The sequence below is a fragment of the Sphingobacterium sp. HMA12 genome, assembly GCF_002933815.1.
Taxonomy (GTDB): domain Bacteria; phylum Bacteroidota; class Bacteroidia; order Sphingobacteriales; family Sphingobacteriaceae; genus Sphingobacterium.
This window is the reverse complement of the sequence record NZ_BEYR01000001.1, coordinates 1,854,091-1,911,761: the sequence shown is the minus strand read 5'-3', so window position 1 is coordinate 1,911,761 and position 57,671 is coordinate 1,854,091. Positions and strand designations below refer to the sequence as shown.

Annotated in this window: 37 protein-coding genes and 1 pseudogene (1 of these 38 running past the window's edge); 32 read left to right on the top strand and 6 right to left on the bottom strand. The window is 41.4% G+C overall.

The window, feature by feature from the left end; translation table 11 throughout:
* Positions 1-387: 387 nt before the first annotated feature.
* Complete coding sequence (locus HMAT_RS27030; RefSeq protein WP_158655676.1) at positions 388-585, bottom strand: hypothetical protein; 198 nt, start codon at positions 583-585, stop codon at positions 388-390.
* Positions 492-758: a UbiA family prenyltransferase gene (locus HMAT_RS27730; RefSeq protein WP_371412044.1), complete on the bottom strand. Its 267-nt coding sequence runs from the start codon at positions 756-758 to the stop codon at positions 492-494. Before HMAT_RS27730 ends, HMAT_RS27030 begins: the two co-directional genes overlap by 94 nt.
* Before the next feature lie 808 nt (positions 759-1,566).
* On the opposite strand from HMAT_RS27730, the gene HMAT_RS08220 reads away from it, so the two are divergent.
* From HMAT_RS08220 to HMAT_RS08155, 15 genes are all read left to right on the top strand, one after another.
* Positions 1,567-5,589 (top strand): hybrid sensor histidine kinase/response regulator transcription factor, encoded by a 4,023-nt coding sequence (locus HMAT_RS08220; RefSeq protein WP_158655675.1) that lies wholly within the window; start codon positions 1,567-1,569, stop codon positions 5,587-5,589.
* 172 nt (positions 5,590-5,761) lie between these two features.
* Entirely contained in the window at positions 5,762-9,073 is a 3,312-nt protein-coding gene (locus HMAT_RS08215) for a TonB-dependent receptor (protein WP_158655674.1), read from the top strand.
* An 11-nt stretch (positions 9,074-9,084) separates the two neighbouring features.
* Complete coding sequence (locus HMAT_RS08210) at positions 9,085-10,872, top strand: RagB/SusD family nutrient uptake outer membrane protein (protein WP_104382258.1); 1,788 nt, start codon at positions 9,085-9,087, stop codon at positions 10,870-10,872.
* 35 nt (positions 10,873-10,907) lie between these two features.
* Positions 10,908-13,763, top strand: coding sequence for a SusC/RagA family TonB-linked outer membrane protein (locus tag HMAT_RS08205; protein ID WP_104382257.1), 2,856 nt, complete (start codon positions 10,908-10,910; stop codon positions 13,761-13,763).
* Between the two features lie 11 nt (positions 13,764-13,774).
* Positions 13,775-15,496: a RagB/SusD family nutrient uptake outer membrane protein gene (locus HMAT_RS08200; protein WP_104382256.1), complete on the top strand. Its 1,722-nt coding sequence runs from the start codon at positions 13,775-13,777 to the stop codon at positions 15,494-15,496.
* A 187-nt stretch (positions 15,497-15,683) separates the two neighbouring features.
* Positions 15,684-17,006, top strand: coding sequence for a DUF1735 domain-containing protein (locus tag HMAT_RS08195; RefSeq protein ID WP_104382255.1), 1,323 nt, complete (start codon positions 15,684-15,686; stop codon positions 17,004-17,006).
* A 27-nt stretch (positions 17,007-17,033) separates the two neighbouring features.
* On the top strand, positions 17,034-18,311 hold the full coding sequence (locus HMAT_RS08190) for a glycoside hydrolase family 26 protein (protein ID WP_104382254.1): 1,278 nt from the start codon (positions 17,034-17,036) through the stop codon (positions 18,309-18,311).
* A 400-nt stretch (positions 18,312-18,711) separates the two neighbouring features.
* A complete protein-coding gene (locus HMAT_RS08185; protein WP_158655673.1) occupies positions 18,712-18,867 on the top strand; it encodes a transposase in 156 nt (51 codons plus the stop codon).
* Positions 18,868-19,352: 485 nt separating this feature from the next.
* Positions 19,353-19,496: an integrase core domain-containing protein gene (locus tag HMAT_RS27725; RefSeq protein WP_104382252.1), complete on the top strand. Its 144-nt coding sequence runs from the start codon at positions 19,353-19,355 to the stop codon at positions 19,494-19,496.
* A gap of 121 nt (positions 19,497-19,617) precedes the next feature.
* Positions 19,618-19,755, top strand: a complete 138-nt coding sequence (locus HMAT_RS27720; RefSeq protein WP_371412043.1) for a hypothetical protein — start codon at positions 19,618-19,620, stop codon at positions 19,753-19,755.
* Positions 19,743-20,105: a hypothetical protein gene (locus HMAT_RS08175; RefSeq protein ID WP_104382251.1), complete on the top strand. Its 363-nt coding sequence runs from the start codon at positions 19,743-19,745 to the stop codon at positions 20,103-20,105. The genes HMAT_RS27720 and HMAT_RS08175 overlap by 13 nt, the downstream gene beginning before the upstream one ends.
* A 341-nt stretch (positions 20,106-20,446) precedes the next feature.
* The gene (locus HMAT_RS08170; protein ID WP_104382250.1) at positions 20,447-21,313 is read left to right on the top strand and encodes a collagen-like protein; all 867 of its coding nucleotides are present in this window, start codon (positions 20,447-20,449) and stop codon (positions 21,311-21,313) included.
* Between the two features lie 161 nt (positions 21,314-21,474).
* Entirely contained in the window at positions 21,475-22,209 is a 735-nt protein-coding gene (locus tag HMAT_RS08165; protein ID WP_104382249.1) for a LytTR family DNA-binding domain-containing protein, read from the top strand.
* A gap of 9 nt (positions 22,210-22,218) precedes the next feature.
* A complete protein-coding gene (locus HMAT_RS08160) occupies positions 22,219-25,386 on the top strand; it encodes a histidine kinase (protein ID WP_104382248.1) in 3,168 nt (1,055 codons plus the stop codon).
* A 464-nt stretch (positions 25,387-25,850) separates the two neighbouring features.
* A complete protein-coding gene (locus HMAT_RS08155) occupies positions 25,851-29,837 on the top strand; it encodes a LamG-like jellyroll fold domain-containing protein (protein ID WP_104382247.1) in 3,987 nt (1,328 codons plus the stop codon).
* Positions 29,838-29,843: 6 nt separating this feature from the next.
* Here the strand turns inward: HMAT_RS08155 and HMAT_RS08150 are convergent, their stop codons facing one another.
* A complete protein-coding gene (locus tag HMAT_RS08150) occupies positions 29,844-30,098 on the bottom strand; it encodes an MFS transporter (protein WP_233789143.1) in 255 nt (84 codons plus the stop codon).
* 556 nt (positions 30,099-30,654) lie between these two features.
* Here HMAT_RS08150 and HMAT_RS08145 point away from each other — a divergent pair.
* The 8 genes from HMAT_RS08145 (at position 30,655) to HMAT_RS08110 (ending at position 42,484) form a co-directional block, all read left to right on the top strand.
* Positions 30,655-31,254, top strand: a complete 600-nt coding sequence (locus tag HMAT_RS08145) for an RNA polymerase sigma factor (protein WP_104382246.1) — start codon at positions 30,655-30,657, stop codon at positions 31,252-31,254.
* Between the two features lie 95 nt (positions 31,255-31,349).
* Positions 31,350-32,579, top strand: a complete 1,230-nt coding sequence (locus HMAT_RS08140; RefSeq protein WP_104382245.1) for a FecR family protein — start codon at positions 31,350-31,352, stop codon at positions 32,577-32,579.
* Positions 32,580-32,673: 94 nt separating this feature from the next.
* Positions 32,674-35,982: a SusC/RagA family TonB-linked outer membrane protein gene (locus tag HMAT_RS08135; protein ID WP_104382244.1), complete on the top strand. Its 3,309-nt coding sequence runs from the start codon at positions 32,674-32,676 to the stop codon at positions 35,980-35,982.
* Between the two features lie 12 nt (positions 35,983-35,994).
* On the top strand, positions 35,995-37,419 hold the full coding sequence (locus HMAT_RS08130) for a RagB/SusD family nutrient uptake outer membrane protein (protein ID WP_104382243.1): 1,425 nt from the start codon (positions 35,995-35,997) through the stop codon (positions 37,417-37,419).
* Between the two features lie 4 nt (positions 37,420-37,423).
* Positions 37,424-38,137, top strand: coding sequence for a DUF4843 domain-containing protein (locus HMAT_RS08125; protein ID WP_158655672.1), 714 nt, complete (start codon positions 37,424-37,426; stop codon positions 38,135-38,137).
* Between the two features lie 11 nt (positions 38,138-38,148).
* Entirely contained in the window at positions 38,149-39,585 is a 1,437-nt protein-coding gene (locus HMAT_RS08120; protein ID WP_104382241.1) for a PKD-like family lipoprotein, read from the top strand.
* Positions 39,586-39,589: 4 nt separating this feature from the next.
* Positions 39,590-41,086: a TlpA disulfide reductase family protein gene (locus HMAT_RS08115; protein ID WP_104382240.1), complete on the top strand. Its 1,497-nt coding sequence runs from the start codon at positions 39,590-39,592 to the stop codon at positions 41,084-41,086.
* Positions 41,087-41,323: 237 nt separating this feature from the next.
* Entirely contained in the window at positions 41,324-42,484 is a 1,161-nt protein-coding gene (locus HMAT_RS08110) for a TlpA disulfide reductase family protein (protein WP_104382239.1), read from the top strand.
* Between the two features lie 553 nt (positions 42,485-43,037).
* On the opposite strand, the gene HMAT_RS27025 is transcribed toward HMAT_RS08110, so the two are convergent.
* Positions 43,038-43,223 (bottom strand): hypothetical protein, encoded by a 186-nt coding sequence (locus tag HMAT_RS27025; protein ID WP_158655671.1) that lies wholly within the window; start codon positions 43,221-43,223, stop codon positions 43,038-43,040.
* 411 nt (positions 43,224-43,634) lie between these two features.
* Here HMAT_RS27025 and HMAT_RS08105 point away from each other — a divergent pair, with 411 nt between their 5' ends.
* The 8 genes from HMAT_RS08105 to HMAT_RS08070 all read left to right on the top strand — a co-directional run bounded on the left by HMAT_RS08105 (position 43,635) and on the right by HMAT_RS08070 (position 55,368).
* On the top strand, positions 43,635-44,222 hold the full coding sequence (locus tag HMAT_RS08105) for an RNA polymerase sigma factor (protein ID WP_158655670.1): 588 nt from the start codon (positions 43,635-43,637) through the stop codon (positions 44,220-44,222).
* A 217-nt stretch (positions 44,223-44,439) separates the two neighbouring features.
* Positions 44,440-45,582 carry a FecR family protein gene (locus tag HMAT_RS08100; protein WP_104382237.1) on the top strand — a complete coding sequence of 381 codons (1,143 nt, stop codon included), beginning with the start codon at positions 44,440-44,442 and terminating at the stop codon, positions 45,580-45,582.
* Between the two features lie 121 nt (positions 45,583-45,703).
* The gene (locus tag HMAT_RS08095) at positions 45,704-49,378 is read left to right on the top strand and encodes a SusC/RagA family TonB-linked outer membrane protein (RefSeq protein ID WP_104382236.1); all 3,675 of its coding nucleotides are present in this window, start codon (positions 45,704-45,706) and stop codon (positions 49,376-49,378) included.
* A 12-nt stretch (positions 49,379-49,390) separates the two neighbouring features.
* The gene (locus tag HMAT_RS08090) at positions 49,391-50,974 is read left to right on the top strand and encodes a RagB/SusD family nutrient uptake outer membrane protein (RefSeq protein WP_104382235.1); all 1,584 of its coding nucleotides are present in this window, start codon (positions 49,391-49,393) and stop codon (positions 50,972-50,974) included.
* Between the two features lie 10 nt (positions 50,975-50,984).
* Positions 50,985-51,908, top strand: coding sequence for a hypothetical protein (locus tag HMAT_RS08085; RefSeq protein WP_104382234.1), 924 nt, complete (start codon positions 50,985-50,987; stop codon positions 51,906-51,908).
* 63 nt (positions 51,909-51,971) lie between these two features.
* Positions 51,972-53,318, top strand: a complete 1,347-nt coding sequence (locus HMAT_RS08080) for a TlpA disulfide reductase family protein (RefSeq protein WP_104382233.1) — start codon at positions 51,972-51,974, stop codon at positions 53,316-53,318.
* A 19-nt stretch (positions 53,319-53,337) separates the two neighbouring features.
* Positions 53,338-54,429 carry a thioredoxin family protein gene (locus tag HMAT_RS08075; RefSeq protein ID WP_104382232.1) on the top strand — a complete coding sequence of 364 codons (1,092 nt, stop codon included), beginning with the start codon at positions 53,338-53,340 and terminating at the stop codon, positions 54,427-54,429.
* 48 nt (positions 54,430-54,477) lie between these two features.
* Positions 54,478-55,368, top strand: a complete 891-nt coding sequence (locus HMAT_RS08070; protein WP_104382231.1) for a serine protease — start codon at positions 54,478-54,480, stop codon at positions 55,366-55,368.
* A gap of 347 nt (positions 55,369-55,715) precedes the next feature.
* Here HMAT_RS08070 and HMAT_RS27405 read toward each other — a convergent pair.
* Positions 55,716-55,838: pseudogene (locus HMAT_RS27405) on the bottom strand (AraC family transcriptional regulator); the annotation flags it as partial.
* A 633-nt stretch (positions 55,839-56,471) separates the two neighbouring features.
* A complete protein-coding gene (locus HMAT_RS08060; RefSeq protein ID WP_104382230.1) occupies positions 56,472-56,888 on the bottom strand; it encodes a helix-turn-helix domain-containing protein in 417 nt (138 codons plus the stop codon).
* A 271-nt stretch (positions 56,889-57,159) separates the two neighbouring features.
* Between HMAT_RS08060 and HMAT_RS08055 the strand changes: the two genes are divergently transcribed.
* Positions 57,160-57,671, top strand: partial view of an aromatic alcohol reductase gene (locus tag HMAT_RS08055; protein ID WP_104382229.1) — the 5' portion only. Its footprint extends 424 nt past the window's final position; only the first 512 of its 936 coding nucleotides appear in the window; the start codon lies at positions 57,160-57,162; its stop codon lies beyond the right edge, outside the window.

Here is a 57,671-nt window from a genome sequence, read left to right as displayed (position 1 = left end):
TAACCGGGAGGTACATCAAAGATGGAAACATGACTTTTTAGCAGGGCGATCTTTCCGAATTATTAAATGACGAAAAGCGACGTAGGAAAATAGGCCCCTTCAACTATTGAAATCACGGCAAAAATCATGGTGCCCAATCCATAATAATAATAATAATAATAATAATAATAATAATAATAATAATAAGGTAGAAATTCTACCGGAATCATCAAAAGCGCCGAAAAAAATATAATCAAGCTGACAATTTATCCTTTTTGTTGTGGGCAACAATTGAATTCCGCCTCGGCGATAGTCTTCGTCCGAAAACCAGGTTATTTCCCAAAAGCGGAGAAATTGTGCAGAGACCTGAATAATAAAAAGCCTAAAAGAAATAATTAGCAATGAGAGTCAGGCGCTCTCTTCAGACTGTAGGCCAACTAATAAGCTATTAAATGATCCAAAATAGCCCAATAGGGGAGGCAAAGCTCCGGGTATAGCACCAATGAACACCGCTATTGGAGATTTCGTATGCAATTGTGTATATACAATAGCATACAGAATAATTGAAATAAAGACAATTTCCCCACGATGAAATTTAACTTGCATAAGATTGAAATACCTAACAGCCCCATCATAATACTAATTACCAAAGCCTTTCCAGTAGACATACGCCCTGCAGGCAAAGGGCGATTTGCGGTCCTTACCATCAATTTGTCTATATCTACCTCTATCATCTTGTTCAATGCACTAGCCGATGCAGTAACGAAAAATCCGCACAGAGTAAGATAAATCCAATTTAGAAAACTGAATTGGTCTTAAAGTTTCGAACCGATCAAAAAAGCGATTGAAGCTGAAAACACTACTGTTATTGTCAAGCGAAATTTGACTAACTCTTTGATATAAGAAAGAGTGTCTTTCATTTTCGAATTTTAAATTATCCTATGTAAGGAACAAATCTCGGAAACTAAGATTATATATTATTTTGTTCTATGTCATTTGTGACTATAAAAAGATCTCATCTTTATTGAGTGTTATTCGGTACGAAATTTATAATACAAAAGCAATGAAAAGTTAAGCAGAATGATTTATTGTGTGTTGGCAATATATGAACCACGTAATCATTTGGATGTTTAAGCGATAACGCATGTCTTTACCGACTAATTGTCGAGTTCATTGGGACAGATACTATTCTTCCGAGAGATTACGAATACAAATAGTAATCGTTTATGCCTATCATTAGTCTAATAGCCTAAATATAATTGGCTGCGACCTATATAATATAATGAATGCTGAAGGTAAGTACTGACAGATTTAACCCAAATCATAGTATGCCCCATATATTCAACACTCATCAGAGGCCGCAGTTCACAGCTGATTTTTTTATTTATGTAGCAAAATGATACACTTTGAGCAAAAGCATAAAAACTTTAATTTATATGATGTAACAGAATAAACGTATCTTTGACAATCCTAATATGGAAAATAAGTAATTAGCGTTTCCCCTATTTAAAAGTATTGGCTGAATTGAAAGAAAGATCTCTTTTTTTGATGGATTACTGTCGCCTATTGTTTTCTTTGGTGATAACCATGCTTTGTATTACCCTCTCGGCACAGGAAAAAAGCTATTTCTTTAACAATAGAGGTATCAAAAACGGACTATCCAACAGCCGCGTGATCGCTATCGCGACAGATCAAAGTGGATTTCTGTGGTTTGGTACGGCTTCGGGACTGAACCGCTTCGACGGTTATGATTTTAAGGTATTTTTACATGATGAAAAGGATACGACCAGTATCAATGATAACTATATTGATAAAATAGTTAAAGGACCGCTCCATTCACTGTGGATCTATACTCCAAAAGGTTGGAATAGATACAATCCTATCAACGAAAAATTTGAATCCAGGCCAAAGACTTGGTTGACCCAGCTCGGATTGCCGCACGAATGGTTTAAAACCATTGTCGCCGATCCACTTGGGGATTTCTGGTTTATCTATCCTGGTGAGGGGGTTTATAAATACAGCGACAAAGAGAAAAAATCCCTGCTCTTAAGTGCGCAAAGCCGCCGTGAACCGCTTTATAGCAATGGGATCTCATCTCTGGCATTTGACTCGAAACAGTGTAGCTGGATGTTATATGCGGATGGAACAGTCGAGATACGACGTTATTCGGATAATAAACTGCTCAGACGCCTGCATGTGCCCGCAAGCAATACCGAGCAGGCCTACCAGCTATTTTTGGATGCCCAGGATGACGCCTGGATCTATGTGCCTGGCAAGGCAAATGCGGTATACTGGTTGCGGTCTAAAGATAACACATGGTTGAGCCTCGACCGAAAGCCGGGGCAATTTCAACTGAATAATGATATTGTCAACGGCATCGTCCAGGACGATCAAGGAAAGGTCTGGATTGCTACTGATCACGGCGGAATCAACCTTGTCGATAAACAAAAGGGGACGATTAGTTATATTTCAAATGATTTTGGCTTTAAGGATATGTTGCCCGGAAATGCCATTCAGTCGCTGTTTAACGATCCTTCGGGGACGATTTGGATGGGCACCTTCAAAGCAGGTATCAATTCTTATAGCGAAATAAAGTCGTCTTTTCCACAATACCGTCACGATCCCAACAATCCCAAAAGCTTACCTTTTGACGATGTCAATTGCTTTGCCGAGGATAAACGGGGAAATCTGTGGATCGGCACCAATGGACGTGGCTTGTTATACTATGATCGAACAGCAAAGTCGTTTACAAAATATCTGCAGGCAGAGAATGGGAGCGGACCTTCGAGCAATATTATAGCGAGCTTATATGTCGACCGAGACAACAAGCTATGGATAGGTACTTATTTTGGGGGGCTGAATAGCTACGACGGGCAGCGATTTACTTACTATCGGCACGACAGTAAAGTCTCCAGCAGCTTATCCGAGGATAATGTATGGGAAATATTTGAGGATCGTGAAAGTCGCTTATGGGTAGGGACATTAAATAAGGGAATGCAGCTTTTGGACCGCCGTACGAATACTTTTGTGGATTACCGCTACAAGCATCCATTCAATTTTTCGGTCAATGCGATCATGGAGGATCATAAAGGGAACCTCTGGGTAGGTGGTTCGGCAGGTATCGAATTGTATGATCAGCATAGAAAGTTCCTGCAGCATTTCAATTACCAACAGGGCGTAGAAAATAGTCTGTGTAATACTACCGTCTTGGATATCATCGAGGATGCAAAGGGATTGATCTGGATAGCAACACGGGATGGGCTATCGATTTATGATCCTGAAAAGAAAAAGTTTTTCAAATACCACAAAGCCGATGGGTTGCCCCATCAGACCATTTTGCGTCTGATCAGAGATCGTCAGAACAATATTTGGGCGAGTACACCCAACGGCTTGTCCAAGATTTCGCCACTTTATTTAAAAGATGGTCTCCAACTGTCCTTTCGGAATTACGACGAGACAGACGGACTGCAGGGAAATGTCTTCAATGACGATGCCGCATTTATCACCAAGGCGGGTGAATTGGTCTTTGGTGGAAGCAATGGGTTTAACCTGTTCGTTCCGCCGGACGATAAATCCAAAGGTCATCGCTATCCGTTGCTGTTTACGGACCTACAGCTGTTTAACAATAGCGTACGTCCGGGTGAACGATACAATGGTAACCTGATTCTGTCAGCAAGTATTTCAATGACCACTAAGCTTGCTTTAAAATACGATCAGAATGCATTTGCTATCCAATTTGCGGCACTCAATTTTGTCGATGCTGGAAAGGTGAATTACAGTTACCAGATGCAGGGGCTGCACGAACAGTGGGTTACGGTGGATGGCAATAACCGAAAAATAAGCTTTACAGGATTAGCACCCGGCAAATACACACTTGTGGTGCGTGCCGAAGAAAGCGGAGCTGCCAACCCGGTATATGCTAAACTGGAAATTGAGATTATGCCTCCTTTTTGGGCAAGTCCATGGGCATATGCTTTTTATGGCTTGGTCATCATACTGGGGCTACTCTGGGCGCGATATCGGATCATACTCCGTACCCGCTTGAAATTTAGGCAGGAACAACAGGAACAGGAACAGTTGCGTAGACAGGAGCTTGATGCGATGAAAATTCACTTTTTTACCAATGTCAGTCATGAGCTTAAAACTCCCCTGTCTTTGATTCTTACGCCGGTAGAAAAATTGCTGGATCAGCCTTTTCCGGAAAATGAGCATCGGCAGTTCCGATTGATCCATCGAAATGCTCGGCGTCTGCTCAATTTGGTCGACCAGCTGCTGGATTTTCGTAAACTGGAGCTTGGTGAGCTACATCTGCATAAAAAGGACCTTCGGGTTTTGGGGTTTTGTAAGGAGGTTTACGAGTCGTTTTTGGATCTCGCTGAAAAGCGACGGGTGCAGTTCTCCTTCGAAACTGCGGGTGAAGAAACTTGGGCAGCGCTGGATCCCGATAAAATGGAACGGATACTATTTAACCTGTTGACAAATGCCTTCAAGTTTACAGCCGAAGGTGGCAAGGTGATATTGTCCGTCGACACCACAGCAGGCGATAGGCTTGAAGTCCGCGTCAGTGATACTGGGATAGGTATTGCCCCCGAAAGATTGGAACAGGTCTTTGAACGCTTTTTTCAGAATGAACTGCCCAAAAATATGATCAATCAGGGAAGTGGCATTGGATTGGCCATCAGCCGAGAGTTTGCCAAGCTGCACAAAGGAACCCTACATGCCGAAAGCGAAGTCGGCCATGGGAGCACGTTCGTACTGCGGCTGCCTTTGCATGCCATACAAGAACATGCTACAGCACTGCAAGACGATGGGCTGACTGGAGAGGCCGGCACAGCGTTTTCCTTACACAAAACGGTATTACTGGTGGAAGATAACGAGGATTACCGCAATTATATATGCGAATTTCTTCAGCATTATTTTCAGGTTATTGTTGCCAGTAATGGCAAGGAAGGCTGGCAAAAGGCGCTTGCCGAACATCCGGATCTGATCGTCAGCGATCTCAACATGCCCGAAATGAATGGCGCCGAGCTCTGTCAGAAAATTAAGTCAGACAAGCGGACAGCTTTTATTCCTTTTATCCTGCTTACTGTCGTAAATTCCGAACAGCGCCAGTTACAGGCCCTCGAAAAGGGAGCCAACGATTATATTACCAAGCCTTTTCGCATGGAAGTGCTGATCTCTAAAATGAAAAACCTGCTGACGCAACAGGATCGTTTTAAGGAAACCTACCAAAAACAGGTCTCGGTGGCTGCCAGCGAACTGGATATGGCTTCCCTCGATAATGAATGGATCACGAAAGTGCTGACCTATGTCGAGGCCAACATGGGTAATTCAAACCTCTCAGTACAAGGACTTGGAGAAGCGTTTGCTTTAGGCAGGGCGACCTTGTACCGCCGGATTTTTGACCTGACAGGTAAGACTCCTGTGGAGTTTATCCGGAGCATTCGTTTGCAACGGGCTCAGCATATGCTCGAAACCGGACAATGGTCCATCGCTGAAATTGCTTACCAGGTCGGCTTTACGGATCCCAAATATTTTACCAAAGTATTTCGCGAAGAATTCGGCCTTACTCCCTCGGCCTATCAGGAAAAACACCGTCAGAAGCTTTAAAAAGGCTAAAGTGAAACATTTTTCCCCCTATATTCTGCTAAAATTCACCCTTTAGTCATAGCCAATCTCTTAATTTTGATGCTATGCTGTAACCAATTTTTTAATTAACCACTCAGGTTACTGTAAGGGAAATAATTTCTAAATTATAAACGAACTGATAAATATGATTTGTTTGTCCACTGACAGTCATTCGACCTGTCTTGAACGCTCGACAGTACATTTTTCTAAAAAGGTGGCCTTTTTAGGGATATTTATGGCGTCAATCACCTGCATGGCTCACGCACAAACTCGCATTTCTGGAAATGTGGTGGATGAGCAGCGGCGTCCATTGACTGGCGTTAATGTCAGCGTTAAAAACTCGAATAATGTGACATTGACCAATGCCACTGGAGATTATTCGATAAAAGCTCTTCCCACCGATACGCTTATCTATACCTTCGTCGGTTACTTACCGCAACGTAGGGTCGTAGGCGAGCTGAAAGCCATCAACATCCAATTGTATAAAGATAATATCCAGATGGAGCAGGTGGTGGTGGTCGGCTACGGTAGACAGAAGCAGCCTACCGTAACTGGTTCTGTCAGTGTGGTAGCGGGGAAAGATCTGGTGCAGACCCCCGTAGCCAATGTCAGCAATATGCTGGTTGGTATGGCTCCTGGTATTACAGGGATACAGAACAGTGGCGAACCCGGGCAAAATGCGACAACCTTGCGTATCCGCGGGATATCAACGTTGAATGGGGCCAATCCGCTCGTCGTCATCGACGGTGTGCAGCAGCCTGCCGAAAATCCCTTTACGATGTTGAATGCCATTGATGCAAATGATATCGAGAACGTCAGTATCTTAAAGGATGCTTCGGCGACAGCGGTATACGGCATCCGCGGGGCGAATGGCGTGATTATCGTTAGCACTAAGCGGGGTCGCTCGGGAAGACCTGCTTTTAGCTTTTCGGCCAACACGGGTTTTACGCGTGCTACATCGCTCATGGGTATGACGAATTCGCATGACTTTGCTTCCAGCAGAAATGAATCGATCCGCAAACTGGATGCATCGGGGAATGGAGTGTACAACAATATGTTGTTTTCGGAAGACGAGCTTTGGAAATTTAAGAACAACCGCGATTATACGGCGGCAGAAATTGCAGCTATGCCACTCAACGAGCAACAGAAGCAACAGCTGCAAAACAGCCCGGCACTCTATTACACCAGTCACGATTGGTACAAAGAACTCTTCAATGGCACAGGCCGTCAAAATCAGTATAACTTAAATGTCTCGGGGGGCAGCGAACGATTTAAATACGCTAGTTCGATAGGATATTTTGACCAGACCAGCATTCTGAACTATACAAAAATAGCAGGAGCAGATGTGGACCCGAAATTCTCCAGATATACATTTCGCAATAATTTTGATATTGAGGTGGCCAAAAACCTGGAGATCAGCGTCAACATCAGCGGACAGTTTCTAAAGAATAAAATTGCCAACCCTAAGTCGGATAATTTTAGCAACGTACAGGGGTCCGATTTGGCGTCTCGTTATCAGGCGATATTGCTCAACCTCAAACATGGACCTTTTATATCACCCGGAATCGTTGATGGACGCATCGTATTGAACTTTCTTGGAGCCGATGGTAGCGCAACGAATCCGATCGGGACGATCAGAGGGGGAAATGGGGGCTTCCCAAGCCAGGTCATTAATCCGCTCAATCTCGTGACGCGTGGCTACGGAGTCACACAAGGTACCAACCTAAGTGCGCAGACGGTGCTGAAGCATAAAATGGACTATCTGACGCGTGGTCTCAAATCGCATTTTACAGTTGCCTATGACGATAATTATGCGAAAGGATATACGGTGACGCCAGGTGTACCTACCTATTCGGCTTACCGCAATCCACAAAACCCGACAGAAATCGTCTATATCGGTGGCATGGTCAGTACCGACAACAGCCTGACCGATTACCTTTTCAATTCCAGTTTCCGGAAAATGTATTATGAAGCTGGCGTAGACTACAACCGCGACTTTGGAAAACATAACTTATCGGGACTCCTATTGGCAAATGCCCAAAAATATATTGACAACAACTTGGCCTTTAATACACCATCGGGTTTAATGAGCTTAGTTGGGCGTGCGACCTATAACTATGCTGAGCGCTATTTAGCCGAGCTGAATATGGCCTACAATGGGACCGAACAGTTTGCTCCGGGCAACCGGTTCGGATTTTTTCCGGCCTTTTCTGCCGGCTGGATTATCTCCAAAGAGTCTTTCTTGCGAGACAATAGCTTTTTGAGCTTTGCCAAGATCAGAGCCTCCTATGGTGAGGTCGGTAACGATCAGATCGGTGGGATGCGCTACCTCTATTTGGCCAATTCATGGAATTTAGGGGATCAGAACAATGGCTATTATTTTGGAAATACAGATGGATCGGCGACCAACCCACACATTCCGGGGGCTATTGAATCGTCGGTCGGAAATCCAGTGGTTACCTGGGAACGGGCAAAAAAGAGCAATGTACAGCTGGATCTGAAATTTTTTCGCGATAAATTGTCTTTCTCGGGTACTTATTTTAACGAAAAACGTTCCGATATCCTCGTACAGCCGAGCATTATACCGGCCAATTTGGGCGTTGCCGGTACGCCGGTTTCCAATGTCGGTCGCGTAAGCAACAGCGGTTGGGAGTTTGAACTGGGCTGGGACGATAAGTTAACCGAAGATTTTACCTACTTCGTAAAAGGAAACTTCTCTTATGCACGCAATAAAATCGATTATATGGCCGAGGCTGCTTTTCCATATTCTTGGATGAACCAGACGGGGTATATGATCGGTCAGCCAAAAGGATTGGTCGCTGATGGTTTTTACAACAATGCTACCGAACTGGCCAACCGTCCTTACAATACCTTTAGCAATCTGGTGGATGTCGGCGACCTGCGTTATAAAGATATCAATGGTGACGGTATCATCGATAATAGCGATATGATACCGATTGGCTATCCTTCGTTTCCGCTTATCTCGTACAACTTTCGTTTGGGTGTGAGCTATAAGGGCTGGGACTTAAATACACTATTTATCGGTACCGCAAAAGGCTCTTACGATATCAGTAACACCTACTACGGTGGAAATCGCATCGTCGAAGAAGTCAATAACGGTCGATGGACGCAGGAAAAATATGAAAGTGGACAGGAGATCCTTTACCCGGCACTAAATGCTATTGACGGTGTATCCCAGGCCTCGAAAGTGCGGAGTACATTTTGGCTGCGCTCAACAGACTTTCTACGTTTGAAAAATGCTTCTGTGGGCTATACCATCCGTGACAACAAACTATTGCAGCGTGTTGGACTGAGTTCGGTGCGGGTATATGCCAGTGGTAATAATCTGGTGACCTGGACCAAGCTCGTGAAAGGTATAGATCCCGAGTCTACTAGCCAAAATAGCAACGGCTATATATTCCCGCTTGTGAGGACATACAACCTGGGGGTGAACATTTCATTTTAAAACTTACAGATATGATCAATACAATACAACGCTATTGGCAAAAGGCTTTGTTCGCTTCCATGTCCATGGTGGTCCTCGGGAGCAGTATATCTTGCCAAAAAGATTTTTTGCAGGTTCCTCCGGGAGGAAGCCCAACAGTGGACACCGTTTTTAACCAGTCTTCCAACGCTTATAATGCGATTGCAGGCGCCTATTTCGCCTCTTTGCGCCAGGGGCTGAACTGGAACGGTTATTATTCACCGAGCACCGATGATCAGCTGGCTGGCAGTCAGGCTTTTTGGGTGCAGATCCCGGGCAGTGTGGCGGCGGTATCTATTCTTGGCGGTGGCTTTACGCCAAATTCCAATAGCCAGGACATGGGATCCAATGGCGGCTATGGCAACGATGGTTACACCGACAACTTTCAGGCAATCCGTAAAGCATACCTGGTAAAGGAAAATATTGGCCGCGTGCCTGATATGAGCGATGCGGATAAGAAAATCGTACAGGCTGAAATGCAGGCGCTGGTCGCTTACCGCTATACGCAAATGTTTATCATGTATGGTGGGGTGCCGATAATCTCAAAAAGTTTTCCGCTGACTTCCTTAAACAATCTGGAGGAACTGGCCATCCAGCGTGCTCCGATAAAAAACGTATTGGATAGTATTGTAAGCTGGTGTGATCAGTCTGCAGCGATTTTGCCTTCACGTTGGGCCGATAATTCGCTGGGAAGGATGACCAAATCGGCAGCACTGGCGATTAAAGCAAAAGCTTTGCTCTATGCGGCTCGTCCTTTATTCAACAATGCAACACCTTATCTACAGCTAGGCGCTAACAATGCGCTGATTTGCTTTGGCAACAATGATCCACAACGTTGGAGTGTTGCGCTCGCGGCCAGTGAAGCCCTGATCAAAGAAGCCGAAGGGGCGGGGGGACTGCATATCATCAACACAGGAAATCCACTGGCTGACTATGGTACAGCCACCTCCACACCGAGCAACCGGGAAGTGATCTTAGCATTTAAACAGCAGGTACCATCGTCTGGAGGTGCAGGTCCATACAATATTTTTAACGTGGTCAACTACCATTATCAGGCCAATGGAGCGGTGCTATCGAGCAGTATGCTGGAAAACTATTACAAAGCAGACGGCACCGAGCAGAGCTGGCCAGGGGTAGGGCAAACGGCACCGTTTTCGGAATACCTCACCAAATTTAAGCAGATGGAGCCACGTATGCGCGCCGATTTCAATGGTTGGGAAATGCAGGCCGACAACAACCCCGGCGATCCCATCTGGCACATGAACGAGCACTATAAGGACGTCAACCATTTTGGTGCTGGACAGCCGACAAAGTTTTACTATAATGCAGGACGTCGCGAATGGTTTGACTTTCCGATTTTCCGTCTGGCGGCATATTATTTGAGTTCGGCAGAAGCGTATAACGAAATGGGGCAACCTGTCGAAGCACTCAGCCGCCTTAATGTAATCCATCAGCGTGCAGGACTGCCGGCTGTCACAGAGACCAATAAAGATAAACTACGCAAAATTATCCAGCGGGAATGGGCTATCGAGTTTATCCAAGAAAAATACCGATTTAACGACCTGAAACATTGGAAGGATAGTCAGATTGATAAGGGCATTATAGGTGGACCGATCCGTTTTCTGGTTTTTAATAATGGTGGTGACGCTTTGCCTTCGGGAAATACCAATTTTGGAAATGCGGTACGTTATAATGGGTTTTGGCATCCTAGGCAATTGTTAAATCCTTTCCCCCAAGGTGAGGTGAACAAAGGTTATCTGATCCAGAATCCGGGCTATTAATTGATAAGACTGACCCTATTAGAAGACTTTAAACTATGAATACCTATTCAATGATAAAAAAGGCTACCGCCTTACTTTTTGCCGTTTGGTCGGGAAGCACATCGCTGAAGGCGCAGCAGCCGGGCGAATGGATTGCTCCGGATTCTACCGACAGCCAAAAGGTGAAAAATTATGGCACAGTACGTGGACAGGAACTGGAAAAGATACCTGTGTCGAATTTGACCAATACCCTATATGGACGTCTGAACGGGCTGATGGTATCGCAAACCAATGGACAGCCGGGTTATGATCAGGCAACACTACTGATGCGGGGAAGGGCAACGTACGATCAGGCTGCCCTGGTCTGTTACGTAGATGGCTTCCAGGTGGATATGTCTTTCTATTTTCAATACCTTGCAGCAGGTGAGATTGCAAGTGTGACAATCTTGAAAGATCCTGTCAGCTTAGCTACATTTGGCATGAAAGGCGCTAATGGCGTGTTGTGGGTGACGACAAAACGGGCCAATACCGATACCTTCCGTATTGATGCCCAGGTAGTGTCTGGCATTCAGCAGGCCGTAAAGATCAGAAAGCCTTACGACGCTTATCAGTACGCCAATCTATACAATCAGGCGATCAGTAACGATGCCTATGCGCTCAATGGCAACCGCTTTCAATGGTCTCCGACCTACAGCGATGAAGCCCTGCAGCAGTACAAAGATGGAGCCGGGACCAATGTGGACTGGCTCAACGAGTCGCTGCGGGATAACGGCCGTTATACCAATACCTATGTCAATATGCAGGGGGGAATGAAGGAGGTGGCTAAATATAACCTCTACCTGGATTATATGGATCAAACGGGCCTCTTCAATATTCCAAGTGGGGCTGAAGCTAGCCGAAATACAGGCCTTAAAAGGTACAACCTACGCTCCAATGTGGACCTGAAATTCTTTAAAATCTTTACAGGAAAGATTGATCTGGGCGGGCGTATCGAAAGTTATAGCCAGCCCTTTAGCAACAATACCTACGACAATGCACAGAATTTTTGGAAGCGGCTGACGACTTACCCCAATAATATTTATCCCGTGCGCGATGCGCTGACAGGACAATGGTCGGGTAATGCACTTTATCCAAACAATCCGGTTGCGGAACTGAATGCCTTGGGCATGTATGCCTCGCATGACCGTACATTACAAGGGAACTTTAGCCTACGGGAAGATCTGAGCTTCCTTACAGAAGGCTTGTACCTTGAACAGGCGGTTTCTTTTAACACCTGGTCGCGTGTGATCCAGAATAAGACTGCCACTTATGCCCGTTTTTACGAAGGTAAACAAGCGACCGCCGATCAGAATACACCGATTGTTTTCGGAAGCAATACCCCTTATGGGCAGTTGACCTGGCGGCAGTCCAACCTTTCTGCTGGATACAAACGGCAGTTTGGAAAACATCGGATCAACGCCGTCGTCAATTACTATGCAAGCGATATGATCCCCGATGCAAATGAGGATGCTGCAAAGATAGCCTACCATTACCAGCAGTTTTCTGGAAGGGCATCTTATGCTTATCAAGATAAATATTTCGCTGAACTCGGCTGGGGATACAGCGGATCGGATTCTTATGCACCGGGACATCGCTGGAAATTGTATCCTGCGGCTTCTTTGAGCTGGGTGTTATCGGAAGAGGATTTCCTCAAGGACAATCCGGTCATCAATTATGCCAAGCTGCGCTTAGCAGCGGGAAAGACTGGTAACGACCAGACACTGCAGGGTAGATACCTTTATCAACAGTATTATCGTTTCCTTCCTGGCAGTGTAACTGGCAACAATAGTCTGTCGTTCAACGGCGGACTGGGGTTGGGACGGCTGGCTACGCCGGATATTACCGCTGAGCAAAGCATGAAATACGAATTGGGACTGGATCTGCGTCTGGTCAAAAATGTCGATTTTCAAGCGACTTGGTTTAGCGATCGGAGATCGGGCATTATCACACGAAACAACCTCGTGGCGGGCTACCTGGGCTATACTGGCGCAGATATGTTGCCGCTTCAGAATATTGGCAAAGTGAACAATCAAGGTGTTGAACTGGGGCTTAGCTATCAGGAGCAGATCGGGGCGCTGCAGCTGAACCTAGGCGTGATGGCGACCTATGCGAAAAACAAGATCGTTTATCAGGCCGAGATACCCAATAAAAATGCTTTCTCTAACATGACCGGGCGTGCTATCGGTACACCAATAGGGCTGGTGGCAGACGGATTTTACCAGTTTGAGGATTTCAATGCCGACGGAAGCTTGAAAGATGGACTTGCCAAACCGGGCTTTGGTCCGGTGCAGCCGGGGGATCTGAAATATAAAGATTTGGATCAGGACGGACTGGTCGATCAGAGCGACGTAACAGCTATTGGCAAGCCGACCTATCCCAAATGGTATTATGCACTCAACATTGGCCTAGCTTATAAGGGAATTGATCTGTCTGCTTTATTTCAGGGGGCAGCGGGTATGGATATTAACCTATTGGGTGCAACCTATAATCAGGTGGTTCCTTTTGTGGGAAATACAACGATTTATCCCATTGCCGGAAACGCTTGGGCTTATTATCCAACGGAAGGCATTGATACACGAAACAGCGCAACTTTTCCGCGGTTAACGATGCAGAGCAATGCGAACAACTATACCAATTCAACCTTTTGGATGAAAAATGCTGACTTTCTCAAATTAAGATCCTTACAGGTGGGATATACCCTACCGTCAGCTTTGTCGAAAAAAATGCAGCTGCAAAAGTTCAGGGTATTTCTTACCGCTGTCAATCCGTTTGTCTGGTCTTCATTCTACCGAAAATACAAAATGGACCCGGAGACACCTGCGGGCTATCCGGCGCTGAAATCTTATAATCTAGGCATTTCGTTTACTTTTTAATTGTTTATCCTATGTATTTACCTGATCATATAACCACCAAAATAGCGATTGCGATAGCAGCGCTTAGTCTCTCAGGCTGTGGGAAGTCATTTTTGGATACGCGTCTCGACACGCAGCCTACAGAGCATAATATCGATGGCAACTACACCAGCCTGATGCAGCTGGCCAATACGCCCTATGCTTATCTGTCCCAGCGCAACGAATTTGCGGCCTTGGACGGAAATCTTTTTGCTGCGGCTACCGATGAAGCTCAGCAGACCAATACTATAGGAGATGTTTACCTGTTTAATAACGGCAACTGGGGTGCGTTTAATAACCCCGACGATCGCTACAATATGTATTATTCGGGCATTTATGCAGCAAATTATTTTTTGGAATATCTCGACAAAAAAGGGGGCGATTACAAATCCCTATTGGCAGTAAATCGTGATACCATCACGCAGGAGTCACGCACCAAGTATCTCAACGATGTCGCTTCCATGGGTTGGTCTATTGCTGAAGCACATGTGCTTCGGGCTTACTATTATTTTGAGCTGATCAAGCGTTATGGTGGTGTACCATTATTGACCAAAACGTTCAATGTGAATGAAAAGCCGGCTATTGCAGCTTCTTCGTTTCAGGAGGTCGTCGAATATATCGTGACGTCCGTCGATAACCATGTAAAAGACCTGCAGCCAAACTGGAAAACTTCGCAATTTACGAATCTGGATGGCCGCTTTAATCAGGGTGCTGCGCTTATGCTGAAAGCGCGTGTATTGCTTTATGCCGCCAGCCCACTGCATAATCCCGGTAATGATATTGCCAAATGGCAGCGTGCTGCAAAGGCTGCTGCGGAGGCACTGCAGTTTGCCGATCGCATGGATGATGCGGGCGGAAGAAACGCTCTTGACAATAACTACAGAAATTACTTTCTCGGTAACAATACGCTAAACAGTGCTGAAACAATTATGGCGATCCGTTACACGGCTAGCAACGATCTGGAACGTGCAAATTATCCGATTGCGACACCCGGCGGATTGAGTGGAGTCACACCAAGCGAGAATTTGGTGTCAGCCTACGAAAAGCTGGACAACTATTCAGCAAGTAACCCTTATGAAAATCGGGATCCGCGTATGGGCTATTCGGTCGTGGTCAATGGCAGCAACTGGAACAACCGTACAATCGATCAGACCGCTGGTGGATCGGACGATAGGAGACGGACCAACGCCAGTAGGACAGGGTATTACCTAAAAAAATTTGTAAACGACAATGTCAATCTGGTCAATAACGCAACCAATCCACACAACTGGCCGCTTTTTCGCTATGGCGATTTGCTGTTGATTTATGCGGAAGCGATGAATGAAGCCTATGGACCCGATCAGGCCAATGGCTGGGGGATTAGCGCCAGGGAGGCGATAAACAAACTGCGTGCTCGTCCGGGGGTCAATATGCCTGCTGTGCAGGTTAGCGGTAAAGCTGATTTGCGCACAGCAATCAAACATGAACGGCAGGTGGAGCTGGCCTTTGAAAATCACCGGTATTGGGATCTGATCCGTTGGGGCGATGCAGCCAACGTATTGAACAAACCGATCTATGGCGTTACGGTCACTAAAACAGCTTCTGGTGCGTTGGAATATGGGACGAGGCAGGTTCAAAATCGGGTTTTCATAGCGCCGAAAATGAATTTCTATCCTTTTCCGCAGGCTGAAATCCATATCACCGGTGGTGTACTGGCTCAGAACCCAGGCTGGTAAAGGCAATTGCGCAGGTGGATTTTGCAATTAGCGATACGTAAAAGCAGGCGCTAATTGGGAAAAAGAAGGGTGAAAATCGGCGATTAAATGTTGCCAGAACTTTCAAAGAAGATGAAGAAATAAAAAGAGGAGTGAAGCAAATCTTGGAAAATCAGGGTTGGAGTCACTTGTCATTAATGATGAACAGATGAAAATACTCAATCAAAAAAATAGCATATACGGGATGCTCATCGCCTGGGCTATGGCCCTGACATTTATGGCCTGTCAAAAGGATGATTCGGCTAAGGATTATGGCGATTCGCTCATTTATATGCCGCAGAGCGTTAATTTTTCCATGGGATCAAATGCGATCTATCCCGTTCCGGGATCATCCAATGGAATCAGCCCAACGGGAATGAACTATGTCGTTGATGAAAAAGCGAACAAAACAAAAATCATGTTAGGCGCTTCCTTGTCCGGGACTGCAAAAGGCGCCTATCGCGTGGATATTAAAGTTAATACAGATACCTTGGATCAACTTTTGAAACAGGGTACCCTTGGTCCAGATTACAAAGCGCTGCCTGTAACAAATTACAGCCTGCCCAAGCAATTGGATGTTCCGGAAAATGGATCTGCAAACTTTTATCTTGAGGTGGACAACAGTGTCATTACGGACCCGGCCAACTTTGGCAAACACTTGGTTGTGGCGGTGCAAATTGCCAATCCAAGCCGTTTTAGCCTGGATCAAAAACGAGCGACAACATTGGTAGATATCAATATTGCTGGTTTATTTCCATCGGCAAATACGACATCGGAGATCAATGTGACGCCAGGTGCAGTCATTACAATCTCCGGACAGAATCTCGACAAAGTCACGGCGCTGAAGTTTTCCAACAGTGAAACGGCGATCCCTATCCTTGAACAGTCTGCCAATAGTCTACAGGTAAAAGTGCCTGAGATGGATGGCATCTCGCGCTCAACGATCGACCTGATGACGCCATTTGGTACAACGAAAAGCACTTTTGAACTGGTCAACTTAAACCTCGCCTTTCAGGTGTTTACCGATGCCTATGGGGCAAATATTGGGGCTAATAAAGATGGTGATGATTATGGCTCTACCCAGTCGATATCCACCAGCGTTTCTAAGCGGGGAACTTCTTCGCTGGCCCTCAAATATGCAGCGAATAATTACTCCCCTGGAGGATTGGTCAATACGGTAGGCTTTGAAGATAAGGGGTACAATTATATTACTTTTTGGGCCAAAGGAACAACTTCTGGTGCTGGCAATGAAGGTATACAAATGGCCCTAATGGGTGACGGAATGCCTGATGGTTATGGAAACGACTTTGCAGGTGTTGGGATCATTGTGACAAAAGAATGGACATATTATAAAATTCCGATTGGTAAAGGTTCCGGTAAGCCGATGTGGAGCAAAGGCACGACTTTCCGAAAATTCGGCTGGCGATTGAATAACTGGAATGTTCCGCAGGACGAAACGATCTATTTTGATGACATTCTATTTGTAAAGTAAAAATTAACGTATAACAATTATATCATAATGATGGCTAAAAAATCATATTTATTGCTGATAACACTTTGTTTTTACCTGTGCTGCTGCTCGAAAAACAATGCGGAAATTATTAACGGAACTGCTGAGGTGCAGTCATTAGATGCAGCATTTATGCAAGTATCAAAAACTGCGGTTGCGGGTGCTACTTACCAGGCAGAAGTATATCTTCCCTATGCCGGTGGTAATGGGGCAGCCTTTGAAAATGGAACTTCCATCACTTCAACGGGTGTGTTGGGATTGACAGCAACTTTGCAGCCAGGGCGTTTGGAAAAAGGCTATGGCTCATTGCTGTATAAAATAAGTGGCGTACCGGCGCAAGCAGGTACAGCATCTTTTGTCCTATCTTTTGGTGGAAAATCGAGTGTTGTTGCGCTCGAAGTAAGTCAAAAAACCAATGCTAGCTTGCTTTACTGGGGATTCTTTGATGATTCAGGAACGCCGATGTCTTTCTACAACGGATTTGGCAAGAAACCGAGTATGGCCATGATGTTTAATGGCTGGACTGCGGATGGTAGTCGCGAATTTCCTTCGACATTTTGCCAGGAAGCTTCTGCGGCGGGCTATGTACCACATGTCACATGGGAGCCCATGATGGGCCTCGATGAACTGATGTCAGGAAAATACGATAATGACATCAAACGCTATGGCGAAGCGTTGGCCAAATTTGGTAAACCAGTGATCTTGCGTTTTGCACATGAATTTAATGGTGACTGGTACCCTTGGAGCATGCAGAATGATCAAGTTGTGCCCGTTGCTACGTATATCAAAGCCTTTCGCTATGTGCACGATAAGGTGCGAGCGGCAGGTGGTACAAATGCACGTTGGGTCTGGGCACCTAATAATGCCAATGGCAATAAAAATCCGCAAACGGTAGAATCTTACTATCCGGGGGATGACTATGTGGATTTGATCGGTATGGATGGTTACAATTTTGGTACCTCCCAAAGCTGGTCTTCTTGGCAGTCTTTTGCGCAGGTTTTCGGTCCACTTTATAATAAGTTAACGACGACGTTCCCCAACAAACCGATTTTTATCGCTGAAATGGGCTGTTCATCGACAGGTGGCGATAAAGGAGCATGGATCAACGATATGTTTGCCCAGCTGGAAACACAGTTTCCTAAAATAAGAAGTTTCGTATGGTTTAATATCAATAAAGAAACAGATTGGCGTTTTACCAATGGACAGGAGGCTATCAGTGCATTTAAAACAGGCTTGAGCAACCCGAGAGTTGGTATGGATCCGACATTGGGTGGAATAATTAGGTAATTAGGAGAATTTGTAATTAAAAAATGGGAAATTTACCCTTGCCTTTTAATACGATAAAATCGTAGTGGCAGCCATTAGTGGATATTTTAATTAATTGGTGTTCAAAAAAATTAGGCAGTTTATCCTTTAGGGGTAGGCTGCCTTATTTGAATTTTTCGCTTCTTTTGCGAATTTTTTATAATTGCAACGATTGAAGGCCTATCTTATTTAACAGATGTTGGATTGGATTAAGTCTGATTTAGTCCTTAAATTGTTGGGGTAGGAATGAGTCAAAAGGTAAATTTGGTGTTTTTACTTTTAGTCAAAATATCAATTGGTTTATAATTAATGAAATGATAAAACTGAAAAATAACCACATGGAATTACCTATTTTTCAGATGAATTAAAAATGTTGTATATTATGAAAAAGAGCAAGTTTTCAGAACATCAAATCGTCAATATTCTCAAAGAATATGAGTCAGGAAAGGCCACAAAGGATATCTGCAGAGAGCATGGGATCTCGCTGCTGCGTTCTATCAACGGAAGCAAAAAATACGGAGGTATGGATGCTGTATGAGTCGAAGTATGTGCTACTGTGACCACAAAAAGGATAATCAAATCGCTATTACAAAATTAATGGATATCGCATCTAGATATCCTACAAGAGGATTTGAAACCTACTTTGGGAAAATACGGATGGAGGTCTGTTGTGGGACAGAAAAAGGGTGCTTCGTGTATCGGAATATTAACTTAAAACTTAGAGTAAAACGCAAACGTCGTATTCCTTCTCGAGTTAAAAAAAAAAGTTAGCGATTCTCGGCGCAGTTAATGAAATCTGGTCATTCGATTTATCTTCGTTGCTACTTCGTGGTTATGAGCGAATCTTTAGCTAATGGGCGTAGATTCAGAGTACTGAATGTCATTGATTACTAAAATCTAGAGCCATTGATAAATGAGGCTTTCTATTCCATACCCGGTGTCATATTGGTGCAGAAATTAAAGGAACTATGTAATTTAGGCCCAAGCCCAAATGCATAATGGTCCAGAGTTTTTGTCTAAGGTATTTTTGAATTTTGTCACGATAACGGAATTGAGTTACAGTATATCCAGTCAGGAAAGCCTGTGCAAAATGCTTATATAGAACGAGTGAATCGGACATTTAGGGAAGTCGTACTAGACGCATACTTGTTTGGTTCAATGACATAAGTCAATGTATTAGCTTATGAGTGGCAAATTAACTATAATAGTAATCATCCACATAAATCACTAGACGGATTAAGTCCGTGGTTATATGTTAAGAATCCATTAATTTCTTAAAGTATATTTTATAGTTATTCATTGTTTAAAAAATGGTAAGTGTTCAGATACCGATGATAATTTTTATGAATTAGATATTTTCAAAGGTGATTTTTCTCCTTTGATACAGATTCCAGATGTATCAAAAAATTTAGGATGCGGTATTTAAATGAAGATGAAATTCAATCCAGATTGAGACTAGGAAAATCAGTGGAGCACTGGCTGGGTGATGTCCAGGAGGATGATTATACTATACTCAAATGGTTAAGTATTGATAAGGAAAGCAACGAAAGCTTTTCTATAGCCTATTGTGAATCTTTTGATGAGGGAAATGAAGATTTCTTGGACATATATGCTTTTTCATTGGTTGATCCTGATGCGCCTTTTGGCGTGATACATACTTTTTCTTCAATTGCTGATGCGTTAGAATTTGCAGAAGTGAACTACAAAGCTTCTCCTAATAAGTATACATCTGCAGGCATGATTCAGGAAGAGTATCGGGATTATATTAATCTTTAACCTTGAGTATTAAACATAAACAGGATTCCGCAAAGACAACGTCATATTGTCATCATTTAAAGTAAATCATTAAATATGAAAGTAGCAATTTGTCGTTTACGTCCAGATTCTCAGTCAGCCAAATAATCTCGTTGATATCTTCTTTGTATGGATCTACTCCAAAAAATTGTAAACTTTTCTCTTTTGTAAGCTTAGCGCTTGGGGAGCAGTTATTTTTCTTTCATTTCTTTACTAGATATTTAGGTTTATTCACTCATTGAAACTCCTGTTTCGCTCATTACTGATTTTTTGCAACTGAGCCAACAATATATTTGGATAAAGTTTAAAAACTAATTATTCAAATGAAAGTTTTAAAAAGCATGTTGATGGTCAGTCTAGGACTGGTTATCTTTTTCTCCTGCAAAGAGGGGGACACTGGACCGCAGGGAGCCATTGGCGAAAAAGGCGAGCAGGGGGCGAGGGGAATTCAGGGGGTAAAAGGTGATGACGGAGCAACAATTTTCTCTGGAGATGCGGTTCCTGTCGCTACGCTGGGGAAAGCTGGAGATTATTATATCCGTAAAACGACTTCCGAAATATATGGTCCCAAAACGGATGCCGGATGGGGTAAAGCAACTTCTTTTAAGGGAGCGACAGGTGCCAATGGAGCGGCGGGATCCAAAATCCTGAGCGGCACCCAAATTCCAGCGGTGTCGGTGGGTGCCGTGGGCGACTTCTATTTTAAGGTGGATAGCTATCAATTTTTTGGACCTAAAACTGCATCCGGATGGGGTACAGGGGTCAATCTGAGAGGAGCTACGGGTACTGCTAATGTACTCTACAGTGGTTGGCAAAGTGCTACAGGGACTAAAGATTCTACTATGGACGGTACGGCGGTCAGAATTGCCCATCTTGCTGCCAAAGGACTTTCCACAACCATATTGAATAGTGGAACCGTGATTGTTTATCTGGATTATGGAGGCGGAATTTACCAGCTGCCTTATACCTCAAGAGCTGGAGGGAGAATGAGTACAATTTCCCACCATCCGAAAGAGAATAGGATCATTGTTTACCGGTTTGTCTACGATGGTGGCAGTCTCTTGGCATTACCTAGTCAAATTATGTACCGTTATATAATTATTCCGGGCGGAACCATGGCAAGCCTTAAACGTAAGGGCGTGGACCTAAACGATGCGAATCAGGTTGAGGTGGCACTAAAATCGGAATAGAAATGCTAAAAAAGTGCTGATCTGAAAGGGTAAACTACTCGCTATCTTTTTAACATAGATGTCGGGAATGGAGCGAAGTTGCAATAGCATGCTGAATATATCGTATATTTAAGATAACTATTTGATTGTTTTCGAAGGTGTCAATGTAAAAGGAATAAATTATGATAAAGGCAGTCATTATTGATGATGAACTGAAAGGTGCCACTTTACTCCAGCATAAACTCAGCGCTTTTGCCGATAGGCTTGTCGTCGAACGGATATTTAACGATCCCTTTGCTGCGCTACAAGTCCTTCCATCCATTAGCCCGGATATCGTTTTCCTGGATGTCGAAATGCCGCTGATGGATGGATTTAAGTTTTTGGAAAATCTCGGAAACATCGATTTCGAGGTCATTTTTGTTACGGCCTATAATGTATATGCCATTGAGGCTCTGCGCGCCGATGCTTTGGATTATCTGCTCAAACCTGTGGATACTGATGAACTAACGGCTGCAATTGAAAAATTATCCAAACGGATTGAATGGAAAAAACAGCGCCGGAAACAGGGAATTCCTATGGGAAGCACCTGCGCATCGCGGTTGGCCCTGTCTACTTCAGAAGGTATTTATTTTGTAAGGAAAGATGAAATTGTCAAAATCGAAGCGATGAGTAACTACTCGGTGTTCTATTTTTCTGCGGGTAACAAGATCATTGTTTCCAGGACACTGAAAGAGTTTGAAGGATTGCTGGATGGTGATTGTTTTTTGCGAATCAACCGGAGCACGATCGTTAATCTTAGCTGTGTGATTCGCTATAAGAAAGGGGAAGGAGGGACTTTACAGCTTGTGGACGGATCAGAGCTAGAGGTTTCTCCCACCAAAAAAAGTCTGCTTATGGAATTGCTATCCCGTACTTAAGCTGCAGTTATGGCTAACGTAAAGTTATTGATTCGGTTATTTGTCGTTGTGATGTTTACCTTATCACGGGGGCTGGCACAGGAACGGATTTATAACTTTCTTCATTTTACCAGTCGTGAGGGACTCCCCAGTGACAAAATCAGAGATGCCGCTGTCGATGAAAAAGGATTCGTATGGATCACAACAGGAAAAGGTCTGTGCTATTTTGATGGGAATACCTTTTTCCCTGTTAGTTTTACACAACATTCAGATTTTTCGTATGATCTGGGAAATCTCAGCATAGGTAGTAATAATAAGATCTGGGTTGCGAGCTATAACCGGGGCTTAATATGTTATGATCGGTCCAAACCCCAGCATGAGGCCTGGACTAGCTATAGTGCCAAAGCGGCTGGCGGAGATGTTGAGAAACATGAACTTTATGCTGTTCATGAGTCAGCAGGTAAGGTGTTTTTTGGTGGGCAAGAAACAGACCTGCAGATTCTGGATCCGGTATCGGGACGCATATCAGCCGTAAAACTAACACCGGCAGCCTATGTAACTATTTTCCGCATCCAAGAAGATCGGCATGGGATTCTGTGGATAGGTACGCGCTATCATGGTCTATTTTCTTACGAACCCAATTCTGGGAAGACAGTTCATTATGATCTGTCGAACAAGGGTGAAAATGCGGTTACGGGAATCTGTATGGCAGGGGAGCAGGTTTTTGCTGCCTATTATAATCATGATCTGATACGGTTATTGCCTCAAAAAAAGCGGGTTGAACAGCGAAATATTCTTGGTATTGGTCCTAATGTTGCACATTATGATAACAATATCGCTGATGTCTCCTTTTTCTCGGAAGAGCATAAAATATTAGCAGCCCATAGTGGGGGCAAGCTGTACAGTTATGACCTATATCATAAGGAGGTGGTTGAGATACCGTGGAAGAGAGCTGTTCCAGAGGGATCTGCTGTTAAAATTAACCGTATTGTATCCATAGATGGAGGATATTTTATATGTTCAGATCATGGTCTATTTTATTATTCGAAAAAGTTAAATTTAATTAAAGACCTCATACCTGTTAAAACTGACCCTATCCAGCATATCTTAAAAGTAGGTGACAAGAAGTGGTATATCTCCAAGGCTCAGATCGGTGAATTGTCTCCAGATTTTCAGCTACGTTTATCAGCTTTCTCCCTGAATAACCTTAAGGTCAGCCAACTTACGGCTATAGGGATTTATATTTATATCTCGACCGTAGACAGCGGGATTTATGTTTTTGATACGGTGAGTAAAGAGCTTAGGGCATTAAAAATTGCAGGAAACTCTTTTGGTCTTGAACGAGCCGACTGCAATAGTGTGATTTGGGATTCAGTCAATGGAAGAGATATCCTATGGATCGGCTCCTGGAATTCGGGACTATATCAATATGATCTTTCTACGAATAGGGTTGTATTGTACAATAAAGATAATGGTCTTATTGACCATAAAGTAATCACATTAGGAAAGGATATTTCTGGTTCTCTATGGCTGGGTATGGATGGCTTCGGTGCAGTTAAAGTAGTGGATAAGGTAAATATGAAGTTTATTAATTTCAAGCATCAGCGGCAGTCTGGAGAAAGTCTTGCTGCCAATACCGTGTTTTCCTTTCTTTTGGATATTGATCGCCGCTTTTGGTACAGCAGTAGCCAGCAAGGTATTGGGATGATTGTTGAACAGTCAGGGAAAACACGTTTCCTACAGGCTAATGACCGTAATCGTTTCCCCTTGTTTTATGCCCATACCCTAAAAAATGATGCAAAAGGACGAATCTGGATGAACACTCGAGATGGAGTAATGATTTTTGATCCAAAGTTCAAAACGTTTTTACAATTGGAAGCAGGTCAAGGCATATTCCCACCCGAGCGATTTTCGACCCATAATTTTTATTTTGATTCAGATGTATTGGTTTGGCTGACGGATAAAGGTCTGATCAAAGGGCCGATGGCTGAGATTGGAAATAAAACCGAAAATATAGCCCCCGTTATAAGTGCGTTCAGGATATTGAACCGCGATAATACCTATCGGCTTGTAAATGGAAAGATTGTGCTCCAGCCTGATGAAAATACCTTTTCTTTTCAATTTGCTGTACCTGGCCAGCTTGCGGACAAGACTTTACGTTTTAGCTATAAACTAGAAGGGATTGATCGCGAATGGATTGATTCAGACGCAATTCAACAGGCGGTTTACAGCAATATTGCAGGCGGGGATTACCGTTTTGTTCTTCGGGTGGGAGACCGGGATGGAAATTGGTCGAAAGCGCAACTGGATATACCTGTGTCTGTAAAACTGTTGTGGTATCAAGGTTTATGGTTTAAAGTCGGTCTAGTGTCTTTTGTTTTTCTTGCAGTGGTACTGATTTTGATCTATCGACTGGCGCACCAGGAGAAAATTAATCGGATGGAGAAGGAATTTAGCCTGACTTTACAGCATGAGCTGAAACAAAATGAATGCAAGATCAGGGAGCAGAGCGAGATCCTGGAAATGGAAAAGGAAAAAAAATTGGCCTCTGAGTTCCGGCAACAATTATATGAAAGTGAACTGAAAGCTATTCGTTCGCAGATGAATCCACATTTTATTTTCAATATTTTGAATTCTATTGAGGCCTACGTAGTCGAAAATGATGCTGTACAGGCCAGCAAGCTGATTCAGAAATTCGCCACTTTGAGCCGTATCGTACTTGAGAATTCTCAATTCTCCAAGGTGACCATCGCTTCCGAACTTCAATTGGTCAAGCTGTATCTGGATCTGGAGCAAGAACGTTTCGATCATATATTTACCTATAGTATTCAGTCGGATGAGCGCTTAATCAAAAGCAATAAGAAGATTCCGTCGATGCTGATTCAGCCAATTGTCGAAAATGCCGTACATCATGGTATGAGGCATCTCCATGACAAAAAAGGCAAGATATTGATTCGGACAGCTTTAGAAGAAAAGGAAATTAGGATTGAAATTCTGGATAATGGTGTTGGTTTTGATCAGTTTCCTAAAACTGGAAATAGCAATTTCAAAAGTACCTCATTTGGTTTAAAAGGAGTACAAGAACGATTACGTATGCTCAGTAGTGATGAATCAGCAGAATCCGCTTCACTCACAATTGACAAAAAACCTGATGAGGAAGATTTTACTGTCAGGATTACGATCACGCTTCCTTTATAGCCAATTATCTCCTTATAGGCATTTTCTCGAAAGACATACTTATACATTTAAACTTTTAGTCGATTTTTAGAAGCGCCTCCGGCAACCTTCCTAAGTTTAATTGCCTTGGAAAGATTCTCTGTTTTCAATACCTAGCTTGTCTTCGTTGAATGATGTATGATATCGGACGGTTGCCCCACCTCTCAAGCACGGAGTGACGCGTATATATGGTTGTGGTTGATATAGATGTTGATAGATCTTGCTGACGAGTGCCGAGATCTTGCTGACGAGTTACAGGTAACAGGTTGAACAGCTGCTCCCTAATTGATTCTCCTTATTCACACTGAGTTTGCAGTCACTTACTCATTGATAGTCTGTAAAGGTTTTTTTTAAACTTAACTTTAATCTGATCGTTACAATATGTTGATTCTTTTCCGTCCACTAGAAGAGAGCGGAACCAATTCATTCTTTAAACTATAAAAATCATGGAAAAATTAATTGTATTAAAAACCACAGGAAATGCGGTATTTAATGATGTTGGCACTTCCTCTTCGTTAAAATTGAAAGGAGACATTCAGCTCACCCCCACAAATGGAGATTTTAAAGTTAACGGTGGATATTTAGATATGGATATGTTTGTTAATTCAAAAGAATTGCAATCATTTACCATAGAAGCGATGGTCAGCCCCAATTCGATAAATGGGAATAAGCAAATGCTTATAGAGTCTGATAATATACTGGTTTCAATTTACATTGATGAATCTGGATTTCTGACGGCAGATATAGAAACAACGGCGGAAAAGAGTCAATTAAAAAGTACACAGAAACTCGCTGAGGGAAGCCCTCAGATGGTTCGGTTATATCGGGATGAAAGTGGCGAAACGTATTTAGAGATAGATAATCAGGTCGTAGCAAGAAAAAAAATTATAGGTGAATTTAAAGATGCTTCATCTAGTGTATTTCGAGTGGGGGCTTCATTGAAAAGTGAAGATTCGACATTTAAGGGGACAATCGGTCAGATTAATGTGAGTGCCGGTGTATCCACATTAGCTTCCATACAACAAGATTTTAAGTATTCCAGAGAATTGGAGAAGACCTTATCCGAAGCATTAAAGGGTATTGTCATTCATGTAAATTATGAATCTTATGAGGCTAGGAAAAAACTACAACGTGTTAAACAGATTATGAATGCGGCGGGCGTAGAAAGTTTAAGTTCACTAGGAACAATGAAATTCACTTCAAATAGAACGATACAAAAGGGCAATATATGGATTCAACCTGGTTTTGTATTTAAGCCTATTGAACATTGGGCAACATTGGCTGTTGACCTGATCAAGGCTGATATGGCAACTAAACGTCGCTTGATGGCAACAGAACTGACCAATAAAAATAGCATAAACTATATAAAAATCTTGAAAGAGGGACCGCTGGACCAAAGAAAGGCAGGTTTTGGTAAGTTGAAGAAATTGAACAAAAAGCTGGCGAATGGCGAAGTAAAGGGAGCTAAGGAAAGCTTGAATATGTTCACTAAAAAAGATGGTCAGTTATTTGTTTATGATAAACAGCTATTTACAGAAAATCTAAAAGGAAATAAACCTCAAAACTGGCAGCAATTGGGAACCTTGGATTATCATTTTAACACCTTAAATATCATATCACAAAATGAAGCTATAATTATTGCTAAGAAATTGGATTTGACAAATTGTAGATTAGAAGTGTCTGCAGATGTAGATAAGCTTATAATTTTGGCCGAGGAAGTGATATGTGGTCCCAATGCAGAGATTTCATGGAGACGACCTGGAGGTTATACCCAAGGGCATGCTGATGATCCATATTTAGATGGGATCCCAAATCATAATACAGCACAACGTGAATTCAATCAAGATCAACGAAGTGGGTATGCTGGAGGTTATGGAGGGAAAGGAGCCGCTGGAATAGTTGGAGCAAATGGCAGAAAGGCACCATCCTTAGAAATGTGGGTTAAGAACATGACCAATTTACCAAATATAGATTTAAATGGAGAGGGTGGCATTACAGGAGGTATTGGTCAACGAGGAGGACGAGGAGGAAATGGGCAAGGAGGAAGTGTGGGTACATATTGGCCAATAATTAATGAATGTAAAAAAAATGCGGGAAATGGTGGTAGAGGTGGAAATGGTGGAAATGGCGGCGATGGTGGTCGCGGCGGTGATGGCGGAAATGGTGGCAATATCAGCATTGGTGTATTGCAGGGTACATTGGAAGGAACGGTTACCAACAACAGCTTTCGTTGGAAAAATCAAGGGGGACAGCCAGGCCAAGGAGGTGCAGGCGCATTGGGTGGCGATGGAGGATTGGGGGGGCGAAGTGGAAATGATAAAGATTATTGTCATAATGCGCGCAATGGCGATGTTGGTGCCAACGGACAACGCGGTTATGACGGACAAGCGGGCTATAATCATGGCTTAGATGGTGTTAATGAGTTTTTTCAGTTTTCTTTAGATGCTTGGAATGAACAGTTAACAAGACCTTTTATTACATCTGTTAGTACATATGAGGCTTTTCCAGGAGATACAATTGTGGTAAAAGGAAATACTTTTGCGAATTCAGATAAAGTTATTTTTGATGGTTCTATAGAATTACAGCATCATGTAAACGCTGATGGAAGTATGAATGTCGTTTTACCGTTGGATACTTCGGGAGGTTCTAAAGCATTATTTATACTTCGAGTAGTAGATAATTTTGAAAGCAACCGGGTAAATATTCGAATAAAACCGCAATTAGACGTATTTGCCGATCAGATGATGCCTGGCGTTTCAACAATATTGAGAGGTAGAGCATTTGTGCAGGGAGCATCGGTACTGATTAATAATCAAAGTATTGCAGCAGAAGTGGCAGCCTCTGGTAAAGAACTAACATTTACTATGATAGGTTTTCTTAATCAAGGGAATTCATCTGTAGTTTCAGTACAGGTCAGAAATCCAGATGGTATGCTTAGTAATGAACGCAGTGTCTCTCAAGCTGGAGTTTTAGAAATACCCTATCGCTTTGGCAAAAACAACCTATCATTCCATAATCCGAATATAGGAAAGCCAAGTTTTGATACGTTTAAAAAGACATTTGGTTCAAGTGAGGTATGGCATGAATCTTTCGACCCAATATTTGGCCATCCGATGTTAACAGCCGCTTTCTTTGTATTTTATACCTACTTTTTAAAAGGTAAAGGAGATGGAGGATTGGCAACGGGTTTCTGTACAGCCATGTCCGCTAAAGTTGCTGATAACCTTTGGACAAATAATGTGGATATTACAGGTATCCAGGAAGCAGACATCATAGAAGAACTAACCGCTATACATGGAAAGTTGTTAAGCAAAGAGTCTTTGATTCATTTTCATGATTGGGGTCGTACTTTCGCCGATAATGTAGATTATGCGATTCGTTCAATTGAGACAACTTTCCTTAGAGGCTGTGATCGCAATAATACGCCTTTATTGTTTTTTATACCAGCAGGTGAAGTGTGGGACAGCGGATATTTTGATAAACTTAGCGATTCTCATTGTTTATATCCTTATCGATTTGTATACCCCGCAGGTCATACTGGTCCTAAGCTTTCAGCAGATGCATTGAGTACCGTAAACAGCTTGGATGGTGTTAAATTATACTGCTATGATTGTAACAACGAAACCAATCCAGACTGCTTCTTAGAGTTTAGTACCGTAGATGGTAAATTAACCTATACCTACAATAAAAAGCCAGAATTTAGGCTAGACAAGCAGATTACGATAGGCATTATGTCCAACGGAGCCTTTACACTTGCTGATCATGATATGCCATTTAATGGTCCGTTTGGTGTATTGGGCTTTGCAATGGACTTTATGCTGAGTCCTGCAGATATTGAGATCACCGATGAGTTAGGTTTAAAAGCAGGGCATATCAATGGAAAGATTTATAGTGAAATTCCTGGTAGTCACCCATGTTACTTAGTGCCAGGGGCATATTTACTTCCGACAGGAAAGAACTTAACACGAAAGATTAGAGGAACAGCAAGCGGCACGTATACTTTCAATAGTATTATGCCTAACGGTGCTATGATAAAATTGGAAAATATAAAAACTAACATAGGAGAGGTGGATACCATACTAGTAACTGCGGATAACTCACAAATGCGATTAACGACACAGCAAGATAAGGATATTGCTTTAACTATCAGTAGGATAGTAGATGAAGAGATTAGAGCGTTAACGATTAAGGGCTTATCTTTAGCAGCAAATTTAGATATGGATATTACCATCTCGCCGGATTTAAGTGTATGTAGAATAGGAAATCATCAAGCTGTAAACCACGTTTCAGTCATAGCAAGTGTAGCTAGAGAAAAGGACAACATAAAATCAACAAATACTCAAAGTATTCCATTGCAAGTAAATAGCGATTTGTTGGTTGCGTTTAATGATTGGAAAACTACAGATTTTCAATTGAACATGGTTCCTTTTTAAAATACGTTACGGGTGTGGGAGTGACGGGTGACAGGGATGTGAAAGGATCCCCGTACCAAATAGACCCAGCAGACCACCGATTACAGACCCCATGATAAAACCAAGCCCCAATGCGGCACGGATCATGCCAAACTTTTTGGTCCGATCTTCATCCATAGATATGTCTGCTATATAGGCACTGGCGGTCGACATGCTGGCACCTGTAAGGCCTGCAATTACCCTTCCTAGCACCGTACGGTGCGGCTTCGCTGATATCCGCATGTATAAGCTCTTAAATGAGTTTTGCAACCCCTGGAAGTACGATTCCCCATCCTGTAATGTCGATCAGCCAGTCAGAAATATAAAACTGATAGCTGCTTTTTTTGTTGCCATTTTCATGCTGTAAAAGTAGGTAGCAATCGACCGCAGATGATTTACACTTTTATGGTCTGTATGTAAAATTTGTAAGATTGGATAGCTGATTATGCTAGGTTTCGAAATACACCAGGCGAGGCATCCGAAAGACGTTTAAAGAACCGGAAAAACACACCAGGTTCATCAAAATTTAGCTAGTTGCTGATCTGTTTGATCAAAAACTTAAGAGCTTGTCAAAAATCCTGTGTTATCCATTTGACCTCGATTGGTAGCAAATTTGTATTGAATAGTTAAAAAACAATGTCTTGTACGTTTGGTGAGGGAGATTTTTATGCTTAACGATTAACTTGTTGTAACATGGATAATCTTCAGAAATCTATTTATATATTTGTAAACATAGTTAAAGGGGGAGTAAATGCTCCGTTAGCGACTAGAATACAAATAAAATTAGGATTTAATACCTATGGAAAGTCATATCCCTAAAGAAGAAATAGCCGAAATATTAATTCGTGTTTCTAATGGAGATGAGCAGGCCTTTCGTACTATTTTTGAGGCTTACAAAACTTCCATCTATTCTACTATCTTTAACCTGAGTGACGACGAATTCATGGCAGAGGAAGTTTTGCAGCATACTTTTATCCGACTTTGGAATTACAGGAGCAAACTCATCGAAGTCGATAATTTCGATGCATGGATCTATCGGGTGGCAAAGAATGTATTTCTTACAAAGATTAAGAAAATAAGTCCTTCCCAAGAGCCTCTTGACCTTATCCTACACGATATCTTCTCTACCCCCAAGACCTATAATGATATCGAATATCAGGAGTTGGAAACGGCATTTGAACAGGCTTTGCAGCGTCTATCTCCCAAACAACGGATCACTTACCAACTGGTTAAGATCGAAGGGCTCTCTCGCAAAGAGGTTGCGAAGATACTTGAAGTCTCTGCCGAGACTGTCAAATGGAACCTGGATGAGTCAGTTAAAAAAATAAGATCTACGATGACTGAAATGCTAAATGACCTCCCATTAGCGCTCATTTTTTTCTATTTGCAAAAAAAATAATTTTTCCTACCCCCCCAAAAGGTAATACACCAAAGTCATATAAATAAAGGGATGTAGGTTTTGAAATTTTCCGATCCCACTTTTCTATAAGCCCTATGAATTATAACGATAGCTATATAGACTTATTGATACAACGTTGTTTGAATCGTACAGCGACAGCTGAAGAGCGAAAAGTACTGTTGCATGTATTGAAATATACGGACAATGAGCATATCGAAGCAAAGATTGTTGCTGCCTTTCAGCAGGAGCAGATCAGGCTAGAGCCTTCGGATTCTGTTTGGATAGCGATAGCAAGGCAGATAGCTCAAGAGACTCCGATAACACCTATTCGTAGAAATAGTGTTGTATTGCAGTTTGTGATGTATGCTGCTGCTGTATTAGTGTTTTTAATGATTCCGCTATACTTTTTCAGGGATGCTTTGCCGCCTGCTATTACTGAGCTAAATTTAGTACGCGAGGTAAACGAGATTTTGAAAGATAATACACCAGAGGCTACCTCGGAAGAATTTGCTGAAGAAATTCAGTTGCTTCTCTCTCAGGACAGGAGTGTTAATCTATTAGGGCAGGACTCTGCTTTACTTGCCAATGCAGAGAAATCTATTCATATAACCCGTAGCGATAACCAGATTAGCTATACACTCGAAGATAGCACCTCCCAGCTCATGGCTGGTACCACGGTATACCATACAATCAAAGTGCCTTACGGTAAACGTTTTTCTGTTAGGTTGATTGATGGTACCACGGTATTGCTTAATTCAGGCACATCGTTGCGCTACCCTATTAATACCCCGCATGAAGATATGGATTTGTATTTATCAGGAGAAGCCTATTTTGATGTTGCCAAATCGCAGAATAGAAAGTTTAACGTACATGTTCTCGGTAATCGGCTTAAGAAGGAGCATATAGTTCAGGTATTGGGAACACAGTTCAACATCAAGGCATTTGGTAATGACAAGCAAAGTGTGACAACATTGTATGAGGGCTCTATTCAAGTGTCCGGATTAGTTGACATACCTGTGCGCTTAGAGCCATCAAAACAAATTACGGTAGATCAGCACTATGCCATATCTGTGGCTGATCTGCAGCAAAGTTCAGCTTGGAGAAACAATGTTTTTTATTTCAAGAATACTCCTGTAGATGAAGCTTGTCTTGAGTTGGAAAGATGGTATGGTATTAAGGTTACTTATAATAGAAGTAAAGAAAATAAGAGATTACTCGCTCAAATATCCCGAAATAAGAGCCTAAAAGAAGTACTGGATATGTTGGCCCAAACCTATGATGTTAAATACGAATTCCGTGGAAAGGAGGTTATCTTGACAGATTGACACTTACCAAATAAATAAAAAGTTATGGTTTTAAAAACCAATAATTTTTAACCCTAAAATATAAAGAACTAACCAGTCTTTACTTACACTATTTATGAAGAAATTTTTTAATAATACTAGACATAGATGCTGCCTGTTGTTTTTTTGCAGCTTTATTTTCGTAACCAATGTCTTTGGGCAACAACCAAAGATAACGATTCAAAAGAAGGGCATTACGGTAGATGAACTTCTTAATGAACTTCGGAAGCAAAGCGGACTTGATTTTGTATCGCTAACTTCCAAAATCGATCATTTCCAAAGAATTGATGCAAACTTTAAAGATGAACCGCTGTATCAGGTACTGGACAAATATTTTAATGTTCGATCGGGTGTAGTATACGTAATCAGAAATAACAGTATTATTCTGCTGGATGAGCAGAAGGCCCAGATGCGCAGAATTAGTGGAGTGGTACACCGGGAAGACACAGATCGTGAAATGGCCGGTGTTTCGCTCACTTTTACCGATAAGGCAATTAAGGCTAACACAGATCTAAATGGAAAGTTTATAATCCAGGTACCCGAATATGCCAAAGTACTGGAGGTATCTTATTTAGGATTTAAAAAGAAGACAGTGCCGCTAACTTCTGCAACCAATTATATCATTCATTTATCACCCACGTCCGAGGAGCTGGATGAAGTCGTCGTGACAGGTATATTTAACCGTTCTGCCGAAAGTTTTACCGGAGCCACTACAACCGTTAGTGGTGAAGAAATCAAAAAAATTAATACCAATTCGGTACTAGCTGCAATATCGGCTATAGATCCAGCCTTTAGACTGGTGGCAAGTAATCAATTCGGTGGGAATATAAATCGCCTTCCAGAGGTACAGATGCGGGGACAGAACTCGTTTCCGAACCTCAGTGGCGAACTTTCCAACAATCCCAATGAACCCCTTTTTATATTGGATGGATTTCAGGTCAACCTGCAGCGTATCGTTGATCTCGATATGAATTTGATCAAGTCGATTACACTGTTGAAAGATGCTTCGGCTACTGCTATTTACGGTTCTAGGGGGGCAAACGGCGTAATGGTCATTACCACGATACCTCCAGCGGCAGGAAAAGTACAGGTCACCTTTACAAACGATTTTAGAATAGCCACACCTGAATTAGGTGTTTACAATCTGTTGAATGCCAGGGAAAAGCTGGATTTCGAAAAGCGTGCAGGCTTTTACACCAGCACCTTCAACATCGGTCAATTGGGCAAAGATGTACTGTACAATTCACACCTAAAAAATATTCTGGAAGGTGTAGACACTGACTGGTTGAAAATTCCAACTCAAATTGGCCGTAGTAACCGTTCTTCCTTACGTGTTCAGGGAGGCGATGAAATCTTTCGTTATGGATTGCAGTTCACTGCTGATATGCAAGAGGGGGTAATGAAGGGACAGGATAGGGATAATTACAGCGGGCAGGTCGACCTGAGTTACAATGTCGATAAGTTCCGCTTTATGAACTCCCTGCGTGTGTTCCAAAATAAGGCCAATGTTTCTCCGTACGGTAGGTTCAGTGATTACGTTACTGCTAATCCTTATTTTTCACCATATGATGCCGAAGGAAATATTCCGCTATTACTGGAGGAAGTTTATTACCATCCGGCATACCAGCCTTATACGACGATAAACCCTTTATACAATACGACCTTACATTCGGTCAATAAATCGGCATACTTTGGTGTCACCAATAATTTCTCTGTGCGCTATAATATTATTCCGGGATTATTTGTGGAGTCTAATTTCAGTATCACAAAGCAGCACGATGACGCCGATCAGTTTTATTCTGCACAGGATTCTAGGTTTGCCTCTATTGCCGAGCCAAGTCGTCGCGGATCCTATACCGCTCGCACAGGAAAGTCTTTTGGTTATGAAAGTTTGACCACGGCCAATTATAATGTGCAATTCGGAAAAAGTCAAATCTTTTCGATGCTGGGGTTCAATGCTAAAAATGCTACGAGCGAATTTTACCAGATTGTAGCAGAAGGGTTTCCGTACGACCGTCTAGACAATTTGCTGTTTGCCAATCAATACCAGATGAATGGCCGACCCACGGGCGATGAAAGTACGACACGCAATATCGGTCTAGTATATTCAGGTAACTATAGCTATGACAACCGTTATCTCATGGACCTATCGGTACGTCGGGACGGTTCTTCGCAATTTGGTACAGACAGACGCTTTGGTACATTCTGGTCTGCGGGTTTAGGATGGAATATTCATAATGAGCGTTTTTTCAAAGATAGCCCCATTATTAACAAACTCCGCCTAAGGGCAAATTACGGAAGCACCGGATCGCTGAATATTCCAGCATATGGTGCTCAATTTAGGTACAGTTTCGGTGTCGGTTCTTCCTATTACGACCAGCTCGGAGCTATACTGAATAATTTAGGAAATTATAATCTTAGTTGGCAAAGTGTCTATAAGTTAAATATTGGAATGGATGCATCGTTGCTGAATCAACGTTTAGATCTTAGAATGGAGGTTTACAGAGACGATACGAGGAATGCTTTAACTTCGGTTACACTGGCCCCTTCGACCGGTTTTAGCAGCTATTCGGAAAATCTTGGCGAGCTACGGAATACCGGTATGGAATTCTCTGCGCGATATGCCATTATCAATCAAAAGGCAAAGGGTGTAATGTGGTCGGTCAATGTAAATGGATTCACGAATAAAAACATACTTAAGAAATTGTCCAACAAGTTGAAGACGGCTAACGAAGATCTGAATACGGCAAATGCGGGTCAGATTTACCCGAATGTACTGTTGGAAGAGGGCCAGTCCATGAACACCATATTTGCGGTGCGCTCACTAGGCATCGATCCAGCCACAGGTACGGAAATGTTTTTGAAGAAAGATGGGACAACGACATACGATTGGGATATTAGAGATAAGGTGCCTGTCGGTGTACAACAACCAAAGTGGAATGGCAACTTTGGCTCAAACGCACGATATAAAGGGTTTGAGCTGAATTTAATCTTTAACTATCAATTTGGTGGGAAACTCTATAACTATACCTTGGTAGACCGGGTCGAGAATGTGGATGTTGCGCAAAATGTAGACCGACGTGCCTACGAACTGGGATGGTCAAAGCCTGGTGATGTATCCCTCTACAAACGTATCATCTCTACGCCAAATGCGACACAGGCTACATCACGGTTTGTTCAAGAAGATAATAATCTGAAACTGACCTCCGCATCGTTGGGCTATAATTTCTATGGTAAAGCCTTTCTAAAACGTTGGGGCTTAAATTCCCTATCGATAACGGCATTGACAAATGATCCGATATGGTGGAGTTCTGTCCAGCTCGAAAGGGGTACGGAAAACCCATTCGCCCGCAATTATTCACTATCGCTTCGCGCGAGTTTCTAAATAGAAGAGATTATGAAAATATATGTATTTTTACTAGCATTAACGACTCTTTTGTCTCTCTCCGGATGCAGCAAGTATCTGGATGTTGAACCTAAATCCTCCGTTGCTGAGGAACAGATGTTTGCTTCTGAAATAGGGTTTGAACAGGCTTTAGTAGGGGTATACTCCCAACTCAGTAAGCAGAGCATGTATGGAGACCGGCTCTCCCTGGGTTTTGTATCAGCCTTGGCACAAAATTATACCCAATCCAGTTCGACAGCACCTTATTATGAGACACGTTCGTATAATTACAACAGCGACGAGGTCAGAAATATCCTTAGTGAGGTTTGGAGCAGCTCGTATAATGCTATTGCAGGGCTGAATAAAATTATAGAAAAGTCAACTTCTAACAAATCTGTTCTTTCTTCAAAAGGATATAATTTGATCCGTGGGGAAGCGTTGGCGTTACGGGCTTATATCCACTTTGATCTTTTCCGGTTGTTTGGTCCCGAGTATCAAGTTGGAAAAGGACAAAAGGCTATTCCCTACGAGACCAAGGTGGATGCTTTTGCCAATGTGCCCGGGACATCGGAGCAGGTATGCAAATTGGTATTAAGCGATATTGCAGAAGCTGCAGCTCTACTTAAATCCGTCGACCCGGTTTTTGAGGATGATACCGACCTGAATACCCGTCGTATCCGATTGAATTATTATGGGGTCAAAGGATTAGAGGCTCGTGTTTACATGTATATGGGAGACAAACCGGCGGCAGCTAAAGCTGCTCAGGAAGTAGTCGATGGCGCGAAGTTTCCCTTTGTAGCCAATACATCCGTTAGTGCAGTTGCGGGATCAAAAGATAGATTGTTTATGCCAGAACTGGTATTCGCGTTACGCTCAAGGGATATACTCAACTGGACCCAAAATTATTTCAGGCTTTATATATCTTCAGGAAGAGGCTTGACACGTACCTTGGCCAATATAAATACATTATATGAAAATTCGACGACAGATGTACGTCGACTCTATTTATTCGAGCAAGATCAGGGTGTACTATTTCCTAGTAAGTTTTGGCAGACCTATACGCCGGTGAGTGGAGAAGGCTTGACCTCATCACAACGACAGGATCAACTCATTCCATTGATTCGGATGTCAGAGATGTATTATATCCTAGCTGAAGCAGCAAACTCAACGCTCTCTGGAATAGTCGAGTTAAACAAGGTTCGTTTTGCCCGAGCAGTTAACAAACTCCCGGAAGACGGGTCGGTTACTGCGACGCAACTACAGAACGAAATTCAAAAAGAGTATCATAAAGAGTTTTATGCCGAAGGACAGTATTTTTTCTATTTAAAGAGAAAAGCCGTCACGCGTATGCCTTTCATGAATACTGATGTTCCGTTGACAGTTTATAAACTTCCGATTCCTAATGTGGAACTGGAGTATAATCCTACTTATGAATAAACTTATGAATACTAGAAAATATATATTTTTTGTCGGGCTACTATTCGCAATGGCAGCTTGTAAGAAGCAAAATACGATTTTATTCGAAGGTGCTGAACGGGTTTCTTTTTTTATCGGTGAGTACGATGTTGATTCTACAAGTTATACGTTCGCTTTTGACCCTATAAAAAAGGAAAGGGATACCTTATTTCTCAAAATGCGGATCCAGGGTAGAACGCAGGATCGCCCGAGAACCATAAAAGTCAAGCCAGGACTGGGTACAACAGCTGTATTAGGTGAAGATTTTCTCATGCCAGAGGTATTGCTACCAGCGGATTCCGTAACAATTAATTACCCGGTGATACTGATCAATACCCCCAAAATGGAAACACAAGCCTTACGGATCGTGGCTGAAGTCGCTGCCTCAGAAGACTTCTTACCAGGAGGTCAAGGGCTCACTATCGGCGGTACCAAAGCTATAAATTCCTATAAGATATGGGTGTCCAACAAGCCAGAAAGGCCAGTATACTGGGATGATGTGGAATATGACTTTGGACCATTCTCTGCAACACGTATACGTTTTATGATCAGTGTATTAGGTATTTCTGATTTTTCATATGATACTATAGGTGCCTATGGAACTTTTACCTATCCCGTGATTCTCCGCAATGCCTTAGTAAAATACGAAGCCGCAAACGGACCTTTGATAGATGAGTTTGGTGAACGTGTAACTTTTTAATTCAGCAGATAATGAAAGTAAATAGATTTTTAAAAGATACTATAGGCTACTTACGGATTGGCCTGATAGCTTTACTAATGCAAGGTTGCTCCTCATTTGAACAGGACTTTAGCCGATCACCAATTGGAGATATCAACATTCTGATGGACAAGAGCGAGTACGATGTGGTCCAGTTGGAAAAGTTAAATATTTCGGTTACGATAAATATTCCGCCGGGAAAGACAGGGCGATATGCCTACCGCTGGAAAGCAATGACAAACGATGCTGTTTACATCTTGTCCGACAAGAAAGATTTGGATACGATTATTGATCTGCCACCTCAGCAGTATAATATTCAATATACTGTGACCGATTTGGACAACGGTCTTGAATTTAACAAGCACCTCTTTTTAACTGTCAATGGTGCTTTTTATGAAGGTTGGCTGGTTTCCCATAACTTAGGAGGTAAAGGCAAGCTTTCATTTATACGGGCAGACGATGCGGTATTCCCTGATCCTGTAGGACAGGCAAATAATCTGTCCTTCCCAGAGAACCTTAAAGCCTCATTTTACACCCAAGTAAGTTATCAGGTAAAATATGCATCCATAGCCAGCTTTACAGGAACTGAGATATTCCGCTTTGATCCCAATACATTTAAATTGACAGGTAAGAGTGAGGAAGTCTTTATGTCCCCTAATGGTTATGGTGGGTTAGCTTGGGATGGTGGATTAGGTCGTGTGGATCAGTATTTTATTAATAATGGTGAGATCCATGTCGGTATGGGAGATTTTTATCCCAATGAAATATTAAAACCGTATACGCCAGGGCTTGGTGGAGATTACAACCTGTTTCCCGCGGTCATTTCTTCATCTTTATATAACACTTTCTTTTACGACAACAAATATAAACGGTTTCTGGTTGCTCCGGCCTTTGCAAGAACCCTTGCTGTGGCTGCCAACGGATCGAACACTACACTTAACATATTCAATATGTCAAATGTCGGCAAGACTATGATAGCTGCCGAAAAGGGAAGAGTTTCATCAAGTAGCAGTGTGTTTTATTGTGTGATGGAAGACAATGACGGAAGGTATGTTATGGGGATAAATAATTTGGATCCAAATCTGTACCAAAAAGTTACGGATAGCCAGTGTCCTGATTTTAGCAAAGCAAAGCTATTTACCGCCTCGGGCTTATTCCAACATATGTATTATGCCGTGGATAATAAGATATACTTATACAACATAGTAGCTAATAGCGCGGAGTTACTTTATAGTTTTCCCAGCTCACAGGTAATTACAGACATCGAGATAAAACGTAAAACAAGCAAAACGCTTGCTGTGTCTACCTGGGATGGCACTTCGGGTAATTTTAACCTTTTCGAAATAAACGATCTGGGAAAATTTGTCGACGCTGCGCCAAAAAAGGTTTTTGGTAATCTTGGTCATATTATCCATATCAGTAACAAATAAATCAATGAAGAAAATTAGTATAACACTGGGCTTGATAGCGTTGCTATCCGTAGCTCAGGCACAGGAGAAAAAAGTATCTACAATACAAGAGCGCCTGACCGCTTTGAAGGAAATGAATGATTCGAAGTCTTTACAATCCACCCTAAAAAAGTTGGAGCATAGTAAGGAAGAATCGGATAGAGTTTTGGCGTACTGGTATTACTATGGACAGAAAAATGAAGAAAAGGTAGAGACTGTTCGGAAGTCTGTAGTTAAAGATTTTCCAAATGGCCAACTTGCGATCCAGGACAAGGTCAAAGAGATAAGTGCTTTGGAATCAATTGCTGAACGTGACGCTCGTTTTCAGGCGCTTATAAAGCAACATCCAAAAGTATCAATGGGCTTTGAGATGTATAACATGGCCAATGCCTATGCAGCAGAGGGGAATGTCGCAAAAATGATCCAGTATGCGGACTTATATGCAGATATGTCTTCGGACCGGAACGGAAATCGCCTGAACAAAGCTTCAATATTGTCCAGCTGTGCGCGTATCCTAAGTAGAAAGAATCCAAAGGCTGCCTTACCATTTTTAGAGGATGGTCTTGCCTACCATCGCTCGGATTTGGCCAAACCGGAGGTGGGTGATACGGAAGAAATCCGAAAGGAACGACGTCGAAGGAGTGAACAAGGGTATTATATCACCCTAAGCAGTTATGCCGATGCTTTAGGCAGAGCGGATAGAGCACCTGAAGGCCTGCAGTTGATAGCAGCAGTTCGTCAGGAATTGATGCGAAAAGCACCAATGGAGCAAACGAATTTAGAGATCATAGAAGGAGCATATTTAAATGCCCTGCTGGATAATAAAAAATATGCGGAAGCACTTCCTTATCTCGAAGAAGATTATGTTAAAGGGAACAAAGGTGTGGTGACAGTCGATCTGCTTCAAAAAGGGTATTCCGACAGCAAAGGATCGTTAGAGGGGTACCAGGCCTATAAAGAAGCCTTGGACCAAAATAGGATCGCAAATGACCAAGCCGAAATGATGAAAAAATTAGTGTCTAAAGAGGCACCAGACTTTAAACTAAAGGATGTGGATGGTAATACCGTGAGACTAGCTGATTTGCGCGGAAAAGTAGTGGTGCTCGACTTTTGGGCAACCTGGTGTGGACCATGTAAAGCGTCCTTTCCAGCTATGCAAAAAGCAGTAGATAAATACAAAAACGACAAGGACGTCCGTTTCCTATTTCTGCACACTTGGGAAAGGGGGACAGGTGATGCAACAGCAAATGCCAAAAAATTTGTGACTGATAATAAGTACAGTTTTGAGGTGCTGATGGATCTGCGTGAACCTTCCACCCACGAGAGCGAAGTGGCACAAGCTTACAAGGTGGACGGCATTCCCACAAAAGTAATCATCGATCCGCAGGGACGTATCCGATTTGAAACATCGGGATTTTCAGGTGATGAGGATACAGCCGTAAGGGAGCTATCTGCAATGATTGAATTTGCGCGAAAAGGATAAAAATACAACAAGAGTCTCTCAGGGGATTCTTGTTTGCTGCTTTTTTCCCAAACTGCTCTTTTAAATATTTGCGCCCCAGGATGCCTTCTACTATTCGTTTACAAAATCGCGTAGTGATGAACTGGACATAAGAGTAAAATTAATAATGGAGCACTGCTACCTCATTTCTAGAGTAAAGAGGCACCGGATAAAATTTAAATTAAAATAATCGATAAAACAGCAAAATAATATAACTGCATGAAAATAAAAACATTGATAATTCAAACTTTGCTATTCTTGCCTGTTCTGGTATTCGCCCAGAAAGGTAGGAATGATAACTATGTAATTCATGGTAAAATTGACAGCATGCCAGCTGGAAAGCAATATGTTTATCTTTCGTCCATTGTCAGAAACCAGGAGTTGCATACCGATTCAGTACTCATGAAAGACGGCAAGTTTACATTCAGAGGGCAAGTAGACGAACCGTGTATGGTAAGTATATATACAAACATACCTGGTAGCAAATATCCAGCTTCGATGGGATTATTTTTAGAGAATTCCAATATTAACCTGCGTGCAACTTGGGACACCTCTTCGCGTGAACACATAAAAAACTTGATAGTGACGGGCTCCAAGGTCCACGAAGAAAATGAGTATCTATTTGATGGCGCTATGAAACGTTCGGGTAGAGACAAAATTAGACGAGGTTACATGGAAGCACAAAGACAAGGTGATACAGCGCAGATGAGAATATTAACAAAGGCAAATACAGAGGCCTTAGAAGTCTATACAAAAGATATCCAAGATTGGATAGCGGCAAATCCGAACAGTTTTGTAACGCTGCGATACATGCAGATGGTTATTCCTCCAGATGAAGCTGGTTTAGATAGGTTTGAAGCAGGACTGGATAAAATGGAACCGCGCCTGCGCTCATCTTACTTAGCAAAGACTATCTATACCGATATTAACGAGCAACGTCGGCGGTTGAAAATAGCCCCTGGAACAATGGCCATTGATTTTGAGCAACCTGATAAAGATGGGAAGTTGATAAAGCTTTCGGGCTATAGGGGTAAGTATGTATTTGTTGATTTTTGGGCGAGTTGGTGCGTACCATGTCGGGCCGAAAATCCACATGTCCTAAAGGCCTATAATGATTTCCATCCAAAGGGGCTTGAAGTGTTATCTGTTTCTCTTGATGACAAACGGGAAGCATGGCTTAAAGCGGTAGAACAGGACCACCTTCCCTGGACTCAGGTTTCAGATCTGAAAGGCTGGGAGAATTCCGCAAGTCAATTATATTTAATCAAGTCAATTCCCGCTAATTTCTTGATCGACCCATCGGGTAAAATAATAGCTTCCGGACTTCGAGGCGATAATCTCCGTAGAGAATTGGAGCATGTATTCGGAAACATTAAATAATTTTTCTAATTACGTGCCCAGTGATGAAGAAGGCCTTTTGAACTTCGTCACCGGCCCCAAAACTCTGCTCATGTAGAGTTTTGGGTAGCTTTTTATTAAAAGATAAATTTGTCATAACTTAATTGCCAAGTTAAATTTAGATTTAGTTTCGTCGGGTTATCTTGAAATATATAGATCGGCTATACGGGGGTGCAGATCCCTAAACCGTTCAATGATAAAAATCAAATACGGTATCAACATAAAAAACTCAAAGTTATACATCTAAAAAGGGCCACAAATACCCTAAGCTAAAAGCTTACTATGATAGTCGCAAGTGGTTTTGTATGATGGCTGCGCTTGTCATTTCAGTTCCCAATATAATTCCAGCGAGACCGATACCGCTGATAGAAAATACCGATCGCATCAACCAGATCTTTCTTTTCTGTAAGCTTTAACACTATGAAACGGCCTACCGACGCCATAAGGGCTAAAGCTATCCCTTGGCATATACGTGCTATGACGAAGGATGTTAAGGTGATATTTGGTCCACAAGCAGTTGAAGAAAGTAAAAATCCTACAATACTGCATTGAAAACTTTTTTGTACTGTGGCGGTCGGCAATCCAACCGCTTATTGATGAGAAGCATCGCCCTCAAGGTGTACGAATTAATCCCAGCACTGAGATGGACGACTTTACTCTGAAAATCATGTGCCATCTTGGGTAAGGCTGTTGATATCGCTGTGGTGTCTAGTATCTCCATTAGTAATGAAACCAACTACCATGAGCGTTATGATGCGTGATTCTTTCTTCATTTTGATCTTATTGAATCCCGATTTGGAGAGATTTGCGCCAAATGTGGGCTTAAAAACAAAAATCATTTAAAGGCTAATTTTAGTTAGTAAGGAACTTCTATATACAACTTGTTACACTGTGCTAAAAAGGAGCTATTTGTGGGGTTTAAAGCAAAAATGGCTTTTGGGATAGCTTTAAGTATTTACCGGTTAGTTTGCGAAAACGATGTCGCCAAAAATACTCTTTTTTAAAATTATCACTCGGTTTGCCAGCGTTTCTTATGAACGTTGTTTTTTATATTTTTTCCGTCGAATTTTGAAGTTTTTTAAAAAAAAGTTTAAATTTATGTCACTTTACTATTACTAATCTATCTATAGACTTGAAAACAATATCTATCACTAGTGAAGAGCTGCTATTAGAAAATTTGCGGAATGGAGATAGGGAAGCATTTAAAGAGCTTTATGATTTATATCACCGTCGTCTAACACTAAAGCTTGTTTACCTACTTAAATCGGAGGAGTTAGCTCAGGATGTGCTCCAGGATATTTTTGTAAAAATTTGGGAAATCCGTGAAACCATAGAACCAAAAGGTAATTTTGGTGGGTTATTATATACGATGGCCTCTAATTTAGTCAAAAATGTTTTTCGGAAAAGCATTTATGATCAGTTGATGAGAAACGAGTTTGCTAAGAACGACAGCTATTCACCTTTTGAGGATATCGATGATGCGTCTAACGCAAAGACAGTTTTAAACATGGCGTTGGATAAGTTAACCCCCAGACAGCGTGAAGTTTACTGTATGCATAAACTGGAAGGTTTAAGCTACCGTGAAATTGGTAAGCTATTAAATATTAGCGATTCGGCTATAAACCACCATATACAACAGGCTAATAAACAACTGAAAGATATTCTAACGTCTGATCGTATATTGCTAATATTACTAATTCCATTTCTTGATAGTTTTTGATTTCGATGTTTTCGCATTTTCTATATATATACCAAATAATTTAGTCGTTTTCCCTTTCAGTTATACCTTATTTTTGAATTTTCTAGGTCAAAATTCCATATCTTCTCAAATTTTTTTAAAATTCTTTTATTTAAGGGTGCTATTTTTTCTTATTCGTGTGTATCTATTATTAAAGAGCGGGAGAACAGAGGCTTGAAAATAACATGATCAACAAAAAATGAGAAACTTATTTCTGAAATACCTTAATAATACGATAACTGATGAGGAACTAAAGATCTTGTGTCATTACAGTCAGATTGATGAAAATGATGTGGAACTTGATATATTTTTAAAAGAATATTTTGAAGCTGGAACAATACCGGATAATTTGGTGATCTATGATAGATTCGATGAACTAAAAAATGATTCTTGGAAAAGCATAGAGAAACGTATTAAAGATGATTCGAATCCAATACCAATTGCCCGTTCCTTTAAATTTAAATTCAGTGTTGCCGCCAGTTTATTGATATTGGGTTCTTTTTCTTTTTACATGATCAGCCGGTTTAAGATAGACAAAACAAGTATGATAGAACGTCAGGATATTCAACCGGGGAAAGATCGCGCAAAACTCATTGTTCCAAACGGTAAAGTCTACAATTTAAATGGTGATAAACATGAGATCATTTCAGATCAGGGCAGTATCCGCTATGAAGATGGAAATATTCTTACGAATATAGCTTCCAAAGAATTCATGACTCTAGTGACGCCCAGGGGAGGGAATTATAAGCTGACCCTTAGTGATGGGACACGAATATGGTTAAATGCCGAATCTTCTTTACGTTATCCCACATCCTTCAGTGGAAAAGAGCGAATTGTTGAATTAAAGGGTGAAGCATATTTTGAAGTTGCCCATAACAGCAGACAACCATTTATCGTTAATACGGCCATACAGAAAGTGAAGGTTTTGGGTACTTCATTTAATATCAATGCTTACGATAACGAAAATAGTACAATAACCACTTTAGTTACTGGTCGTGTTCAAATCAATGATAAAACTGACCGTCTTTTACAATTATTAACTCCGCTACAGCAAGCTAGCAATAATGGTACTGATATACAGGTAGAGAACGTGGATACAGACCTCTATACGTCGTGGAAAGATGGTACATTCAGGTTCAGGTCAACACCATTACCCGATGCGTTGCGGCAGATTGAACGATGGTATGATCTAGATGTTGATTATAAAGGCATTCCATCGAGCATCAAAATACATGCGTCGATTAATCGTAATAGCAATTTGTCAACCGTTATACACGCACTGGAGAAAATTACAGGTTTAAATTTTAATGTAAAAGGAAGGAGTGTTAGCCTTATGAAATAAAGAACTGAACTATAAAATCGGTTCTTAAAAAAGTGCTGATGGTGTGGGGACACCATCAACACAAGATCCGATATCTGACGATATTCAAACAACTATCAAACTATCTAATCATTACAAAATTATGAATTATTTCCTTTTACACAAGGGTAAGGGGAGCTGTGTATTGCCAAATAGGTACGATCAACTAGCCATTCCATATACTTTCTCTAAATTCCTCACAAGGTTACTCCTTATATTCGTCATATTGGTGAGTGCACTAAGTGTTTTATGTGCGCAGACTGTTTCATTAAATTTAAAAAATGCATCATTTGTAGAAGCAACAGAAACGATAACTAAACAAACGAAATACGACTTCTCCTATAATGATCAGATTCTAAAAAAAACCAAGCCAGTCACATTAAGAGTAGTCAACGAAACTTTAACAAATACGCTTAAAAAACTATTTGCTCAGCAGCCTTTGACTTATGAGATTAAAGATAATATGATCATTATTTTTGATCAAAGTCCATCAGCTTCTAATCGAACAACGTCGGTGTTATTACAAACCCCTATTAGCGGACATGTGACCAATGAATCAGGTAATCCATTAGTAGGAGCTACTATAAAGGTTAAAGGTGAGGCTTTCTCTACAAGAACCGATGGATTGGGCAACTTTGTCATTCCAGCCCAGTACGCAGACGCTATTCTTGAAATACATCATTTGGGCTATGGCAAGTTGGAGGTAAACGCACAACGCGCCAGAACAGTGGCTTTAAAAATGACAGCTTCCACGCTGGATGAGGTGAATGTTGTTGTAAATACAGGCTATCAGAAAATTGATAAAAGGCATCTGACCAGTGCTGTGACAACCATAAAGATGGATGACATCATTACTCCTGGGATCAACACGATTGACAAGTTACTTGAAGGCCGCGTTCCGGGAATGATTTTTATGCAAAACTCGGGGCAAGTGGGAGCTGCACCAAAATTGCGGATCCGCGGTACATCAACAATTTTAGGTAACCGGGAGCCCCTATGGGTCTTGGACGGAATCGTTTTGACAGATCCCGTAAATGTGGACCCTCAGCAGATCAATGATCTTGATTTTGTTAATTTGCTAGGTAATGCCATTGCAGGATTGAATCCAGAGGATATCGAACAGATTGATGTGCTTAAAGATGCATCGGCTACAGCTTTATATGGCGCGAAGGCAGGAAATGGTGTTATTGTTATTACTACAAAGAAGGGAAAGCCGGGAAAGCCGACAATCAGTTATTCCACTACTGCGACCTACACCAGACGACCTCGTTATTCGGATAGAAATATCTATATGATGAATTCACAGGAGCGTATGGATGTGTCCCGCGAGATGATCGAGCGCGGCATGCAGTATAATAATGTAACCCAATGGGCGGGGTATGAAAAGGCACTACAGGATTATTACAAAGGGCTGATTGATTATCCTGAGTTCAAAAAACAGAGTGACTATTATGCCAACGTAAATACAGACTGGCTTGGATTGCTCACCAAGGACTCTTATTCACAGAATCATACGCTTAGTCTTTCCGGAGGTGCTCAGGATGTTAAGTATTATTCATCGATCGGCTATCAAGATGAACGCGGCGTGATTAAAGGCGAGGGAGGAAAACGATACTCCGCAATGATGAACCTCACGGCAGATTACAAAAAGTTCATGGCTCAGATTTCCTTTAATGGCAATTATTCAAAAAAGCAATATTCCCCATCGGATTTGGGTGTTATGAACTATGCATATAATACAAGCAGAACAGTACCGGCCTATAGTCCCGATGGGAGTCTATTTTTTTATCCGAGGACTGATGGCTCCCTGTTCTATGATTACAATATATTGAAAGAACAGGAAAATAGTGGTGATGGGACCGATCTGATTTCTGCGAACATCAAAGCTTTACTTAAGTATAAAATATTTCGCGGGTTAGATGTAGAAGGTACTTTTGCATATGGCATAAGTAGTAATAACAGAGAATTGTATTATACCAAAGACACTTACTATATCCATAAGCTGCGCGGTGATAAATCCTTACGTAGTGATCTTAGCCCGGTGGGTGGTGAACTGCAGCGAAGTGAATCGCGCAATAACAATTATACCGCACGCCTACAGGCCAATTATCTCACATCTCTTGGAGAGGACAAAAAACATTCTATATCGGCTACTTCAGGAATAGAGGTTAAGTCAAATGAATACAATGAATTTAATATCACCCGGAGAGGATATTTTCGGGAGATGGGTGGATATTTTGATATTGTACCTACTGATTATACAGCATATTACCAACAGTGGATGACAAGTAAAGCAGCATTGGGATATTATGGTAGGCAATTGACAAACGAGGTTGCCTGGTACGGAACAGCCGGCTACTCTTGGAGCGACCGTTATATATTAAATGTACATGTCCGGGGTGAACAGTCAAACTTGTTCGGTAGACGCTCCAACAATAAATTTATGCCGATCTGGGCACTCTCCGGTAGATGGAATATGAAAGAAGATCTCTTCGATAAAGTAAATTGGGTAAATGATCTTGCCATGAAGGCTTCTTGGGGATGGCAGGGAAATATGCTTCCTGGACAATCTGCTTACATGATCATCCGGCAATCCTTAAATACCGATCCGTTTTATAATTCGACCTTTTCCAATATTGTGAATTATCCAAATCCAGATTTGAAATGGGAGCGTACCTCTTCTTCAAATGTTGGTCTTGATTTCGCTCTTTTTGGAAACAAAGTCAAAGGAACAGTATCTTATTTTTACAAGAAAACTAAAGATGCTTTCCTGAATAAAACTGTGTCTGAGATCAATGGGGTACAGTCTTATATTATCAATAGTGGGACACTCGAAAATAAAGGTGTGGAGGTGGCATTGAGCATTACTGCTATCGACAATGCCGGTTTGAACAAATCCCGACGCGGTTTCGTTTGGCGTTTTGATCCACAGTTGGGCCAGGTACTGAACAAAGTTTTAAACCGGGCGATCAATAATAGAAATAATGTGCTGATAGACAATCTGACTTATAATAATTTTTTGAATGGAACCGTACAATTGGCAGACAAACCTATCAATACGTTCTATTCGTATAAGTTCAAAGGTCTGAGTGCAGTGGATGGATCTCCTATTTTTTACGGCACAGAGGCTGAACAGGCGACTGCTTATCAGGAGAAATATTCCCAAATGGAAAAAGAAGATGTTTACCTTGAAGTGATGAGTGAGTCAGGACGTCGTGAACCATTTATCCAAGGGGGACTATCGAATTATTTTGGCTGGCGAAACTTTGGATTTTCTTTCAATCTGTCCTATTCATTAGGTAATAAAATCCGTTTAATGAAAATTGCTTCGGGATATGCATCGACAAATGTCTATCCGCAACAGAATATGCGCAAAGAATTTGTCAGAAGATGGCGCAAATCCGGGGACGAAGCCTATACCGATATACCTGGTCTGCAGGCTTCAAACAGCTTAAATATGTCCTGGTGGGAAATGTCTCCAGCTACAGCATATCGTCTGGGAGGAAATTTGTATGAAATGTACGATAATTCGGATGTACGGCTGGTCAGCGCAGATCACCTTAAACTACAATCGGCGTCATTTCGATACAATTTCTCGGAAAATGTGACTCGAAAACTTGGTCTCAATTCTGCTTATGTCAGTATTACCGGCACCAATCTATTTATGTTGAGCAATAAAAAACTCAAAGGACAAGATCCCACACAATCCGGATCTACACCCAATATTAATCTTTCAGTAAGGCCTACATTTTCAGGAAGCCTGTATGTATCATTTTAACCCGAGCTTAATATGAAATATATTTATTTATTATTACCACTGGTTTACCTCACAACGTCCTGTGGTAAATTTTTGGAAGAATATGCAACAGATCAAAAGTATGTTGAGACGACAGCAGATCTCAAAAGTCTCATGATCGGCGAAGCCTATATAAATAACGTTACATTTTCTATCTATAATCAGGCAACCATGGGCACATTGACTTCGGAAACCGGCATCACGGCTCCGTGGTTACACGTTATGGATGACGATAGTGAGCCTTTTCTGGTTAATAATGTAGCGACAGACCAATCAACTCCATTTTATATGTTATCTGGTTTTCACAACTGGAGTCAGGAGCCTGCACGTAATATTCTTAATATGGAATGGACAGATGTCTTTTGGCGAAAATTGTACAAACGAATTGGCGCTCTGAATGCCATCCTATTTCAGGCCGCAAATATAGCTGAAAAAACTCCTGAAGATAACGATCTAAAGCATCTTCGCGGAGAAGCTTATTTTTTAAGAGCATATTATTATTTCTTGTTACAAAATACTTATGGCTCGCCTTATCACAAGTCGACTGCAGCATCAGACGATGGTATTCCGTTGAAGATCAGTGAAAAGGTTGAAGACCGTTATTTTAAACGCGACAAGAATGAAACTATTTATAGACAGATTGTAGCAGATCTCGATCAGGCAGCAAACTACTTTGGCAACTATAACCCTGTTTCCAAATTGCAGGTTGGAATTGCGGCCGTAAAAATATTACAGAGCCGGGTGTATCTTTATACGGAAGAGTACGCAAAAGCATTGGCTGTACTGGATGGCTTCGAGTTGATGGGATATATTGTCTCTGATCTAAATCAATACGTGCAAAACACCAATTTCAGTGCACGTAGTTCCAGTGAGACAGTATTTACCATGGGTCCAAATGTGATTCCTACGGTATTTATGAATGATTCAGTCGCTGCATATGGTGGCAATGACCGTCGTGCATCGGCATTCAAAAGTTCAGATAACCTGATGGAAAGCTTCGAGTCCGATGATTTGAGACCAACGGCTTTTTTTATGCGTTCTGCAAAAAATAAAGCTTGGTTGCCGGCCAAATATCGTACTTGGAGAACAAATAATGATCCAGAACAGGTCTCTTGTCTTTTTTCTTTCCGTGCAGCTGAAGTTCTCTTAAACCGGGCCGAAGCTATGGCAATGCTCGGCTTAGATGCACAGGCACGAAATGAGCTGCAAAGCCTTCGTCAAAAGCGGTTAAAAATTGCTGCTGCCGGCACCTTACCACAGTCCAATGCGGCGCTGGTTGAATATATACGCAAAGAACGACGTCGTGAACTGTGTTTTGAGGGCCATCGTTGGTTTGATCTAAGACGATATGCTGTTAACACCAGGTATCCGCTCGCAGAATCATTTACCATAAAACACCCGACATACAACTACGATGCACAATCCGATACGCATACGCGCGTAGGATATTTTGTACTCCAATCTGTTGAAAAAGACCCTGCATGTTGGCAGGTGCCAATCCCTAATTATGCAATTGAGTTTAACCGTGGCGACTTGACAAATCCTGTTCGTTCTGCTCGCACAGTCAAACCCTTATAATTCCGTCTTTATGAAAAATAAATTTTTTATGACCCTTTTAATTGTCCTAGCCTTGACAGTGTCATGTAGCAAAGAGGAGACTACCGTTTTTCATGACTATGATAAAAATTGGTTGGTGGTGGAGGATGATACCGATGATGCTTCAACCCATGCAAGATACCTTTTCTACAAAGAAACAGGAATACCGGTTTTTGCAAATGATACCCTTGGTTCCCAACAGCGAACAGATGTTTTCGGCAAGGAGTACACTTATTACGAAAAATTGTCCATGAGTTATTCTTTGGGAGGCATCCAGAGTGGGGCCCCGCCTCTGGTGCAGTCATTTTCATATTGCAATAAAGCGGACGTGGGTGACGCACTTACCTTTTTGAGAGAAGAGATTATTCCCATGTTACCCAAGGGAGTTCATATACCAAGCATTCTTTTGGTTGAAAATATGACGAGCAACGCTTTTGGGTCCTATGCCTTTAAAGGATTCAATACTGTAGTTATCGCGCAGGTATCTAAAATTCGTAATATGGACGCGGTGACGCGGGCAAATTATAAAGGAGCAATTTTAAGGGCGATATTGACCAATACAATATTGGATAGCAGATTCGACAATTTGCTGGATAAATTTTATGCAGTATCAAGAAAATATGTGCCCGACCGGGATGCCTATAGCCTTTATATATATTCATTGAACACCTATGTGAAAGGTCTTCCCGCCGGCGTTCCAATTACGACACAAGCCATAGGGTATTTGGCTACCGATCCACGTAATGCCTATTATACGCCGATGTCAACTTGGATGGACGTATGTATGTACCTCGAGGCAGTTGTAGTAAATACGGAGGCACAGTTTAAACAGAAATATGGAGATAACCAGCGCATTATGGATAAGTATATGATCATGCGCCAGATCTTAGCGCAAATTGAATTAAAAACTCAATAGGGAAATAATTTTTAATAAAGCGAAAGCTAAACAATTTTTGAAATTAACAAACAAATAGATAAAATGAGAAATATACTGATGTTAATGCTAACTGTTGCAATGTCAACATCGTTGTCTGCACAGACCGCAACAATTAAGGGGAAATTCCAAAAAATGTTACCGAATGGTGCAGATGTCGACCGGGTTTTTTTTTCCAGACCGGATGACGGTGGTCTGATGATAGTGGAAGAGATGTTAAAATCAAAATCAGATCACACTTTTCAGACAGAGTTGAAACCAGCTGACCTAAATGTGATCCGTTACGTCGGTGTTTTTGATGAGCAGTATCCTGTTTATGTACGCCAAGGCGAAAAATTGTCTGTTGAAGCTGGAGATGGCAAAGTAAATTACTCGGGCAATGTGAGCAAAGAAAATAAAGTTTTTGCGGATTGGTATAAACTCATTGCACCCTTAAGAAATTATGGTTATACAAAAAAAGGTTATACACTATCTACTGATCGCTACATTACCCTACTGGATTCACTAGAAAAGCCCGTGCAAAATTTTGTGAAAAATATTCACACGGGCAACAATAGTTTCGATCAACAGGTTAGGTACTTACTTCCTTACAGTTATAAGTTTGATCTTCTAATGCCATTGGTTTCAGGCCTTACATTTAAAACAAAAAACGAATATCCGGCTCAGATAGCAGAACTGATCAAAGGAGAAAAATTTGCAGACGCAAATCTATGGTCTTTGCCTTTGGCATATAATTATATGGCGAATTTTAGCTTTGTTAAGCATATTCTTTATAATACTGAACAGGGGATTGCCTCTGAGATGCTAGTATCTGAAATTACTGATAACCAGCTGCGCGCCAAATTTGTTTTAGCGCACGCTCAGCGTGGAGCGACGCAGAGTCTCGTTAAATTTTTGGAGGGAAACAGTAAATATATGATGGATGATAAGCAGAAGAAGGAATTAGCATTGTTGTTACGTCGTGCCTATTTACAGGTTCCTGGTGGATCTTGGATTGATTTTTCATACCCTGACATCAATGGAAAGGTGCGTAGTCTTTCTGAAAACCTAGGAAAGGTTGTTTTGCTGGATCTCTGGGCAACTTGGTGTGCCCCTTGTCTTGCTGAAATTCCGGCATTAGAAAATTTAGAGAAGCAATTCGAAGGTAAAGATGTTGTTTTTATTAGTTTATCTATCGATACTGATAAGGCAAAATGGCAGAATATGGTCAAACAAAAGCAATTATCTGGTATACAGTTGTTTTCAAACAGTGAGCCCCGTTTCATTCAAGACTACGAAGTTGCTGAAGTCCCTAGATATATTGTGTTTGATAAAAATGGTAAAACAGTTAACTTCAATGCTCCGAGACCTTCAGATCCTAAATTAAAAACACTTATTGAGTCAAAACTTTAAAATATCTTAAAAATTTATAATGAATAAAATTTGTATCGCCGTTTTATTCACTTTCTGTTTATTATGGAGAGTGACAGTATTGGCACAGGGGATTAATTTTGAGCATATTACATTAAATGATGCCATTTCAAAGGCAGGAAATCCCGCTGAACCTAAGCTAATTTTAGTCGATTGTTATACGTCTTGGTGTATTCCTTGTATCGAAATGTCATCGATGGAGTTTCCTAAAAAGGTTGCTGGAGATTATTTCAATCCTAAATTTATATCCATAAAATTTGATATGGAGAAAGGGGAGGGAAAGGAGATCGCTAAGAAGTATAATGTAAAAGCATATCCGACTTTTCTTCTGCTCAACTCCAAAGGACAAGAGATTAATAGGGTAGTCGGTAAATCTACAGCCGATGAATTTATTGAGAAGGTGACTACTGCCCTTGATCCTAAGAATTCCCTTCCAGGTCTAAAGGCTGCTTACGAGGAAAAAAAGGGGATGAGTACCGGAATGCCCTATGCGTTGGCGTTGTACCAAAATTCCAAAGATCCTGGTCCAGTACTGGATGAATTATTCGAAAATTCCCAGGACTTTGAGCGCTTTAGTAAAAATTATCTTGAGCTTGCTCTGGGAACAGCCAAATTTGGAAGTCCATTTTTCAGAAAGTTGATGTTAGAGAAGGCACGAATAGACCAGGCAATGGGCTCAGAAGTTATCAATAGGATCATCTTTGATAAAGTCCGGAAAGATATGTATAGTATAGCCAATGAAAATGGTGCCCGTTACAATGTATTTTACACGGCCAAAGAAGTGGAGGAAATAGCCTATACTATTTCTTTATTAAAGCTAGATCCGAATGTGCCTGAACATCACATGTGCAGGATAGCACTGTATGTCGCGAATAACGACTTGGATGGAATGATCCGTTACTATAAGCGATACATAGCGAGATTGCGCTCAGACGATGTTTTCAAAGGAATCTTAGATAGTATTCTTTCGGAGAAGCTCAAGAAAGCCACACCTGAACAACATGCTGCCATCAAAGGATATTTTCAGGATCAGTCCGACCGCCTGAAAAAGGAATCGTCACATTATCAAGGATATGCGGATAACATCAAATAAATACACCTCCGCGTAGTTGCTGCGCGGAGAATCAATAGAATATATGATATGCTTAAAATAAAAATTGGAAAATATTTGGTTGCGATTATTGTGTCTTCCGGTATTACGGTCGGAAAAGGAAAAGCCCAAGTTTTTACAAATGACGTAAAGATCTTAACGGCATATGAACATTCAGTAGATTCGTTACTTGCCTCCGACGGAACCCTAAATATCAATTTGGCACAAAACCAATTGAAACAACGAGGAAGTATCGTTAAAATTAATGGAATAAAACCATCCAAGCGAGTGTTAAAGGCTAATGACCTTTACAAATTAGCTAAACAAGCCACTGTAATTACGGGATGCGCATATCTATGTCCAAAATGTGATAAGGTCCATCTTAGCGAATCTTCCGGTTATGTCATTGATTCTAAAGGTATCGTTGTCACAAATTATCACGTGATGGCTACCTATGCTTTTATGAAAGATGGCAACAAACCCAAGGGTTTCTTTGTGCGCCTGTCTGACGGAAAAACTTATAATGTGATATCAATACTAGCTTCCTCGAAAATAGACGATCTTGCTATTTTGCAGCTAGACACTAAAGGGGACGAGTTACCTGCTTTACCTTTAGCACAACGTGCGGAGATAGGAGATCAGGTTTACGTGCTCGGGCACCCTAAGGGTATGCATTACTATTTTTCACAGGGCTTTATAAATAATAAATATATGGAGCAGACCGGAGAACCCAACAATCGAATATACCGGGAAATGATGGCTATTTCCGCTGATTATGCTACAGGGTCAAGTGGAGGTCCGGTTTTGGATATTTACGGTAATGTTGTAGGGACGGTATCTAATACAAATATGTTGTTACATAGCGATATGAATCCAAGTGTACAGATGGTCGTTAAAAATACTGTGCCCGTGGAATCATTGTGGAAAATAATTGAGAAGTAAAAATCAGCGATAGAAGCAGTTTGCAATTATTTTTATTAATTAGATTATTTATATTTAGTCCAGTATTCGCTAACCAAAAGAACTAATTTTACTGTTATAGTTGCATTGGGGTTTCCTTTGATTTAAGGAGGCCCCTTTGTTTTTCGGAGTTTTCCGATGCTTGTTGATAGAGATTTTTCTCAATAAAGATTAGCTTGAAAGCTTATTCAGACCTATCTGATTTTAGGCGTCGTTATGCATTTTGTTTCTTTTCGAATACATCTGTTCTTTTGTAAGGAGAGAATTATCTTCGAAAAAAAAGTTCATCTATAGTACAGAAAGTAAGGCACTACTTAATTAAATAGTCGTCAAAATTCTGATGGCGAAAATTTGGTTTTAGCTTTGATGATCCGACTTAGGGATTGTGCATGTTCAAAATCTAATTCATAGGCAATTTCACTGACTGACGGATCTGTTGTTGAAAGCTTCTGATTTTTATTTTTTTAATTTTAATAAATTGGTTTTATACTGTTCATAGTTTGGTTATAGCCGCTATATGGCATCTTTCAATTTTTCCTTTCATTTTTGCAATATTGACGATATTTTCTCTTTTTAATAAAAGTCAAGAAATTTTAAATCGACGTCTTACAAATGGATAATTATATCGCTTTTATAAATTTCAGAATAATATTTTAATCGGAAGAATTCAAACGTTTCAAAACGATTTATTTTTATTACATCCTCATGTAATTATTTCATAATAAGCTATTTGAATCACTTCCTGAATGGATAGCTTTCTGAAGGGAGAGATTTATTCTTCAGTAATAAAAATTGCTTAGAAACTCAATTGGGTTTCTAAGCAATTTTTAAGTGCTTCATTTATTGGCTGAAGAATTGATTTTTTCAATATTTTATTCATAATTGACAATAGGTGTCTGAATGAAATTTTTAAAACCTGTATCTTAGTTCCGCCGAGATTGCGAAAGCCTTAAGGTGTCTTGTAACGTAAGTGTTTATTAGGGGGTAAATAACAAGCTTGTGAACTGATTATAACAAAATCTACTTCAAAAAAAAAGTTTACAATGTGGAAATGTTAAAGCGAGCTTTTTTCAAAACACAAGACGTCAAATGATACTATCATTTAGAAAATTAGATCTTGCCTCATTAAATGCATTGATATTATCGGCAATCCACAACCAAAGGGGCGTTACCTGGACTAATAAACCTCTGCCTAAGGCGGTGAGTTCATATTCGACTCTCGGGGGTACTTCGGGATAGATACTTCTTGAAACCAATCCGTCCCTTTCTAATTCGCGGAGGCATTTTGTCAACATTTTTTGACTGATGCCGTTAATATGATTCTGTAGATTTGAAAAACGCATTTTGCCATCTATTCCCAGAGCGTGTATGACAAAAAGTGACCATTTGTTGCCAACGTGGTTCAATACATCTCGTTTAAGTTCGTCCTGATCTTTATTCAGAACTTTACAAATGTCGTCCCAAGCTTCTACGATTTCTTCATCTGACATCAATTCTTTCATTTTTTCTTAGTTTAAATAAAAATATTTCTTAAAGATATGTGATTCTGATGAGAAAATATGGAATAGGGAGAATTTTAAAGACTATTATTATTTGAAAAAAAATAGTTGAAATTAATGTTGCTATCAATCAAAATACTAACCTCGAGGTAACTTGCTTACCTCAGTGTACCTTATTGTTTTCCAGATTTTAACGATTTAAATTTGTAGAAGGAAACAAAGTAATTGAAACCAGAACGAAAGGATTTCAATTGCGATCTTTAAATTTTTTAAAATGAAAAATACATCAATTTTAATTTTGGGGGCAGGCGAATTAGGAATGCCGGTCATCAGAAATATAGCAAAAAAGGCTAAAAGCTACCATAACGTTACAGTTACCGTACTGCTGAGAGAAGCAACGATCCATTCTGAAGATCCTGATAAGAAAAAGAATATTGACGAAATCAAGGCACTCGATGTTCAATTGCTTTCAGGAGATCTGTCAGCTCCTTCGTCTGAATTAGTTTCAATATTCAAAAACTTCGATGCCATTATTTCATGTACAGGCTATGGAAGTGGCGCAGGTGGTTTTCAGCTAAAATTGGCCAATGCAGTTTTAGAGGCAGGTGTTGAAAGGTATTTTCCATGGCAGTTTGGAGTTGACTTTGAAATCATCGGAAGAGGCAGTGCACAGGATCTTTTTGATGAACAGCTTGATGTACGTGAACTTCTTCGTTCGCAGAACAAGACAAAATGGGTGATTATTTCGACCGGTATGTTTACAAGTTATCTGTTTGAACCGTTCTT

Coding starts and splice junctions, on each gene's coding strand:
- HMAT_RS27030 (WP_158655676.1), bottom strand. CDS start 585: ATGCAAGTTAAATTTCATCGTGGGGAAATTGTCTTTATTTCAATTATT.
- HMAT_RS08220 (WP_158655675.1), top strand. CDS start 1,567: ATGCTTTGTATTACCCTCTCGGCACAGGAAAAAAGCTATTTCTTTAAC.
- HMAT_RS08210 (WP_104382258.1), top strand. CDS start 9,085: ATGATCAATACAATACAACGCTATTGGCAAAAGGCTTTGTTCGCTTCC.
- HMAT_RS08205 (WP_104382257.1), top strand. CDS start 10,908: ATGAATACCTATTCAATGATAAAAAAGGCTACCGCCTTACTTTTTGCC.
- HMAT_RS08200 (WP_104382256.1), top strand. CDS start 13,775: ATGTATTTACCTGATCATATAACCACCAAAATAGCGATTGCGATAGCA.
- HMAT_RS08195 (WP_104382255.1), top strand. CDS start 15,684: ATGAAAATACTCAATCAAAAAAATAGCATATACGGGATGCTCATCGCC.
- HMAT_RS08190 (WP_104382254.1), top strand. CDS start 17,034: ATGATGGCTAAAAAATCATATTTATTGCTGATAACACTTTGTTTTTAC.
- HMAT_RS08185 (WP_158655673.1), top strand. CDS start 18,712: ATGAAAAAGAGCAAGTTTTCAGAACATCAAATCGTCAATATTCTCAAA.
- HMAT_RS08175 (WP_104382251.1), top strand. CDS start 19,743: ATGCGGTATTTAAATGAAGATGAAATTCAATCCAGATTGAGACTAGGA.
- HMAT_RS08170 (WP_104382250.1), top strand. CDS start 20,447: ATGAAAGTTTTAAAAAGCATGTTGATGGTCAGTCTAGGACTGGTTATC.
- HMAT_RS08165 (WP_104382249.1), top strand. CDS start 21,475: ATGATAAAGGCAGTCATTATTGATGATGAACTGAAAGGTGCCACTTTA.
- HMAT_RS08160 (WP_104382248.1), top strand. CDS start 22,219: ATGGCTAACGTAAAGTTATTGATTCGGTTATTTGTCGTTGTGATGTTT.
- HMAT_RS08155 (WP_104382247.1), top strand. CDS start 25,851: ATGGAAAAATTAATTGTATTAAAAACCACAGGAAATGCGGTATTTAAT.
- HMAT_RS08150 (WP_233789143.1), bottom strand. CDS start 30,098: ATGCGGATATCAGCGAAGCCGCACCGTACGGTGCTAGGAAGGGTAATT.
- HMAT_RS08145 (WP_104382246.1), top strand. CDS start 30,655: ATGGAAAGTCATATCCCTAAAGAAGAAATAGCCGAAATATTAATTCGT.
- HMAT_RS08140 (WP_104382245.1), top strand. CDS start 31,350: ATGAATTATAACGATAGCTATATAGACTTATTGATACAACGTTGTTTG.
- HMAT_RS08135 (WP_104382244.1), top strand. CDS start 32,674: ATGAAGAAATTTTTTAATAATACTAGACATAGATGCTGCCTGTTGTTT.
- HMAT_RS08130 (WP_104382243.1), top strand. CDS start 35,995: ATGAAAATATATGTATTTTTACTAGCATTAACGACTCTTTTGTCTCTC.
- HMAT_RS08125 (WP_158655672.1), top strand. CDS start 37,424: ATGAATACTAGAAAATATATATTTTTTGTCGGGCTACTATTCGCAATG.
- HMAT_RS08120 (WP_104382241.1), top strand. CDS start 38,149: ATGAAAGTAAATAGATTTTTAAAAGATACTATAGGCTACTTACGGATT.
- HMAT_RS08115 (WP_104382240.1), top strand. CDS start 39,590: ATGAAGAAAATTAGTATAACACTGGGCTTGATAGCGTTGCTATCCGTA.
- HMAT_RS08110 (WP_104382239.1), top strand. CDS start 41,324: ATGAAAATAAAAACATTGATAATTCAAACTTTGCTATTCTTGCCTGTT.
- HMAT_RS27025 (WP_158655671.1), bottom strand. CDS start 43,223: ATGGAGATACTAGACACCACAGCGATATCAACAGCCTTACCCAAGATG.
- HMAT_RS08100 (WP_104382237.1), top strand. CDS start 44,440: ATGAGAAACTTATTTCTGAAATACCTTAATAATACGATAACTGATGAG.
- HMAT_RS08095 (WP_104382236.1), top strand. CDS start 45,704: ATGAATTATTTCCTTTTACACAAGGGTAAGGGGAGCTGTGTATTGCCA.
- HMAT_RS08090 (WP_104382235.1), top strand. CDS start 49,391: ATGAAATATATTTATTTATTATTACCACTGGTTTACCTCACAACGTCC.
- HMAT_RS08085 (WP_104382234.1), top strand. CDS start 50,985: ATGAAAAATAAATTTTTTATGACCCTTTTAATTGTCCTAGCCTTGACA.
- HMAT_RS08080 (WP_104382233.1), top strand. CDS start 51,972: ATGAGAAATATACTGATGTTAATGCTAACTGTTGCAATGTCAACATCG.
- HMAT_RS08075 (WP_104382232.1), top strand. CDS start 53,338: ATGAATAAAATTTGTATCGCCGTTTTATTCACTTTCTGTTTATTATGG.
- HMAT_RS08070 (WP_104382231.1), top strand. CDS start 54,478: ATGCTTAAAATAAAAATTGGAAAATATTTGGTTGCGATTATTGTGTCT.
- HMAT_RS08060 (WP_104382230.1), bottom strand. CDS start 56,888: ATGAAAGAATTGATGTCAGATGAAGAAATCGTAGAAGCTTGGGACGAC.